Annotated in this window: 54 protein-coding genes (1 of these 54 running past the window's edge); 23 read left to right on the forward strand and 31 right to left on the reverse strand. The window is 67.9% G+C overall.

The genetic code is table 11. The annotated features are described in order from the left end of the window. Positions 1-104: 104 nt before the first annotated feature. Genes LZ005_RS18785 through LZ005_RS18800 form a run of 4 tightly spaced genes read left to right on the forward strand, consistent with a single transcriptional unit; the run spans position 105 to position 4,057 of the window. Positions 105-533: a MarR family winged helix-turn-helix transcriptional regulator gene (locus LZ005_RS18785; RefSeq protein WP_237810040.1), complete on the forward strand. Its 429-nt coding sequence runs from the start codon at positions 105-107 to the stop codon at positions 531-533. Then, positions 530-1,588: an HlyD family secretion protein gene (locus LZ005_RS18790; protein WP_237810041.1), complete on the forward strand. Its 1,059-nt coding sequence runs from the start codon at positions 530-532 to the stop codon at positions 1,586-1,588. Before LZ005_RS18785 ends, LZ005_RS18790 begins: the two co-directional genes overlap by 4 nt. A 4-nt stretch (positions 1,589-1,592) precedes the next feature. Next, positions 1,593-3,089 (forward strand): DHA2 family efflux MFS transporter permease subunit, encoded by a 1,497-nt coding sequence (locus tag LZ005_RS18795; RefSeq protein ID WP_237810042.1) that lies wholly within the window; start codon positions 1,593-1,595, stop codon positions 3,087-3,089. 59 nt (positions 3,090-3,148) lie between these two features. Beyond that, the gene (locus LZ005_RS18800; protein ID WP_237810043.1) at positions 3,149-4,057 is read left to right on the forward strand and encodes a hypothetical protein; all 909 of its coding nucleotides are present in this window, start codon (positions 3,149-3,151) and stop codon (positions 4,055-4,057) included. 4 nt (positions 4,058-4,061) lie between these two features. Here the strand turns inward: LZ005_RS18800 and LZ005_RS18805 are convergent, their stop codons facing one another. The 6 genes from LZ005_RS18805 to LZ005_RS18830 form a co-directional block, all read right to left on the reverse strand. Beyond that, complete coding sequence (locus tag LZ005_RS18805) at positions 4,062-4,823, reverse strand: ABC transporter substrate-binding protein (protein WP_237810044.1); 762 nt, start codon at positions 4,821-4,823, stop codon at positions 4,062-4,064. Between the two features lie 69 nt (positions 4,824-4,892). Then, positions 4,893-6,008: a glycosyltransferase family 4 protein gene (locus LZ005_RS18810; protein WP_237810045.1), complete on the reverse strand. Its 1,116-nt coding sequence runs from the start codon at positions 6,006-6,008 to the stop codon at positions 4,893-4,895. A 9-nt stretch (positions 6,009-6,017) separates the two neighbouring features. Then, entirely contained in the window at positions 6,018-7,151 is a 1,134-nt protein-coding gene (locus LZ005_RS18815; protein WP_373889360.1) for a glycosyltransferase family 4 protein, read from the reverse strand. Then, positions 7,148-8,083 (reverse strand): NAD-dependent epimerase/dehydratase family protein, encoded by a 936-nt coding sequence (locus LZ005_RS18820; RefSeq protein ID WP_237810046.1) that lies wholly within the window; start codon positions 8,081-8,083, stop codon positions 7,148-7,150. The genes LZ005_RS18815 and LZ005_RS18820 overlap by 4 nt, the downstream gene beginning before the upstream one ends. 10 nt (positions 8,084-8,093) lie before the next feature. Next, entirely contained in the window at positions 8,094-9,137 is a 1,044-nt protein-coding gene (gene gmd, locus LZ005_RS18825; RefSeq protein WP_237810047.1) for a GDP-mannose 4,6-dehydratase, read from the reverse strand. 198 nt (positions 9,138-9,335) lie between these two features. Further along, the gene (locus LZ005_RS18830; RefSeq protein WP_269106799.1) at positions 9,336-11,648 is read right to left on the reverse strand and encodes an NADP-dependent malic enzyme; all 2,313 of its coding nucleotides are present in this window, start codon (positions 11,646-11,648) and stop codon (positions 9,336-9,338) included. A 167-nt stretch (positions 11,649-11,815) separates the two neighbouring features. On the opposite strand from LZ005_RS18830, the gene LZ005_RS18835 reads away from it, so the two are divergent. From LZ005_RS18835 to thiL, 3 genes are read left to right on the forward strand one after another with little or no spacing between them, the layout of a single operon-like run. Further along, positions 11,816-12,622: an isochorismatase family protein gene (locus tag LZ005_RS18835; RefSeq protein ID WP_237810048.1), complete on the forward strand. Its 807-nt coding sequence runs from the start codon at positions 11,816-11,818 to the stop codon at positions 12,620-12,622. Position 12,623: 1 nt separating this feature from the next. Further along, a complete protein-coding gene (gene pncB / locus LZ005_RS18840; protein ID WP_237810049.1) occupies positions 12,624-13,817 on the forward strand; it encodes a nicotinate phosphoribosyltransferase in 1,194 nt (397 codons plus the stop codon). 1 nt (position 13,818) lies between these two features. After that, the gene (thiL, locus tag LZ005_RS18845) at positions 13,819-14,775 is read left to right on the forward strand and encodes a thiamine-phosphate kinase (protein ID WP_237810050.1); all 957 of its coding nucleotides are present in this window, start codon (positions 13,819-13,821) and stop codon (positions 14,773-14,775) included. Here thiL and LZ005_RS18850 read toward each other — a convergent pair. Together LZ005_RS18850 and LZ005_RS18855 are read right to left on the reverse strand one after the other, a co-directional pair. Further along, entirely contained in the window at positions 14,772-17,381 is a 2,610-nt protein-coding gene (locus tag LZ005_RS18850; protein WP_237810051.1) for an EAL domain-containing protein, read from the reverse strand. The genes thiL and LZ005_RS18850 overlap by 4 nt on opposite strands. Next, complete coding sequence (locus LZ005_RS18855) at positions 17,378-19,399, reverse strand: ATP-binding protein (protein WP_237810052.1); 2,022 nt, start codon at positions 19,397-19,399, stop codon at positions 17,378-17,380. Before LZ005_RS18855 ends, LZ005_RS18850 begins: the two co-directional genes overlap by 4 nt. Before the next feature lie 133 nt (positions 19,400-19,532). Here LZ005_RS18855 and LZ005_RS18860 point away from each other — a divergent pair, with 133 nt between their 5' ends. The 4 genes from LZ005_RS18860 (at position 19,533) to LZ005_RS18875 (ending at position 24,047) form a co-directional block, all read left to right on the forward strand. Continuing rightward, a complete protein-coding gene (locus LZ005_RS18860) occupies positions 19,533-20,015 on the forward strand; it encodes a CinA family protein (RefSeq protein ID WP_237810053.1) in 483 nt (160 codons plus the stop codon). 92 nt (positions 20,016-20,107) lie between these two features. Beyond that, the gene (locus tag LZ005_RS18865; protein ID WP_237810054.1) at positions 20,108-20,836 is read left to right on the forward strand and encodes a hypothetical protein; all 729 of its coding nucleotides are present in this window, start codon (positions 20,108-20,110) and stop codon (positions 20,834-20,836) included. Positions 20,837-20,842: 6 nt separating this feature from the next. After that, entirely contained in the window at positions 20,843-21,241 is a 399-nt protein-coding gene (locus tag LZ005_RS18870) for a hypothetical protein (RefSeq protein WP_237810055.1), read from the forward strand. A gap of 4 nt (positions 21,242-21,245) precedes the next feature. Further along, positions 21,246-24,047: a pitrilysin family protein gene (locus tag LZ005_RS18875; protein WP_237810056.1), complete on the forward strand. Its 2,802-nt coding sequence runs from the start codon at positions 21,246-21,248 to the stop codon at positions 24,045-24,047. A gap of 3 nt (positions 24,048-24,050) precedes the next feature. On the opposite strand, the gene LZ005_RS18880 is transcribed toward LZ005_RS18875, so the two are convergent. Next, entirely contained in the window at positions 24,051-24,464 is a 414-nt protein-coding gene (locus LZ005_RS18880) for a hypothetical protein (protein ID WP_237810057.1), read from the reverse strand. A 130-nt stretch (positions 24,465-24,594) separates the two neighbouring features. Here LZ005_RS18880 and LZ005_RS18885 point away from each other — a divergent pair, with 130 nt between their 5' ends. Then, the gene (locus tag LZ005_RS18885; protein ID WP_237810058.1) at positions 24,595-24,915 is read left to right on the forward strand and encodes a helix-turn-helix transcriptional regulator; all 321 of its coding nucleotides are present in this window, start codon (positions 24,595-24,597) and stop codon (positions 24,913-24,915) included. After that, positions 24,905-25,894, forward strand: a complete 990-nt coding sequence (locus tag LZ005_RS18890) for a cation diffusion facilitator family transporter (protein ID WP_237810059.1) — start codon at positions 24,905-24,907, stop codon at positions 25,892-25,894. Before LZ005_RS18885 ends, LZ005_RS18890 begins: the two co-directional genes overlap by 11 nt. A gap of 96 nt (positions 25,895-25,990) precedes the next feature. Here LZ005_RS18890 and cysK read toward each other — a convergent pair whose 3' ends face one another. The 3 genes from cysK to tcdA are packed head-to-tail and all read right to left on the reverse strand — an operon-like array spanning position 25,991 to position 28,283. Beyond that, complete coding sequence (gene cysK, locus LZ005_RS18895) at positions 25,991-26,923, reverse strand: cysteine synthase A (protein ID WP_237810060.1); 933 nt, start codon at positions 26,921-26,923, stop codon at positions 25,991-25,993. Positions 26,924-26,936: 13 nt separating this feature from the next. Then, positions 26,937-27,413 (reverse strand): FKBP-type peptidyl-prolyl cis-trans isomerase, encoded by a 477-nt coding sequence (locus LZ005_RS18900; protein WP_237810061.1) that lies wholly within the window; start codon positions 27,411-27,413, stop codon positions 26,937-26,939. Positions 27,414-27,443: 30 nt separating this feature from the next. Then, positions 27,444-28,283 (reverse strand): tRNA cyclic N6-threonylcarbamoyladenosine(37) synthase TcdA, encoded by an 840-nt coding sequence (tcdA, locus tag LZ005_RS18905; protein WP_237810062.1) that lies wholly within the window; start codon positions 28,281-28,283, stop codon positions 27,444-27,446. Positions 28,284-28,353: 70 nt separating this feature from the next. Here tcdA and pdxH point away from each other — a divergent pair, with 70 nt between their 5' ends. Both pdxH and LZ005_RS18915 read left to right on the forward strand, forming a co-directional pair. After that, the gene (gene pdxH / locus LZ005_RS18910) at positions 28,354-29,535 is read left to right on the forward strand and encodes a pyridoxamine 5'-phosphate oxidase (protein ID WP_237810063.1); all 1,182 of its coding nucleotides are present in this window, start codon (positions 28,354-28,356) and stop codon (positions 29,533-29,535) included. Positions 29,536-29,574: 39 nt separating this feature from the next. After that, entirely contained in the window at positions 29,575-30,768 is a 1,194-nt protein-coding gene (locus LZ005_RS18915; RefSeq protein WP_237810064.1) for a cyclopropane-fatty-acyl-phospholipid synthase family protein, read from the forward strand. Here LZ005_RS18915 and LZ005_RS18920 read toward each other — a convergent pair. From LZ005_RS18920 to LZ005_RS18940, 5 genes are all read right to left on the reverse strand, one after another. Continuing rightward, positions 30,765-33,908 (reverse strand): PAS domain S-box protein, encoded by a 3,144-nt coding sequence (locus LZ005_RS18920; RefSeq protein WP_237810065.1) that lies wholly within the window; start codon positions 33,906-33,908, stop codon positions 30,765-30,767. The genes LZ005_RS18915 and LZ005_RS18920 overlap by 4 nt on opposite strands. A 3-nt stretch (positions 33,909-33,911) precedes the next feature. Continuing rightward, positions 33,912-34,958, reverse strand: a complete 1,047-nt coding sequence (locus LZ005_RS18925) for an HD domain-containing phosphohydrolase (protein ID WP_237810066.1) — start codon at positions 34,956-34,958, stop codon at positions 33,912-33,914. Positions 34,959-34,988: 30 nt separating this feature from the next. Beyond that, positions 34,989-35,528, reverse strand: a complete 540-nt coding sequence (gene msrA, locus LZ005_RS18930) for a peptide-methionine (S)-S-oxide reductase MsrA (RefSeq protein ID WP_237810067.1) — start codon at positions 35,526-35,528, stop codon at positions 34,989-34,991. A gap of 94 nt (positions 35,529-35,622) precedes the next feature. After that, positions 35,623-36,393 (reverse strand): type I methionyl aminopeptidase, encoded by a 771-nt coding sequence (gene map, locus LZ005_RS18935; RefSeq protein WP_237810068.1) that lies wholly within the window; start codon positions 36,391-36,393, stop codon positions 35,623-35,625. Continuing rightward, on the reverse strand, positions 36,390-36,602 hold the full coding sequence (locus tag LZ005_RS18940) for a ParD-like family protein (RefSeq protein ID WP_237810069.1): 213 nt from the start codon (positions 36,600-36,602) through the stop codon (positions 36,390-36,392). Before LZ005_RS18940 ends, map begins: the two co-directional genes overlap by 4 nt. Before the next feature lie 180 nt (positions 36,603-36,782). Here LZ005_RS18940 and LZ005_RS18945 point away from each other — a divergent pair, with 180 nt between their 5' ends. Next, positions 36,783-37,292, forward strand: a complete 510-nt coding sequence (locus LZ005_RS18945) for a flavin reductase family protein (RefSeq protein ID WP_237810070.1) — start codon at positions 36,783-36,785, stop codon at positions 37,290-37,292. A gap of 60 nt (positions 37,293-37,352) precedes the next feature. Continuing rightward, positions 37,353-38,537: an acyl-CoA dehydrogenase gene (locus tag LZ005_RS18950; RefSeq protein WP_237810071.1), complete on the forward strand. Its 1,185-nt coding sequence runs from the start codon at positions 37,353-37,355 to the stop codon at positions 38,535-38,537. An 11-nt stretch (positions 38,538-38,548) separates the two neighbouring features. Here the strand turns inward: LZ005_RS18950 and LZ005_RS18955 are convergent, their stop codons facing one another. The 12 genes from LZ005_RS18955 to LZ005_RS19010 form a co-directional block, all read right to left on the reverse strand. Beyond that, positions 38,549-38,812, reverse strand: a complete 264-nt coding sequence (locus tag LZ005_RS18955) for a KTSC domain-containing protein (protein WP_237810072.1) — start codon at positions 38,810-38,812, stop codon at positions 38,549-38,551. A gap of 76 nt (positions 38,813-38,888) precedes the next feature. Then, positions 38,889-39,557: an OmpW family protein gene (locus LZ005_RS18960; RefSeq protein ID WP_237810073.1), complete on the reverse strand. Its 669-nt coding sequence runs from the start codon at positions 39,555-39,557 to the stop codon at positions 38,889-38,891. Between the two features lie 25 nt (positions 39,558-39,582). Further along, on the reverse strand, positions 39,583-41,001 hold the full coding sequence (locus LZ005_RS18965) for an SGNH/GDSL hydrolase family protein (RefSeq protein WP_237810074.1): 1,419 nt from the start codon (positions 40,999-41,001) through the stop codon (positions 39,583-39,585). Positions 41,002-41,138: 137 nt separating this feature from the next. Next, on the reverse strand, positions 41,139-42,617 hold the full coding sequence (locus tag LZ005_RS18970; protein WP_237810075.1) for a S9 family peptidase: 1,479 nt from the start codon (positions 42,615-42,617) through the stop codon (positions 41,139-41,141). Next, complete coding sequence (locus tag LZ005_RS18975; protein ID WP_237810076.1) at positions 42,598-43,608, reverse strand: L-threonylcarbamoyladenylate synthase; 1,011 nt, start codon at positions 43,606-43,608, stop codon at positions 42,598-42,600. Before LZ005_RS18975 ends, LZ005_RS18970 begins: the two co-directional genes overlap by 20 nt. 34 nt (positions 43,609-43,642) lie before the next feature. Next, positions 43,643-44,521 (reverse strand): phosphoribosylaminoimidazolesuccinocarboxamide synthase, encoded by an 879-nt coding sequence (locus LZ005_RS18980; protein WP_237810077.1) that lies wholly within the window; start codon positions 44,519-44,521, stop codon positions 43,643-43,645. Position 44,522: 1 nt separating this feature from the next. Beyond that, positions 44,523-44,897, reverse strand: coding sequence for a GFA family protein (locus LZ005_RS18985; protein ID WP_237810078.1), 375 nt, complete (start codon positions 44,895-44,897; stop codon positions 44,523-44,525). Position 44,898: 1 nt separating this feature from the next. After that, positions 44,899-45,963, reverse strand: coding sequence for a class II fructose-bisphosphate aldolase (fba, locus tag LZ005_RS18990; RefSeq protein WP_237810079.1), 1,065 nt, complete (start codon positions 45,961-45,963; stop codon positions 44,899-44,901). A gap of 36 nt (positions 45,964-45,999) precedes the next feature. Next, positions 46,000-47,448 carry a pyruvate kinase gene (gene pyk, locus LZ005_RS18995; protein ID WP_237810080.1) on the reverse strand — a complete coding sequence of 483 codons (1,449 nt, stop codon included), beginning with the start codon at positions 47,446-47,448 and terminating at the stop codon, positions 46,000-46,002. A gap of 46 nt (positions 47,449-47,494) precedes the next feature. Continuing rightward, positions 47,495-48,691 carry a phosphoglycerate kinase gene (locus LZ005_RS19000; protein ID WP_237810081.1) on the reverse strand — a complete coding sequence of 399 codons (1,197 nt, stop codon included), beginning with the start codon at positions 48,689-48,691 and terminating at the stop codon, positions 47,495-47,497. A 31-nt stretch (positions 48,692-48,722) separates the two neighbouring features. Continuing rightward, positions 48,723-49,049 carry an AzlD domain-containing protein gene (locus LZ005_RS19005; RefSeq protein ID WP_237810082.1) on the reverse strand — a complete coding sequence of 109 codons (327 nt, stop codon included), beginning with the start codon at positions 49,047-49,049 and terminating at the stop codon, positions 48,723-48,725. Then, positions 49,046-49,780, reverse strand: coding sequence for an AzlC family ABC transporter permease (locus LZ005_RS19010; RefSeq protein WP_237810083.1), 735 nt, complete (start codon positions 49,778-49,780; stop codon positions 49,046-49,048). Before LZ005_RS19010 ends, LZ005_RS19005 begins: the two co-directional genes overlap by 4 nt. A 106-nt stretch (positions 49,781-49,886) precedes the next feature. On the opposite strand from LZ005_RS19010, the gene LZ005_RS19015 reads away from it, so the two are divergent. Genes LZ005_RS19015 through LZ005_RS19030 form a run of 4 tightly spaced genes read left to right on the forward strand, consistent with a single transcriptional unit; the run spans position 49,887 to position 52,051 of the window. Beyond that, positions 49,887-50,081, forward strand: a complete 195-nt coding sequence (locus tag LZ005_RS19015; RefSeq protein WP_237810084.1) for a zinc-finger domain-containing protein — start codon at positions 49,887-49,889, stop codon at positions 50,079-50,081. 5 nt (positions 50,082-50,086) lie between these two features. Beyond that, complete coding sequence (locus LZ005_RS19020; RefSeq protein WP_237810085.1) at positions 50,087-50,518, forward strand: nuclear transport factor 2 family protein; 432 nt, start codon at positions 50,087-50,089, stop codon at positions 50,516-50,518. 2 nt (positions 50,519-50,520) lie between these two features. Further along, entirely contained in the window at positions 50,521-51,459 is a 939-nt protein-coding gene (locus LZ005_RS19025) for a YheT family hydrolase (RefSeq protein ID WP_237810086.1), read from the forward strand. Position 51,460: 1 nt separating this feature from the next. Further along, on the forward strand, positions 51,461-52,051 hold the full coding sequence (locus LZ005_RS19030) for a DUF2946 family protein (RefSeq protein ID WP_237810087.1): 591 nt from the start codon (positions 51,461-51,463) through the stop codon (positions 52,049-52,051). Here the strand turns inward: LZ005_RS19030 and LZ005_RS19035 are convergent. Together LZ005_RS19035 and LZ005_RS19040 are read right to left on the reverse strand one after the other, a co-directional pair. Further along, entirely contained in the window at positions 52,048-52,326 is a 279-nt protein-coding gene (locus LZ005_RS19035; protein ID WP_237810088.1) for a hypothetical protein, read from the reverse strand. The genes LZ005_RS19030 and LZ005_RS19035 overlap by 4 nt on opposite strands. Positions 52,327-52,380: 54 nt before the next feature. After that, positions 52,381-53,964, reverse strand: a complete 1,584-nt coding sequence (locus LZ005_RS19040; protein WP_237810089.1) for a M48 family metalloprotease — start codon at positions 53,962-53,964, stop codon at positions 52,381-52,383. 73 nt (positions 53,965-54,037) lie between these two features. Between LZ005_RS19040 and moaC the strand changes: the two genes are divergently transcribed. Beyond that, positions 54,038-54,526, forward strand: coding sequence for a cyclic pyranopterin monophosphate synthase MoaC (gene moaC, locus LZ005_RS19045; RefSeq protein ID WP_237810090.1), 489 nt, complete (start codon positions 54,038-54,040; stop codon positions 54,524-54,526). Then, positions 54,523-55,274 carry the 5' portion of an alpha/beta hydrolase gene (locus tag LZ005_RS19050; protein ID WP_237810091.1) on the forward strand. 148 nt of this gene lie beyond the right edge of the window, so 752 of the gene's 900 nt are visible here — the first part of the coding sequence; its start codon is at positions 54,523-54,525; the stop codon falls past the right edge of the window. The genes moaC and LZ005_RS19050 overlap by 4 nt, the downstream gene beginning before the upstream one ends.

Genomic DNA, 55,274 nt, shown 5'->3' on the forward strand with positions numbered 1-55,274 from the left:
GATTTATCCGCGCGGAAAAATGGGGTCTGACCCCATTTTTCCGTGCGCCAGCGCGCGGGCGTGGTTTGGCATATACTAAGCAAAGCTTATTATCTTGTTGGCTTATGAAAACCGACCGTCCGAGTTTTGGATTTTTGCTGTCCAATGTCGCGCGCCTGATGCGCGGCGCCTTCGAACGCGAGCTCGAAGGCAGCAAGCTCACCCTGGCCCAGGCGCGCGCCCTGGTCTATGTGTCGCGCAATGAGGGGGTGCGCCAGGTGGCGCTGGCTGAGCTGCTCGAAGTCCAGCCGATGACGCTGGCGCGCCTGCTCGACCAACTGGCCGCGGCCGGCCTGATCGAGCGCCGCGCCGACCCTGCGGACCGGCGCGCCTTCCGCATCTTTCTCACCCGCGCCGCTGATCCTTCGCTGGACATCATCGCGCGCGCCAGTGCCGCCATCCATGCACGCGCGCTGGACGGTCTGTCCGGCGCCGACGCGCAGGCCCTGATGCGGGCCCTTGAAACCGTTCACAGCAATCTGTCCCTGCCATGACTACCTCGACTCCTGTCCCCGACACGCCTACTCCCCCGTCGCGCGCGCGCCTGCGCCTGGTGCTGCTGGTGCTGCTGCCTCTGCTGGCGGCCATCGGCGGCGGCCTGTTCTGGCTGCATGGCGGCCGCTATGTGGAAACCGATAATGCCTACGTCAAGGCCGATATGGTGCCGGTCGGCGCCGATGTGGCGGGCAGCGTGCGTGAAGTCTTTGTGCGCGAGAACGAGGTGGTGCAGGCTGGCCAGCTGCTGTTCCGCATCGACCCGGCGCCCTATGCGGCGGCCGTCGCCCGCGCCGAGGCGCGGCTGGCCCAGGCGCGCACCGATGTCGCCGCCCTCAAGGCCAGCTACCGCGAGAAGCAGGCCGAGATCACGCTGGCGCGCACGCGCCAGGCCTTCGCCCTGAAAGATCAACAGCGCCAGGGTGAACTGGTGGCGCGCCAGTTCGTCTCGGCCTCGCGTTTCGACGATGCGCGTCAGGCCACGGAACTGGCGGCCCAGCAGGTGACGGCACTCGAACAGGATCTCAAACGTATCGGCGCGGCCCTCGGCGGCACGGCCGACCTGCCGGAAGCGCGCCATCCGGCCGTCCTGGCTGCCCTGGCCGAACTGGAACAGGCGCGCATCGACCTGGCCCGCACCCAGGTGCGCGCGCCGGCCGCCGGCACGGTCAGCAAGCCGCCCAAGGTCGGCCAGTACGTGCAGCCGGGCAGTCCGGCCCTGGCCCTGGTGGCCAGCAGTAATCTGTGGGTGGAGGCCAACTACCCGGAGACCGATCTCACCTATGTCCGCCCCGGCAATCCGGTCACGCTGCAGGTCGACACCTACCCGGGCCAGCTCTGGCATGGCACGGTCGATAGCCTGAGCCCGGCCACGGGCGCGGAATTCGCGGTACTGCCGGCCCAGAACGCCACCGGCAACTGGGTCAAGATCGCCCAGCGCGTGCCGGTGCGCATCCGCCTGCAGGCGACGCCGCAGCAGCCACCGCTGCGTGCCGGGCTGTCGGTGGTGGCCGATATCGACACCGGCCACCAGCGCCATCTGCCGGGAGCCTGAGGCCATGCACGCGCGCCCCGCGCCGCCGCGCGCCATGGTGACCGTGGCCGTGATGCTGGCCACCATCATGCAGGCGCTCGACACGACCATCGCCAACGTCGCGCTGCCGCATATGCAGGGCAGCATGGGCGCGACCCAGGACCAGATTTCCTGGGTGCTGACCTCCTACATCGTGGCGGCCGCCATCTGCATGCCGCTGACCAGCTTTGTGGCCGCGCGCGTCGGCCGCAAGCGGGTCTTCCTGTGGTCGGTGGCCGGCTTCACGCTCGCCTCGATGCTGTGCGGCGCCGCCCAGAGCCTCGGCCAGATCGTCGCCTTCCGCCTGCTGCAGGGCGTGTTCGGCGCCAGCCTGGTGCCGCTGTCGCAGGCCGTGCTGCTCGATACCTATCCGCGCAAGCAGCATGGCTCGGCCATGGCCCTGTGGGGCGTCGGCGTGATGGTCGGGCCCATCCTCGGGCCGGGCCTGGGCGGCTGGCTGACCGAGTACTACAGCTGGCGCTGGGTGTTCTACATCAACCTGCCGTTCGGCCTGCTGGCCTGGGCCGGCATCGCCGCCTATGTCAGCGAAACCACGCCGGAGCGCACGCGCCGCTTCGACCTGCTCGGCTTCGCCCTGCTCTCGCTGGCCATCGGCAGCCTCCAGATGCTGCTTGACCGCGGCGCCTCGCTCGACTGGTTCGCCAGTCCCGAAATCGTGGCCGAAACCGTGCTGGCCGGCCTGTGCGCCTACCTGTTCGTGGCCCATATCTTCACCCACCCGCAGCCCTTCATCGCCCCGGGCCTGTTCAAGGACCGCAATTTCAGCGTCGGTCTGGTGTTCATCTTTCTGATCGGCGTGATCCTGCTGGCCACGATGGCCCTGCTGCCGCCCTTCATGCAGCAGCTGCTCGGCTATCCGGTGATCGACATCGGCCTGCTGCTGGCCCCGCGCGGGGTCGGCACCATGGCCGCCATGCTGCTGGCCGGACGTCTGGCCGGGCGCGTCGACGCGCGCCTGCCGGTCGGCGCCGGCCTGCTGCTGACCGCCTTCTCGCTGTGGCTGATGACACGCTTTACGGCCGAGGTCGGGCCCGGCGCCCTGATCGGCAGCGGCCTGCTGCAGGGTCTGGGCCTCGGCCTGATCTTTGTGCCCCTGTCGACGGCCACCTTCTCGACCCTGGCCGCACGCTACCGCACCGAGGCCACCGCCCTGTACAGCCTGGCGCGCAATATCGGCTCCTCGATCGGCATCTCGGTGGTGATCAGCTACCTGTCGCACCAGCTGCAGGCCAACCACGCGGCCCTGGGCGCCTTCCTCACGCCGTTCCGCCTGGCCGTGCAGAGCGCCAGCGCGCACGGCGCCATTCAGCTCGACAGCACGGCCGGCCTGGCCCTGCTCAATGCCCAGCTGACGCGCCAGGCCGCCCTGCTCGCCTACCTGCAGGACTTCCGCCTGATGATGTGGATTAGCCTGGCGGCCCTGCCGCTGGTGCTGCTGCTGCGCCAGCCGGCCCCGGCTTAATGCGGCCTTAATGCTGGGCGCGGCATCATGCGCGCTTTCTGTTCATGAAAGCCTGTTCCATGTTGCTGCGTATTCTGTTTGTCGTGCTGGCCCTGGCGGCCGGCCTGGCCCGCGCCGAGGCCGCGCGCACCCTGCCCACGCCGAGCGCGAGCGAGGCGCGCGTGGCCGGTCCCGACTGGCTGTCGGGCTCGCTCAATAACTACAACCTGTCGCTCACGGCCGCCCAGGACCTGCTGGTGTTCGCCCGTTCGGAGGCCGAATTCGCCCATGCGCGCATCCTGTTCGCGCGCCGCGGCGCGGACGGCTGGAGCCTGCCCGAAGCCCTGCCCTTCAGCGATGCGCGCTATCGCGATTCCGATCCCTGGCTGACGCCGGACGGGCAATGGCTGTACTTCACCTCGGACCGGCCGACCGACGGCAGCACCACGGCGCGCAAGGACTTCGATCTGTGGCGCGTGCGCGTGGCCGGCGGCTGGGGCCAGCCCGAGCATCTGGACGGCGTCAACAGCGCCGGCATGGAACTCGGTCCGGAACTGCACGACGGCTGGCTGTACTTCAACAGCACGCGCCCGGGCGGCCCGGCCCGGCTGAGCATCTACCGTGCGCGCCAGCGCGCCGATGGCGGCTTCGACGCGCCCGAGCCGCTGCCGGCGCCGTTCAACAGCGGCTTCGCTCAGGGCGACTTCACGCTGTCGCCCGATGGCCGCACGGCCCTGTTTTGGCGCAAGCAGGACGCGGCCGCCGATGCCGACCTGTATGCGGTACGGCGCACGGCGGCCGGCTGGGGCGCGGCCGTGCATCTGCCGGCCCCGTTCAGCGCGCCGGGCTTCGACTTCACACCCGCTTTCGGGCCGGATGGGGAGAGCATCTATTTCGCCAGCACGCGCGGCGCGGCCGCTGGCATGGCCAAGCTGTATGTGGTGGCGCGCGCGGCGCTCGAGCAGGCGCTCGACCAGGCCGCGCGCTGAGGCATCAAGGCATGTCGGCCGTTTTCGGGTCGACCCAGTTTTCCCACTTCTTCTCGATCTTCTTGACGGTGCCGTCCTTGTGCATGCCTTCCAGGGCGGCATTCATCTGATCGATCAGGCTGTCGGGCACGGCCGGATTGCAGGCCAGGTAGACCTTGATGCTGCGGAAGGACAGCACCGGCACGATCTTGTTGGTCCAGCCGTAGCGCTCGACCAGGCTGCTGGCGGCCTTCATGCTGCCCGCCCACAGGTCGATCCGGTTCATCAGCAGCTTCTTCGGATTGATGGTGTCGTTCTGCACCGGGTCGGTGTGAAAGCCGCGCGCGCGCAGGAACTCGTCGCGGGCGTCGCCGTGGTAGGTGCCGATGCGCAGATTGCGCGCGTCGTCCAGCGTGCGGATCTGGAATTTGTGGTCGGCGCGCGCGAACAGGATCCACTCGCCCTGATCGACCGGGCCCACCCACTTGAAGCTGGTTTCGCGCTCGGGCACGCGGGTGGTGGCGAACACGCAGGCATCCTTCTCCTGCAGCGCGAACGCATAGGCCCGCTTCCAGGGCAACAGGTCGAGCGTGTATTTGATGCCGGTGCGGGCCAGGATCTCGCGCACCTTCTCGGTATTGCCGCCAGTGACGCGCCCATCTTCGAGGAAGGACGAGGGCGGCGAATGCTCGGTCGTGATGTGCAGCACACTCGGCCAGCCGGGCGCGCTGGCCTGCGCCAGGGGCGCGGCCAGGAGGATCAGAAAGCCTGCCAGACGAGATTGCATGCAAGGATTGTACGCCCGCATGCAAACTTAATCGTCGTCAAGACTTCAATATTGCTGTGAGAATATTTTTCAGGCGCGCGCGAGCAGTTCGCGGTACAGGGCCGCGTAATTGCTGCCCATCTGCTCGGCCGTGAACAGGGCCTGGTAGCGCGCCGCCGCCCGCGCGCCCATCGCGGCCGCCATGGCCGGCTGCTCCCACAGGGTGCGCATGGCGGCAGCCAGCGCCTGGGGATCGCTGGGCGGCACCACCAGGCCGGTGTCGCCGTGCACATTGATGTAGGTGGTGCCGGTGCCAATCTCGCTCGAGATCATCGGCTTGCCATACATCGCGCCTTCGAGCAGGGAAATGCCGAAGGCCTCGGAGCGCAGGTGCGAGGGAAAGGCGACCGCGTAGCACAGCTGCAGCAGGGCCACCTTGTCCGGCTCATCGAGGGCGCCGACGAACAGCACATTGCGCAGGCCGAGCCGGCTGGCATGGGCCTTGAGCTCCTCTTCGATCGGGCCGGCGCCGACGATCACCACCGGATAGTCGCACTGGGCCATGGCGTCGAGCAGGATGTGCAGGCCCTTGTAGTAGCGCAGCACGCCGACGAACAGGAAGAATTTTTCGCCCGTCACGGCGCGCCAGCGCGCCAACCGCGCCGCGTCGGGCACCGGGTAGATCTGCTGGTCGAGCCCGTAGGTGATCGTGCGCGTCTTGGCGCGAAAGCGCGCCAGCACTTCGGACGAGGCCAGATAATTCGGCGAGGTGGCGACGATCGCATCGACCTGGGCCAGGAAGCGGTTGCGCAGCGGCGTGTACAGCTTGTTCAGATAGCGCTGGCGCACGATGTCCGAGTGGTAGGTCACCAGGCTGGGCTTGCGCACGCCGCCAAGGAAATGCGCGAGGTCCATGAAGGGCCAGGGGAAATGGTAGTGCACCAGATCGGCCTCGGCCGCCAGCGCGCGCAGCTGGCCGATCGCGCGCCAGGACAGGCCGGTGGAGGCGAACTCCAGATCGAGCGGGGCGCGCACCACGCGCGTGCCTTCGAACATGAATTCGGGCCGGTCGCGCTCGCGCGTCAGGGTCAGCACGGTCGGCTCGACGCCAAGCGGGCGGGTACTCGCGCACAGCTGGCGGATCACCTGCTCGACGCCGCCGAGCGAATCCGGGTAATAGGTCTTGTAGAAATGCAGGACGCGCATCAAGCGAACTCAGGCCGAAAGGACCGCATGATACACGGCCCGCGTGCGCGCCGCCGTGGCCGACCAGCTCAGCTCGGCCGCACGCGCGCGCCCGCGCGCCACGCAGCGGGCGGCCAGGGCCGGTTCGCGCAGCAGCGCATGCATGGCCTCGGCCAGGCCGGCCACATCATACGGATCGACCTCGAGCGCCGCGCCCTGGCAGACTTCGGGCACCGAACTGGCGCGCGCGGCCACCACCGGAATGCCGGAGGCGAAGGCCTCGACCAGCGGAATTCCGAAGCCCTCGTACAGCGAGGGGAAGACGAAGGCCGCGGCCGCCGCGTACAGGGCGCGCAGGCTGGCGCTGTCGCGTACCTGGTCGAGCCAGTGGACGGGCTCGCCGGCCGCGCGCGCCGCCGCGAGCTGGGCCACGAGGCTCTCGCAGCGCCAGCCGCGCGCGCCGACGATCACCAGCGGATGCTCGGCGCGCACGGCCGGCGGAAGGGCGCGCCAGGCGGCCAGCAGACGTTCCAGATTCTTGCGCGGCTGCAGGGTGCCGACGAACAGGAAATAGCCGGGCCGCAGGTCGTGGCGCGCCAGGGTGGCGGCCACCGCGGCCGGCTCCGGCGCCACGCTCCATTCGGGACCGACGCCGCAAGGCACGACCGAGACCTTGTGCGGATCGACGCCGAAGCAGTCGACCAGCTCGGCGATGGCGAATTCGGACAGGGCGATCACATGGTCGGCATGGCGCACGGCCTGGCGCTGCAGCCAGTTCTTCAGGCGGCGCAGGCGCGGATTGCACCACTCGGGATACTGGATCGGCAGCGCGTCGTGCAGGGTGGCCACCACCGGGCAGTCCATGCGCACCACGCGGTAGTCGGTCACATGGAAGACGTCGACCGGCATGTGCATGCGGTGCACGCGCGGGGTCAGCAGATCGGTCAGCAGGGCGCGCTCGAAGGACTGGGGCAGGGCCTGGCCGACCGTGATGGCGCGCGCATCGCCACGCAGCGGCGGAAACGAATACCCCTGCACCGTGCAGTCCGCCTGCGGCAGATGGGTCAGCAGGGCCTGGGTGTAGACGCCAATGCCGTCGAGCCGGCCCGCATTCAGGCCGGGCTCGACCATTGTCGTGCCGAGGCCGACCCGCAGCCCGTTCACGCCGAATACATCCAGCGCAGCGTCTGGTCCAGCGGGGGGATGTCGAGGGTGCCGACGATCCGCAGCAGCTTGTCATTGCTGCCGCTCAGGCGCAGCACATCGTTCTGGCGCACGAAGGCCGGATTGACGGCCACCTGGATCGGATAGCCGGCGATGCGGCTCATCATGTCGAGCACCGTTTCAAGCGCATAGGCCTGGCCCGAGCAGACATTCACGGTCTGGCCGGCCGGCGCCACGGCAAGCAGACGGCGGTAGGCCTGGGCGACCATGCGCACATCGGAAAAATCGCGCGCGATGGCCAGGTTGCCAAGCTCGATGGCGGGCGCCTGGCGCCTGAAATGGTCGACGATCTTGGGCAGCAGGAAGTTCAGTTCCTGGCCGACGCCCGTGTAATTGAAGGGGCGCGCGATCGTGATCGGCAGCTTGTCCTGCCACAGGTGCGCCATATGCTCCATGGCCAGCTTGGACACGGCGTAGTCATTGGCCGGGGCCGGCGGCGTGCTTTCATCGATGTGCTCGCGCCCGGTATTGCCGTAGACATTCGCGCTAGAGGCCAGCAGCACGGCCTGGGGCGGGCGCGCCAGCGCGGCCAGGGCGGCCAGCAGATGGCGCGTGCCGATCAGATTGACTTCGTAGAACAGGGCGGCGTCGGTGGCGGCCACGAAGGCGATGCCGGCCAGGTGGGCGACCACGTCGGGCGCCACGCGCGCGACCAGCTCGGCCACGGCGGCGCTGTCACGCAGGTCGACCGGGAAAGTGTTGACGTGGTCGGCTTCCTCGCCTGGCAGCACGGTGCCGAACACGGTGTAGCCGGCCTCGCTCAGCTGGGCGGCCAGGTAGCGGCCGGTGAAGCCACGGATCCCGGTGATCAGGGCCCGCTTGCCCTGGCCTTCCTTGTCGAGCGCCAGGGCCGGGATTTTTTCCGTGGCCATGATGTTCATGTCAGAACGAGTGGCCCTGGCGGTTACGGCGCAGGTCGGCCTCGACCATCATCAGGCACAGCTGCTCGAGCGTGGTCTCGGGCTTCCAGCCGAGCTCGCGCGTGGCCTTACCCGGGTCGCCGATCAGCAGATCGACTTCGGCCGGACGGTAGAAGGCCGGATTGACGCGCACCAGGGTCTTGCCGCTGCGGCGGCAACGCCCGATTTCCTGCTCGGCCGCGCCGCTCCAGTCGAGCGCGATATCGGCGGCCTTGAAGGCCATGTCGACGAAATCGCGCACGGTTTCGGTGCGGTTGGTGGCCAGCACATAGGTGTCGGGCACATCGGCCTGCAGCATGCGCCACATGCCTTCCACGTATTCCTTGGCATAGCCCCAGTCGCGCTTGGCGTCGAGGTTGCCCAGCTCGAGCACGTCCTGCTGGCCGAGCGCGATCTTGGCGACGGCGTCGGTGATCTTGCGGGTGACGAACTCGCGCCCGCGCAGCGGCGACTCGTGGTTGAACAGGATGCCGGAGGCGCCGAAGATGCCGTAGGACTCGCGGTAATTGATGGTCATCCAGTGGGCGTAGAGCTTGGCCACGCCATACGGGCTGCGCGGGTAGAACGGGGTCGCCTCGGTCTGGGGAATGCTCTGCACCTTGCCGAACATTTCGGAGGTGGAGGCCTGATAAAAACGGATGCGCGGATTGACGATGCGGATCGCTTCGAGCAGATGGACCGGGCCCATGCCGGTGATGGCGGCCGTGGTCAGCGGCTGGTCGAAGGACACGCCGACGAAGCTTTGCGCGGCCAGGTTGTACACCTCGTCGGGCTGCACCTGCTGCAGCAGACGGATGCTGGAGGCCAGATCGGTCAGGTCGTATTCGGCCAGGCGCAGCTGCGGATGCTGGGCGATGCCGAGTTCTTCAATGCGCCAGAAATTGACCGAGCTCGAACGCCGGTAGGTGCCGGTCACCGCATAGCCCTTGTCCAGCAGCAATTGCGCGAGATAGGCGCCGTCCTGGCCAGTAATACCGGTGATGAGGGCTGTTTTTGTTTTTTGCATGGTAAAAGCGTGTTGGCAGCCGCGTGCCGGGGCCCGCGGCGCGTCAATGACAATCCGCCATTGTAACAGACTCATCTATGGGAAAGCCTGCAGTGGCGGTCAATCATGCACGTTTGACAACATGCACACTCCCCATCATAAAGCCTGGGGAAGCGCGCACGGCAGGCAATTACAAGCTGTTACGATCTGGATCAAGGTTTAGCGTTGTGCGACCGCATCCACGACACACAAAGCCGTCATATTGACGATCCGGCGCACCGTCGCCGAGGGCGTCAGAATGTGCACCGGCTTGGCACAGCCGAGCAGCACCGGGCCGATCGCGATGCCGTTGCCGGCCGCCGTCTTCATCAGGTTGTAAGCGATGTTGGCGGCGTCGATATTCGGCATCACCAGCAGGTTGGCGTCGCCCTGCAGGGTCGAGTCCGGCATGATCTTCTGGCGGAACTTGCTGTCCAGGGCCGTGTCGCCGTGCATTTCGCCGTCGACTTCGAGCTCGGGCGCCCGTTCGCGCACCAGTTCCAGGGCCTCGCGCATTTTCAGCGCCGAGGGCTGGTTGGAGGTGCCGAAATTCGAGTGCGACAGCAGGGCGGCGCGCGGGCACAGGCCGAAGCGCGCCATCTCGTCGGCCGCCATGATCGTGATGTCGGCCAGCTCTTCGGCCGAGGGGTCGGCATTGATATGGGTGTCGACGATGGCCAGCTGGCGCTCGGGCAGCATGAGGAAGTTCATGGCCGCATACACGTTCACGCCGGCACGCTTGCCGAGCACCTGGTCGACATAGTGCAAATGCCACTGGGTCGAGCCGAAGGTGCCGCAGATCATGCCGTCGGCATGGCCCTTGTGGATCATCATCGCGCCGATCAGGCTGTGGCGGCGGCGCATTTCCAGCTTGGCGTAGGGCTCGGTCACGCCCTTGCGGCGCGTCATCTGGTGGTAGGTCTGCCAGTAGTCGCGGAAGCGCTCGTCGTGGTCGGGATTGATCACGTCATAGTGGAGGCCGGCCTTCAGGCGCAGGCCGAAACGCTCGATGCGCTGTTCCAGCACGGCCGGACGGCCGACCAGGATCGGGCGCGCCAGATGCTCGTCGACCACGATCTGCACGGCGCGCAGCACGCGCTCTTCCTCGCCCTCGGCGAACACGATGCGCTTGCGCTCGGCCGGCGCATCCTTGGCCACCTGGAACAGGGGCTTCATGAAGGAGCCCGAGCGGTAGACGAATTGCTGCAGGCTGTTGCGGTAGGCTTCGAGGTCGGCGATCGGGCGCGAGGCCACGCCCGAGGCTTCGGCCGCGCGCGCCACGGCCGGCGCGATGTGCATCAGGAGGCGCGGGTCGAAGGGCATCGGAATCAGGTATTCGGGACCGAAGGACAGGTTCTTGATGCCATAGGTGGTGGCCACGATGTCCGACTGCTCGGCATGGGCCAGCTCGGCGATCGCGTGCACGACCGCGATTTCCATCTCGCGCGTGATGGTGGTGGCGCCGCAATCGAGCGCCCCGCGGAAGATGTAGGGGAAGCACAGCACATTATTGACCTGATTCGGATAGTCCGAACGGCCGGTGGCGATGACGGCGTCGTCGCGCACGGCCTTGACCTCTTCCGGCAGGATTTCCGGGGTCGGGTTGGCCAGGGCCAGAATCAGGGGCTTGGTCGCCATCTGCTTGACCATCTCGGCCTTGAGCACGCCGCCGGCGGACAGGCCGAGGAAGATGTCGGCGCCCGGAATCACCTCGGCCAGGGTGCGGTGCGGGGTGTCCTGCGCAAAGCGCGCCTTGTCCGGGTCCATCAGCTCGGTGCGGCCCTGGTAGACCACGCCGGCCAGGTCGGTGACGTAAATATTTTCGATCGGGAAGCCGAGGTCGACGATCAGATCGAGGCAGGCCAGGGCCGCGGCGCCGGCGCCGGACACCACCAGCTTGCACTGCTTGATGTCCTTGCCGACCACCTTGATGCCATTCAGGATGGCGGCGCCGACGATGATGGCGGTGCCATGCTGGTCATCGTGGAAGACGGGGATCTTCATCTTCTCGCGCAGCTTGCGCTCGATGTAGAAGCACTCGGGGGCCTTGATGTCTTCCAGATTGACGCCGCCGAAGGTCGGCTCGAGGGCCGCGATGATGTCGATCAGCTTGTCCGGATCGGACTCGTTGATCTCGATATCGAACACGTCGATACCGGCGAATTTCTTGAACAGCACGCCCTTGCCTTCCATCACGGGCTTGGAGGCGAGCGCGCCAATATTGCCCAGACCAAGCACCGCCGTCCCGTTCGAGATCACAGCCACCAGATTGCCGCGCGCCGTGTATTTATACGAGGCGGCCGGGTCCTTGACGATTTCCTCGCAGGGCGCCGCGACGCCGGGCGAATAGGCCAGCGACAGATCGCGCTGGTTGGTCAATTGCTTGGTGGGGGTGACGGCGATTTTGCCGGGACGGGGAATTTCGTGGTATTCGAGCGCTGCCTGGCGCAGTTGCTGACGAATCTCTTCTTTCTTGTCCTGTGGCGAATCCATTGCGCTCCAACCTTCTATCAGTATTACCGGGAGCGACTGATTCTAGCAGACGTGTTTCCCGGCGACCCTAGGTATTATCCGAAGATAGTTTTCAATAATCAATTTTCTGATTTTAATCGCATTCAGCAATGCAACCCGCTGGGGGCAGGTATGCGATACTGTTTCTCATGACTCAACACCTGCACCTGCTGCTGATCGATCCGCAGCACGATTTCTGCGATGTGCCGGGCGCCGCCCTGCCCGTGCCCGGCGCCGACGCCGACCTGCGGCGCGTGGCGCAGCTGATCCGCGCCGGCAACGCGCGCATCGACGCCATCACCGTCACCCTCGACGCCCACCACCGCCTCGACATCGCCCATCCGGGCTTCTGGCAACAGGCCGACGGCAGCGCCGTGGCCCCGTTCACGGCCATCACGGCGGCCGCGCTGCGCGCCGGCGCCTACCGCCCGCGCCTGGCGGCCCATGCGGCGCGCGCGCTCGCCTATGTCCAGGCGCTCGAGGCCGGCGGCCGCTACACGCTGATGGTCTGGCCCGTCCACTGCGAGATCGGCAGCTGGGGCCAGACCGTGCACGAGGCCGTGCGCGCCGCCTACAACCACTGGGAAGAAACGCGCCAGCGCAGCGTGGCCAAGGTGCTCAAGGGCGCCAATCCCTGGACCGAGCACTACTCGGCCATCGCGGCCGAAGTGCCGGACCCGGACGACGCCGCCACCCAGACCAATCAGCCGCTGCTGGCGCGCCTGGGCGCGGCCGAGCAGATCCTCGTGGCCGGCGAAGCCAGCAGCCACTGCGTGAAGGCCAGCGTCGCGCATCTGGTCGAGCAGATCGATCCGGCCCGCCTGATCCTGCTCAGCGATTGCATGAGCCCGGTGACGGGCTTTGCCGCCGAGGCCGACGCCTTCCTGCAGGACATGGCCGCGCGCGGCGCGCGTGTCTGCACGAGCAGCGCCCTGCTGGCCGAATGGGGAGCCTGAGATGCGCCCCGTCGTGCGCAGCCTGCTGGAAACGGATCTCTACAAATTCACGATGTGGCAGGCCCTGCTGCATCGGCATCCGGATGCCCAGGCCGAATATGCCTTTGTCTGCCGCAATACGCCGGCCTTTCCACTGGCCGAGCTGAAAGCCGAGGTCGAAGCCGAGCTCGATCACTTGTGCATGCTGAGCTTTCAGCAGGACGAGATCCAATACCTGCGCAGCCTACGCTATATCAAGAGCGATTTTGCCGACTTCCTGACGGTGTTCCGCTTCCAGCGCCATTTCATCCGCGTCTGGACCGAGGGCCCGCACCTGCACATCGTCGCGCGCGGCCCCCAGGTGCACGTGATGGGCTTCGAAATCTACGTGCTCTACATCGTCAACGAGCTGTATTTCCGCCGCGTCGACCAGCAGCGCGCGCTGGCCACGGCGCGCCAGCGCCTGCACGACAAGATCGGCCTCGTGCGCGATTTTCTGGCCACGCCGCCCTGCCGCCATCCGTTCGAGTTTTCCGATTTCGGCCTGCGCCGCCGTTTCTCGGCCGCCTGGCAGGACGAAGTCGTGGCCACGCTCGCCCAGGCCCTGCCCGAGCAGTTCAAGGGCAGCTCGAATGTCTACATCGCGATGCGCCAGAAACTAACGCCGCTGGGGACCATGGGCCACGAGTACCTGCAGTCCTTCCAGGCTTTCGGCGTGCGCCTGCGCGACTTCCAGAAGCAGGCGCTGGAAGACTGGGTGCAGGAATACCGCGGCGACCTCGGCATTGCGCTGACCGACGTGGTCGGCATGGATGCCTTCCTGGCCGACTTCGACCTGTATTTCGCCAAGCTGTTCGACGGCCTGCGGCACGACTCGGGCGATCCCTTCGTCTGGGGTGAAAAGGCCCTGGCCCACTACCAGCGCCTGCGCATCGACGCCCAGACGAAGCGCCTGGTGTTCTCCGACGGGCTCGACCTGCCTGAATGCTTCCGCCTGTACCGCGCCTTCGCCGACCGCACGATCACGGCCTTCGGCATCGGCACCAATCTGACCAATGACACGGGTTTTCAGCCGCTCAATATCGTGATGAAGCTGGTGTCCTGCAATGGCCAGAGCGTGGCCAAGCTGTCGGACACGGCCGGCAAAACCCTGTGTTCCGACGAAACCTTCCTCGCCTATCTGCGCCAGGTGTTCCAGCACCCGCAGCCGACCTGACATGCTGTCCGAATTTGATCTGATCCGCCGCTATTTCACCGGGCGCCAGCGCGCCCGCGCCACGCTCGGCATCGGCGACGACTGCGCCCTGCTGACGCCGGCGCCGGGGCGCCAGCTGGCCATCTCGACCGACATGCTGGTCGAGGACCGCCACTTCTTCGCCGGCGAAGACCCACGCCGCCTCGGCCACAAGAGCCTGGCCGTGAACCTGTCCGACCTGGCCGCCATGGGCGCCACCCCGCGCGCCTTTACCCTGGCCCTGGCCCTGCCGCACGCCGACGCCGCCTGGCTCGAGGCCTTTGCCGCGGGCCTGTTCGCCCTGGCCGACGCCCATGACTGCGAGCTGATCGGCGGCGACACGACCAAGGGACCGCTGACCATCTGCATCAGCGTATTCGGCGAGCTGGCGCCCGGCACGGCCCTGCGGCGCGCGGCCGCCGAGGTCGGCGACGACATCTATATTTCGGGCACGCTCGGCGACGCCCGCCTGGCCCTGGCCGGCTACCGCGGCGAGCTGGCCCTGAGCCCGGCCGACCTGGCCGATGCAGCCGCCCGCATGCATCTGCCGACCCCGCGCGTGGCCCTGGGCCAGGCCCTGGCCGGCCTGGCCCACGCGGCCCTCGACATCTCGGACGGCCTTGTGGGCGACCTCGGGCATATCCTGCAGGCCTCCCAGGTCGGCGCCACGCTCGACGTCGACGCGCTGCCGGCCGGTCCGGTGCTGGCGCGCCAGCCGCAGGCGCTGCGGCGCCAGTTCACGGCGGCCGGCGGCGATGACTACGAACTGTGCTTCACGGCGGCGCCGGCCGCACGCGCCGCCATTGCCGCGGCTGCCGCCAGCAGCGCCACCCCGGTCACCCGCGTCGGCCGCATCGAGGCTGCGCCCGGCCTGCGCTGGACCGATGCCAGCGGCGCCGCGCTGGCGCTCGAGCTGGCCGGCTTCGACCACTTCCGCTAGGCCGTCCCGGCGCCGAACGCGGCCGGCCCCTGGCCGCCACGCCGCGGCGCGGGCGGCGCCGCCCCCTCCTCCTGCTTGCCCGCATGGGCGCCGCTGTACTGCCAGTAATGCTCGAAGGCCGTGCGGATCAGCTCGCGCAGCTGGGCGTCGTCCCAGGGCTTGGTGTAGAAGCGGTAGATGGCGCCGCGGTTGATGGCGTCGAGCACGGCATCGAGGCAGGCGTGGCCACTGAGGATGATGCGCACCGATTTCGGGTACAGCTCTTTCACGCGCGCCAGGAATTCGGTGCCGCTGGCGTCCGGCAGCTGCTGCTCGCACATCACCACCTGTACCGGATGCAGGGCCAGCTGTTCAAACGCTTCGTGCGCGTCGCGCGCCGTCAGAATCGCGTAGTTATCGCGCCGGAACAGGCGGGCCAGGGCCTGCTGCACCTGCAGGTCATTGTCCACCAGCAGCAGGGTCTGGCGCGGCACTTCTTCGAGCTCGGCCGCGGGCGCGCTGGTCTCGCGCTGGCGCAGCACCAGTCCGGCCAGGGTCTCGGCCGTGACCGGCTCGGACATATGGAAACCCTGGCCCTCGTCGCAGCGGTGGCGCCGCAGATAGGCGTACTGGGCCGCGCTCTCCACGCCCTCGGCCACCACGCGCAGGTGCAGGCTGTGCGCCATATTGACGATGGCCAGGGCGATCGCCGCGTCGTCGGGATTGGTGGTGATGTCGCGCACGAAGGCGATGTCGATCTTCAGCTTGTCGATCGGGAAGCGCTTGAGGTAGGCGAGGCTCGAATAGCCGGTGCCGAAGTCGTCGATGGCGACCCGCACGCCGCGCGCGCGCAGGCGGCTCAGCACGGCGATCGTGTGTTCGGCGTTCTGCATCATGGCCGACTCGGTCAGCTCGATTTCGAGCAGATGCGGGTCGAGCCGGTGGCGCGCCAGCGCGGCCGCCACTGTGCCGTCGAGGTCGCCTTCCATGAACTGGCGGCTCGACACATTGACGGCGATCGGCACCCCGCCCACGCCGGCCTGGACCCACAGCGCGCCCTGGCGGCAGGCCTCGTCGATGATCCAGGCGCCGACCCGCACGATCAGGCCCGACTCTTCCATGACGGGCACGAAATCGGCCGGCGCCACGATCCCGACCCCGGGCCGACGCCAGCGCAGCAGGGCCTCGACCCCGGCCACGCGGCCCGTGTGCAGGTCGACCTTGGGCTGGTAGTAGAGCACGAACTGATGCTGCTCGAGCGCCAAGCGCAGCGCCACTTCGAGGTCGAGCCGTTCGAGCAGCTGCTGGTTCATGCCGGCCATGAAGAAACGCACGGCATCGCGCCCCTCGCGCTTGGCGCGGTCCATGGCCGCATCGGCGAACTTGACCAGGTTTTCGGCATTCGTCGCATCGTGTGGCGCAAAGGCAATGCCGATGCTGGCCGTCAGCATCACCTGCTGGCCGCCGAGGTCGAACGGCAGGCGCAGGGCTTCGCGCACCTGGTTAGCGGCGTCGACCGCGTCCGCATGCGAAAGCACGCGCGTGAGCAGGATCGTGAATTCATCGCCACCGAGGCGGCCCACGCTGTCGCGCAGCAAGGCGCGCTGGACCAGGCGGCCGGCCACCTGGCGCAGCAGTTCGTCGCCGCGGCCGGCGCCGAGCGAGTCATTGATGATCTTGAAGCGGTCGAGATTGATGAACAACAGGCCGACCACCCAGTCGCGCCCGGCCGCGGCGGCCAGCGCCTGCTCCAGATGCTGATAGAACAGGCTGCGGTTGGGCAGGCCGGTCAGGCTGTCGTAGTGGGCCATGTGCTCGAGCCGCTGCTGGGCCAGGATGCGCTCGCTGATGTCGCGCGCCACGGCGATCAGCAGGGGCGCGCTGCCATCCTCGGCGCGCTGCCAGGTGGTTTCGACCGGCACCGCGCGGCCGTCGGCGCGCAGCAGGCGCTGCTCGACCAGGCCGGTGGCGGCGCTGCCGGCCGCGCGCGCCTCGAGCTGCTCGCGCGTGGCCAGGCCAAAGCAGTCGGGCGACTGGGCCAGCACGGCGCTGCGCTCGAAGCCGAGCAGGCGGCAGGCCCCCTCATTCGCATCGAGCACCGCTGCGCGCAGCGGGTCGATCAGGAAGATGGCGTCGGCCGTGGCGTCCATCGCGCTGCGAAAGCGCTGCAGGATGGCGGTGCGCTCGGCCACCGTGCGCTCGAGGCGCAGATTGTGTTCGCGCGCCTCGCGGTGCAGCAGCCAGACCTCGAGGATATTGCGGATGCGCGTCAGGGCCTCGACCGGATCATAGGGCTTGCCGAGGAAGTCGCGCGCGCCCGCATTCAGGGCCGCCAGCTTCTGGTCGGGGTCGGCCGTGACCACCAGCACCGGCGGGTAATCGTCGCCGGCCAGGGGGCGCAGCGCGCCCATGACTTCGAAGCCGTCCATGCCCGGCATGTGCAGGTCGAGGATCAGGAGGTCGTAGCGCTGGGCGGCAAAGCGCGGCGCCACCTGGCGCGGGTCGGTGGTGCTGTCGACATGGGTGAAGCCGGCGTTTTTCAGCAGGTATTCAAACAGCTGCACATTGACGGCCTGGTCGTCGACGACCAGGATGCGCGCCGCATGCAGATCGGCACTGGTGCTCATGGCGTGGCCTCCGCGCGCGCCAGCGCGCTGTCGATGGCGGCCGTGAATTCGGCCAGGTTCAGCGGCTTGGTCAGGTAGCGCGCAAAGCCGAGCGCCATACCGCGTTCAATTTCACGCGGCATGGCGTTGGCCGTCAGCGCGATGACGGGGATGTCGGCCGTGGCGGGGTCGCGCCGCAGCTCGATCAGCGCGTCCTGGCCCGACAGGCCGGGCAGGTTCAGGTCCATCAGGATCAGGTCGGGGCGGCGTGCGCGCGCGATCTCGATGCCGCTGTGGCCGTCAGCGGCCGTCAGCAGGCACAGGCCGGGCCGGTAGCGCAGCACTTCCTGCACCAGCAGCAGATTGGCCGGATTGTCCTCGACATACAGGACCGTGTGGCGGCAGTCGCCCTCGGCCAGGGTCAGCGCGGCCTCGGTCGGCGCCTGGGCGGGCGCCGGCTGGGCGGCCGCCAGGGCCAGCTCGATCCAGAACACGGTGCCGACCCCGAGGCTGGACGAGACGCCGATGCTGCCGCCCATGAGCTCGACCAGGCGGCGCGTGACCACCAGGCCGATGCCGGTGCCCTCCTCGATGCCGCTCTCCTGGCCGAGCCGGTTGAAAGGCTCGAACAGGTGGGCCAGCTGCTGCTCGGACAGGCCATGCCCGGTGTCCTGGACCGACAGGCGCAGGCGCCCGCGCGCGGCGCTGGCGCAGTCGAGCACGACGGCGCCCTGCTCGCGGTTGTATTTGACGGCATTCGTCAGCAGGTTCAGCAGCACCTGCTTGAGGCGCGTGCGGTCGGCCTGCACGCGCGCCCCGGCCTGCTCGGGGAACAGCACGCGGATGCCGCGCTGCTGGGCCAGCGGTTCGACCATGGCGCGGCATTCGAGCAGCACCTCGGCCAGCGCGACCGGCTCGAGCGAGAGGGCGAGCGCGCCCGACTCGATCTTGGCGAGGTCGAGGATTTCATTGATCAGGGTGAGCAGATGGCGGCCCGACTTCAGGATGTGCTGGGCGAATTCGCGCTTCTGCTCAGCGCTGGCGGGCAGCTGGTCGGTGGCGAGGATCTGGGCGAAGCCGAGCACGGCATTGAGGGGCGTGCGCAGCTCGTGGCTCATCGAGGACAGGAAGGCCGTCTTGGCCTGGTTGGCGGCGCTGGCCGCCGCGATCGCCTCGCCCAGTTCGGCGTTCATGGCTTCGAGCTGGGCGGTGCGCTCGCGCACCCGCCCTTCGAGCGCGCTGTTCAGGCGCATGACTTCCTCCTGGGCCGCGCGGCGCTGGGCCACCTCGTGCTCCATGGCCGCGTTGGCGGCCTCGAGCGCATGGGTGCGCGCGCCGATCTCGGCCAGCATGCCATTGACGGCCTCGACCAGGTCGGCCAGCTCGCCCTCGCGCTGGGGCGGGGCCGGCGCCCGGCGCGAGTAGTCGCGCGTGGCGACGATCTCGCGCGCCAGCGCCGTCAGGGCCGTGACCGGGGCCGTGACCGACTGCGCCAGGCGGCGCATCAGCCAGTAGCCGAGCGCCAGCGCGGCGCCGGTGGTGACGGCGCCGATCAGCAGGTAATCGAGCAGGCGCGGCCAGAACGGATAGGCGGCGCGCAGGTAGACGGTGCCGACCCGGCTGCCGCGCGCCAGCACCGGATAGAACAACCACAACTCGCTGGCGGCCACGCCGACCCCGTCCGGCCCCGGGCGCAGCGGCGCCGCCTGGCGGCTGTCGGGCGCGCTGTAGGCGGCGAACAGACGCCCCTCGCCCGTGTACAGGGCGCCGCCGCGCATGGCCGGACGCAGCGCCAGCAGGGCCAGGTTTTCCTGGGCCAGGCGGGCGTCGTCGTACACGAGGGCGGGCAGGCTCATGTGGCCGATCAGTTGGGCCTGGGCCGCAAGCTCACCCACCATGGCGCGGTGAAACTGGCGCAGATCGTAGGCAATGACGCCGGCGATCGAGACCAGCAGGGCCGCCAGCGTGGTGAGCATGGCCACGCGCAGCATCTGCTGGCGCAGCGAGCCGCCCGGCTGGGAGGATCGAAGAAAAGGCATGAGGTCGCAGGGCTGGGTCGACATGCCAGCTTAGTCCCGCAGCGCGCAGTGCGGCGCACGCCTGCCAGCCCCTTGCGGGCCGTGCGGGGCGCGCGTAAAGTAGGCCCCACCATCCGCGCACAAGGAGAGCATCGTGAGCCAAGAGACCTATGACCTGGCGGTCCGCCTCGGCCAGGCCCTGCACGCCAAGGGGCTGCTGCTGGCCACAGCCGAATCCTGCACCGGCGGCGGGGTCGCCGTCGCCGTCACCGACGTGGCCGGCTCCACCAGCTGGTTCGACTGCGGCTTCGTATGCTACTCGAATGCGGCCAAGGTGCACCAGCTCGATGTGCCCGACGCCCTGATCGCCCAGTTCGGCAGCGTGTCGGAAGAAGTCGCCGCCGCCATGGCCAGCGGCGCGCTGGCCAACTCGAATGCCCATCTGGCCCTGGCGACCACCGGCATCGCCGGCCCGACCGGCGCGGTGCCGGGCAAGCCGGTCGGCACGGTCTGCTTTGCCTGGGCGCGCGGCGACCAGGTCCAGACCGAGCGCAAAGTCTTCAGCGGCGACCGCGCGGCCGTGCGCCAGCAGTCCGTCATGCACGCGATGCAAGGTTTGCTGCGCATGATCGCCTAGGCCGGGCCGGTAGCGTCCGGACCGTCTCCCGAGGTATAGTTCAGGTCGGCATGCCGCAGGCATGCGCGCTGAATTCGTTTGGGGAGACTAGGATGCAAAACACCGTGCATTTCATCTTGCAGGGCAAAGGGGGCATCGGCAAGACGCTGGTGTCGACCATCCTTGCGCAATGGATCGCCGGCAAGGACACGCTGCCTCTGCGCTGCTACGACACCGACCAGGAAAATCCCACCTTCTCGCGCTACAAGGCGCTGCAGGTCAAGCACGTGCCGGTCAGCGCCGATGGCTACAACATCGACCCGAAACGCTTCGACGCGCTCATGATCGACCTGCTCGAGCAGGACGGCAACTGCGTGATCGACAATGGCTCGAACACCTTCTCCCCCCTGATGGGCTACCTGATCGAGAACGACTGCTTCGCCCTGCTGCAGGAGTCGGGCCGCCAGGTGTACATCCATACGATCGTCGGCGGCGGCGACACCCTGCACGACACCGCCACCGGCTTCGTCTCGACCGCCAAGGCCACCGCGGTGCCGCTGGTGCTGTGGGAGAACCACCACTTCGGCCCGCTGCAATCGGCCTCGGGCAAGCTGTTCATCGAATCGGCCACCTACCAGGAGCATGCGGGGCGCGTGCGCGGGCGCGTCGTGCTCACCCAGCGCAATGCCGACACCTTCGGGGCCGACATCAAGAAGATGAACACCGCGCGCCTGACGGCGGCCGAGGTGAAGGAAAGCGATAAGTTCAATCTGATGGAAAAGCAGCGCGTGAAGGTGGTGTTCCGCGATCTGTTCGAGCAGCTCGACCAAGTCAGCTGGTAAGCCGCCATGGACCCGCACAAGCTGCGCAGCCTCGTTTTCGAAAAGACCGGCGCCCGCATCGACGTCGATGATCCGGTGTTCGCCCTGGTGGCGATGAACGAGGCGATTCTCGAGGAAGCGCTGGCGCGCCTGGCGGCCGCCAGCGGCCAGCCCGTGGCCCGGCCGCAAGCGCGCGCCGCCGCCGCGATCGACTGGCGTACCATCGGCGTGGCGGCCGTGGCGGCGCTGCTGGGCGGCTTGCTGGTGGCCGTGCTGGCGCGGCCCGCGCCGGCGCCGGCCGCAGCACCGGCCACGCTGACGCCCGAGCAAACGGCTGCGCTCGAGCGCGCCGCCAAGCTCGACAAAGCCATCCAGAAGCTCGACGCCAAGACCCGCAGCGCGCTGCAGGCCGAACTGCAAAAATAAACCGATGAAACGACTCCTGCTCCCCGCCCTGCTGGCGGCCTGTCTGGCCGCGCCCGCCGCCTGGAGCGGCGCCGCCCTGGCTGCGCCGCTGGCCCAGGCCCCGCAGATCGCCTTCGACAAATACACGCTGCCCAATGGCCTGCAGGTGATCCTGGTCGAGGACCACAAGCTGCCGATCGTGGCCGTCAATCTGTGGTACCACGTCGGCCCCGCCAACGAAGGCCCGGGCCTGACCGGCTTCGCCCACCTGTTCGAACACATGATGTTCGCCGGCACGCGCCATGTGCCGCGCGGCCTGGCCGACCGCCTGCTCGAAGGGGCCGGCGTGACCGACTCCAACGGCAGCACGGATTTCGACCGCACCAATTACTACGACACCGTGCCCAGCAACCAGCTCGAGCTGGCCCTGTGGATCCACAGCGACCGCATGGGCTATCTGCTCGACGTGCTCGACCAGAAGGCCCTGTCCAACCAGCAGGACGTGGTGCGCAATGAACGCCGTCAGACGGTCGAGAACCGGCCGTATGGCGTGGTGGAGGAGGCGCTCTACCACAATCTGTTCCCCAAGAACCACCCCTACCATGCCTATGTGATCGGCTCCCACGCCGACATCCAGAACGCGCGCTTGGCCGATGTGCGCGCCTTCTTCACGCGCTACTACAGCCCCAACAACGCCAGCCTGGTGATCGCCGGCGACATCGACAAGGCGCGCACGCGCGCCCTGATCGACAAGTATTTCGGCAGCTTCAAGCGCGGTCCCGAGGTCGCGCCGCCGCAGGTGCTGACGCCGCCGATCACGGCCGAAAAGCGCCTGACCGTGCACGACCGCGTCGAGCTGCCGCGCGTGTTCATGGGCTGGCTGACCTCGCCCGCGTTCAAGCCCGGCGATATCGAGCTGGCGGTGGCGGCCCAGGTGCTGGGCGGCGGCAAGTCGAGCCGCCTGTACAAGTCCCTGGTCTACGACAAGCAGATCGCCCAGGACGTGAATGCGGCCCAGAGCTCGAATCTGCTGGCCTCGACCTTCGTGGTCGACGTCACGGCCCGGCCCGGCCACACGGCGGCCGAGATCGAAGCGGCCATCCAGGCCGAACTGGAAGACCTGCGCACGCGCGGCCCGAGCGAAAAGGAAGTCGAGCGCGCGCGCAACACGATCGAGACGGGCATGCTGATGGGCATGGAAAAGCTCGGCGGCCAGGGTCTGGCCAACCAGCTCAATCTGTACAACCAGTACACGGGCGACCCCGGCTATGTGGAGCAGGACCTGGCGCGCGTGCGCCGCGTCAGCGCGGCCGATGTGCGCGCCGTGATGGCGGCCCAGCTCGGCGATCAGGCGCGCGTGGTCGTGCATGGCCTGCCGGGCGAGCCGGTGCTGGCGCCCGATGTGCCGGTGCCGCCGGCGCGGCCGCGTCTGGCCCACCGGGCCACGCCGCTGCAGGCCGATGAAGCCTGGCGCTATCAGGCGCCGCAGCCCGGCCCGGCTCCGCAGTTCAGCCTGCCGACGGGCGAATCCTTCCGCCTGGCCAATGGCCTGACCGTGATCCACCACTACAACCCGGCCCTGCCGATGCTGGCGGCCGAGCTGGTGCTCAAAGCCGGCTCCGAAGCGAGCCCGGTCACGCGCCCCGGCCTGGCCGGCTTTACCGCCCAGATGCTGGAAGAAGGCACGCAGCAGCGCAGCTCCCAGCAGATCGCCGACGAGATCGCCCAGCTGGGCGCCCTGTTCGGCGCCAGCAGCGGGCCGGACGCCGCGCGCGTGACCCTGCTGTCGCTGTCGCATAATTTTGCCCAGGGCCTCGATGTGCTGGCCGACGTGGTCCAGCACCCGAGCTTCCCCGAGGCCGAGATCGAACGCCAGCGCGCCGCCCGTCTGGGCGACCTGGTGCAGATCCGCGAGAATCCGGCCGCCCTCACGGCACTGGCCGGCGCGATGGCCATGTATGGCCCGCAGCACCCGTATGGCTACGGCCAGATCGGCACCGAGGCGGCGATCCGCGCCACCAGCCGCGCCGATCTGCTCGGCTTCTGGCAACGCCACTATGTGCCGGCCAATGCGGCCCTGATCGTGGCCGGCGACATCACGCGCGAGCAGCTGCGCAGCCTGGCCGAAGCCAAGTTCGGCCAGTGGCAGGGCACGGCCCCGGCGCCGCTGGCCCTGCCGCCGGCCCAGCCGACCCAGGCGCGCGTGGTGTTTGTCGACAAGCCCGGCGCGGCCCAGACCGGGCTGCGCGTGGTGGCGCCCGGTCCGGCGCGCGACACGCCCGACTATCCGGTGCTCGAAGTGATGAATGGGGCGCTGGGCGGCATGTTCTCGAGCCGCCTGAACAATAATCTGCGCGAGACCCGGGGCTATAGCTACGGCATGTTCTCCAGCTTCGGCTACCGCCGCCTGGGCGGCCAGTTCGTCGCCGCCGGCAGCGTGCGCAATGACGTGGCCGGCGCCTCGGTGCGCGAGATGCTGAAGGAATTGAACGGCATGCGCGCGCGCCCGCTTGGGCCGGCCGAACTGGCCAATGCGCGCAATGCCCAGGTGCTATCGCTGCCGGGCCTGTTTGAAACCAACCGCGCGGTCGGGGCCAGTCTGGCGAATGTCTTCCTGTATGGGCTTGACCTGCGCTACTACCAGGGCCTGCCGCAGCAGTTCGCCACGGTGACGGCCGCCCAGGCGCAGGCGGCGGCGCGGCGCTACCTCGATCCGGCCCACCTGATCGTGGTGGCCGCGGGCGACAAGAAAACCGTGCTGCCGCAGCTGGCCCGGCTGCGCCTCGGTCCGATCGAGGAGCGCGACGCCGACGGCCAGCGCAAATAAGGCTTAGTGACGGCCGCGGTAGTGACCGTAGTGGCCATAGCCGCGCGAGCAGCACCAGCGGCTGCTCCACCAGCCGAGCGTGAGGCCGACGCCGACGGCCACCGGCCACGGATCGACATACACGGGACGCTCCACCACCACCGGCTGCGGGTAGTAGTAGACCGGCTGCTGGACCACGCTGGTGGTGACGACCGGGGCCGGCGCGGTCGGCAGGGTTTCGACCGTGTAGTTCGGGTCGCGCGGCGTGCCCGGAGCGACCGGAGTCACCGAGACCACGCGCCAGCCATCGGCGCTGACCGGGGCCGCGACCGGCACGGCCGACTCCGGCAGACGGGCAATCATGGGCGGGGCCGACGGGGCCACCACACAACCGGCCAGCAAGGCGCCGGCGAGGGGAAGAACGAGCAAGCTTTTCATCACAATTCTCCAAACAAGCACATTACTTTACTCCCGCGCCGCACGGCTGCGGCGCTGCATTTACAGCTTGTTACAGCGCCGCCGCGGGTTTATGCTAATATGTGAACAGCTGTTCACATATTGAAGCCAAATGCCGCCACCGACCTCCGACGCCGCCATTGCCGAACTGGCCGATCTGTTCCATCTGCTCGGCGACCCGACCCGCCTGCGCATCGTGATGGCCTGCCTGCCGGCCCCGATCGCCGTCGGCGATATTGCCGAGAGCTTGGCGCTGTCGCCCTCGCTGGTCAGCCACCATCTGCGCCTGCTGCGCGCGGCGCGCATCCTCAAGGCCGAGCGCCACGGACGCCAGGTGTTCTACGCGGCGATGGATGCCCACATCCGCCACGTGCTGGCCGATATGCTCGAACACATTGCCGAACCCAGCCAGGAGCCCACCCATGAGTCATGATCATTCCCATCACCACCACCACGAGCATGGGCACGGGCACAGCTGCGGGCACGGCCACGAGCATGGCCACGGTCATGGCCATGGTCATGGCCACCACCATCACGGCCCGGCCGATCTGAGCCAGGCCGGGCGCCGTTTCGCCTGGGCGATCGGCCTGAACGTCGTCTTCGTCGGCGTCGAATTCGTCTACGGCGTGCTGGCCAATTCCACCGCGCTGATGGCCGACGCCGGCCACAATCTGTCCGACGTGCTCGGTCTGGTGCTGGCCTGGGGCGCCGCCGCGCTGGCCCGGCGCAGTCCGAGCGCGCGTTTTACCTACGGGCTGCGCGGCAGTTCGATCCTGGCCGCCCTGCTCAATGCCCTGCTGCTGATGCTGGCCTGCGGCGCGATTGCCTGGGAGGCCGCGCACCGTTTCAGCGATCCCGCGCCGGTGCAGACCGGCACCATCATGCTGGTGGCCGGCATCGGCATTCTGATCAACGGCGCCTCGGCCTGGCTGTTCATGGCCGGCAGCGATCACGACCTCAACCAGAAGGCCGCGTTCCAGCACATGGCGGCCGATGCCGCGATTTCGCTTGGCGTGGTGATCTCCGGCCTGCTGATCGCCGTCAGCGGCGCGGCCTGGATCGATCCGCTGGTGTCGCTGCTGATTGTCGGTCTGATCGTGGTGTCGACCTGGAGCCTGCTGGCCGCGTCGCTGCGTCTGGTGCTGGGCGCCGTGCCCGACCACGTCGACCCCGAGGCCGTCACGGCCTACCTGCGCCAGCAGGCCGGCGTGGCCGACATGCACGACCTGCACATCTGGGCGATGAGCACGACCGAGACGGCGCTGACCGTGCACCTCGTGATGCCCGCCGGCTATCCCGGCGATGCCGAGGTCGACCGCATCGCCGCCCATCTGAAGGAGCGCTTCGCGATCCACCACTGCACCCTGCAGGTCGAGCAAGGCACGACCGCGCACGCCTGCGCCCTCCATTAACCCCCAACAAAATCGGGGTCAGACCCCATTTATCCTCCGAGAAAAATGGGGTCTGACCCCGATTTATCCGCGGGGAAAAAGAGGGGCTGGGCCGGCCTAGTGGGCGAGGTTGGCGTACAGGGCGGTGCTCAGGTAGCGCTCGCCATACGAGGGGATGATGGTGACGATGGTCTTGCCGGCGTTCTCGGGTCGCTGCGCCACCTGCAGCGCGGCCCACAACGCGGCGCCCGAGGAAATGCCGACCAGCAGGCCTTCCTGCTCGGCCGCCGCGCGCGCCGTCGCGAAGGCGTCCTCGGCCTTCACGCAGATGACTTCGTCGTACACGCCGGTGTTCAGCACCTCCGGCACGAAGCCGGCGCCGATGCCCTGGATCGGATGCGGCCCCTTGGTCCCCTTCGACAGCATCGGCGAGGCCTCGGGCTCGACTGCCACCACGCGTAGCCCGGGCTTGCGCGCCTTGAGCACTTCGCCCACGCCGGTGATCGTGCCGCCCGTGCCGACCCCGGCCACGACGATGTCGACCTGGCCATCGGTATCGGCCCAGATTTCCTCGGCCGTGGTGCGCCGGTGTACGGCCGGATTGGCCGGGTTGGTGAACTGCTGCAGCATCAGATAGCGCGGATCGGCCGCCACCAGCTCGGCCGCTTTCCGGATCGCGCCGGCCATGCCTTCAGGCCCGGGCGTGAGGATCAGCTCGGCGCCGTAGGCGCGCAGCAGCTGGCGCCGCTCCATGCTCATGGTCTCGGGCATGACCAGCGTGCAGCGGTAGCCGCGCGCCGCGCACACCATCGCCAGCGCGATGCCGGTATTGCCGCTGGTCGGCTCGACGATGATGCTGTCGGGCTTGATCTGTCCGGCCTGCTCGGCCGCTTCGACCATGGCCAGGCCGATCCGGTCCTTGACGCTGTGGCCGGGATTGAAATACTCGAGCTTGGCGAGCACGCTGGCGCCGCCGCTGGCCGTCAGACGGCGGATCCGCACGAGCGGGGTATTGCCGACCAGTTCGGTCACATCGTTGACGACACGCATGGCGCCTCCTTGTTTATTTCACGCCGACCAATTCGACGTCGAACACCAGATCGGCATCGGGCGGAATCGAGCCGCCCGGCGCGCCGCGCTTGCCGTAAGCCAGATGGGAAGGAATGATCAGGGTGCGCTTGCCGCCCACCTTCATGCCGAGAATGCCTTGCTCCCAGCCCTTGATGACGCGCCCGGCGCCGAGCTGGAATTCGAGCGGGCCGCGCCCGTTCGAGGTATCGAACATCTTGCCGCGCTGGTTCAGCGCGAGCGGCTTGTGCAGCCAGCCCGTGTAATTGACGAGCACGGTATTGCCGACCTGGGCTTCGGCGCCGCTGCCGATCCGGGTGTCGGTCTTGATCAGGGGCGGCAGTTCCGGTTCCGGGGCCGCGGCCGGGGCGGCCTGGGGCGCGGGGGCGTCGGGCGTGGAAGCGGCCGGGGTCTGGGCCTGGGCGATGCCGGCAGCCAGCAGCAGGGCCAGCGACAGGGGGAGCAGTTTCATCGTCGTAAGCAGCAAAAGTGGATGACCGGCCTATGATAGCAAGGCCGCCTCGGGCTGCACAGTTTCGGGGTCCGCGGCGGCGGCCGGGGCGGCCAGCTTGCGCAGCACGTGGCCGGCCGCCACCAGGCCGAAACTGGCCGTGACCACCATGGCCGAGCCGAAGCCGGCGCAGTTCAGGCCGGTGACGGCGCGCTCGTCGGCGTCGAGCGAGCAGCTGGCCTCGTTCTCGGGAAAGCGCAGCGGCTCCATCGAGAACACGGCGTCGATGTGCAGCTTGTTGCGGTTGCCGCGCGGGAAACCATGCTCGCGGCGCAGCTTCTTGCGCACCTTGGCCAGCAGCGGCTCCTGCTCGGTCTTGGACAGGTCGCGCACTTCGATCTTGGTCGGATCGGTCTGGCCGCCGGCGCCGCCGACCGTGACCAGGGGAATCTGGCGCGCGTGGCAATAGGCGATCAGCGCGGTCTTGGCCTTGACGCTGTCGATCGCATCGATCACGTAGTCGTAGCCGGGGGCGCCGACCAGGGCCTCGAGATTGCCGGCGTCGACGAAATCTTCGACCAGGTGCAGCTGGCACTCGGGATTGATCTCGCCGATGCGGCGCGCCAGCGCCTCGATCTTGGGCAGGCCGATGGTCGAGCTCAGGGCCTGGATCTGGCGGTTGATATTCGATTCGGCCACATTGTCGAGGTCGATCAGGGTCAGCCTGCCGATGGCGCTGCGCGCGAGCGCCTCGACCACCCAGGAACCAACGCCGCCGACGCCGATCACACACACATGGGCGGCACGAAAGCGCGCCAGCGCGGCGGCGCCATACAAGCGGGCAATGCCGCCAAAGCGGCGCGAGAAATCCATATCGTGAAGATCATCCATTCCGCCATTTTAGCGGACACAGGCGCGGCGCCTGCACTACAATGAAAGCTTCCGTATCCGAAAGCCTGTCATGACCGCGTCCCTGATCGATACCGCGCCCGGCTTTGATGAGCCGCTGGCCGTCCTCAAGCATTGCCACGACCGCATCCGCAAACAAATGCAGACGCTCGAGCGCCTGCTGGCCCACCTGCCCGCCCACGGCGCCGACGCCGACGCCCAGAAGGCGGCCCAGGCGGTGCTCAATTATTTTGACAAAGGTGCCCCGCTGCACCACGAAGACGAAGAGCAGAACCTGATTCCGATGCTGCTGGCCACGGCCAATGGCGAGGACGCGGAAACCCTGGCGCGCCTGGTGCCGGCCCTGATCGAAGACCATTCGACCATGTTTGCCATCTGGCAGGACCTGCACGAGCAGCTCAAGGCCATCGCCGAGGGCAGCGCCACCTTCCTCAATCCGGCCGATGTGCGCCGCTTCGCCGAGACCTATGCGCGCCACATGGAGGTCGAGGAAACCCAGGTCACGCCGATGGCGCGCCGCCTGTTCAGCCCGGCTCAGCTCAAGGCCCTGGGCGAGGCCATGCAGCAGCGCCGCGGCATCGGCGCGCCGGCCTCGGGCCAGGCCCTGGCCGATCTGCGCCGCGACTACGGCCAGGCCAGCCTGTCCGAATCCGATGTGCTGGCCGACCCGATCGCCCAGTTCGCCAAGTGGTTCGACGAAGCCATCAAGGCCGAAGTCAACGAGCCGAACGCCATGGGCCTGTCCACGGTCGACGAGGACGGGCGCCCGCATTCGCGCATCGTGCTGATCAAGCAATTCGACGCGCGCGGCTTCACCTGGTACACGAATTACGCCAGCGATAAGGGACGGCAATTGCGCGCCCATCCGCACGCCGCCTTGCTATTCTTCTGGAGCGAACTGGAACGCCAGGTCCGCATTGAAGGAGACGTCGAACTGACTGCTGCCGAAGAAAGCGACAAGTACTTCCACAGCCGGCCCCTGAAAAGTCGGCTGGCGGCCCTGGCTTCCCACCAAAGCGACCCGATCGACAGCCGCGAGGCGCTCGAACGCGCCTACGCGGCGGTGGAAGCCCAGTACGGCGAAGCGCCGCCGCGCCCGGCACACTGGGGCGGCTACCGGCTCAAGCCGCGTCGCATCGAATTCTGGCAGGGGCGCCGTTCACGCTTCCACGACCGCATCGTCTACCTGCTGCAGCCGGACGGCAGCTGGCAGCGCGAGCGCCTGCAACCTTAAGCCGGCACGGGGCCGCCGTGGCTGGCAACGGAGGCCCCGATGTTCGAGCAAGTCCGCCTGCAACACTGGACGCGCCAGGTCCAGCGCCAGCTGGTGCTGCCATTACGCATTGAACTGTGGAACGGGCAGCAGATCGACCTGTCCCCGGCGCCGCCGCGCGTCACCCTGCGCATCCCGGCCCCGGCCGCCCTGCGCTATCTGTTCTCCCCTTCGCTCGACCAGCTCGGGCGCGCCTATGTCGAGGGCCTGATCGAGGTGCGCGGGCGCGCCGCCGACATGATCCAGATCGTGACCGAGCTGGCGCGCGCAAGCCTGCGTCCGGGGCGCAGCGTCACGCGCCTGCTGCGCCACACGCGCGCGCGCGACGCCGCCGCCATCCGCTACCACTACGATGTCTCGAACGATTTTTACGCGGCCTGGCTCGACCGCAACATGGTGTATTCCTGCGCCTATTTCGAGCATGGCGACGAGACCCTGGGCGCGGCCCAGCTGAAGAAAATCGACCACATCCTGGCCAAGATTGCCCTGCAGCCGGGGCAACGCCTGCTCGACGTCGGCTGCGGCTGGGGTGCGCTGGTGCTGCGCGCGGCCGAGCGCTATGGCGCGCGCTGCCTCGGCATCACCCTGTCCGAAAACCAGGCGGCACTGGCGCGCGCGCGCGTCGCCGAGGCCGGCCTCGGCCATCTGATCGAGATCCGCCTGCAGGACTACCGCGATGTGCGCGGCGAGTTTGAGCGCATCACCAGCGTCGGCATGTTCGAGCATGTGGGCCTGGCCAATCTGGCCAGCTATTTCGCCCACTTGCGCAGCCTGCTCGCGCCGGGCGGCATCATCATGAACCACGGCATCACCAGCACCAGTGTCGACGCCCGCGACGCGCCCTATGGCGGCGGGCGCTTCATCGACGAATACGTGTTCCCCCATGGCGAACTGGCCCATATCGGCACGGTGCTGCAGGCCATGCAGGAAGGCGGGCTCGAGGCGCGCGACGTGGAAAATCTGCGCCGCCACTACGCGCGCACCTGCAGCCTGTGGGCCGAGCGTTTCGAAGCGGCCGGCGAGCAGCTGCACAGCCTGGTCGATGCGCGCCGCTACCGCATCTGGCGCGTGTATCTGGCCGGCTGCGCGTATGCGTTCGCGCACGACTGGGTCAGCCTGTACCAGGTGGTGTGCGGGCGCGCCGGCGAAGGGCCCGAGGGCATGCCCTGGTCACGCCGCTACATGTACGCCTAAGCGGCGCCGTGCTCGGCGATCAGGGCGCGCAGGGCCGCATACACCTCGTCCAGCAGCGGGCCGAGCGTGGCCAGCTGGCCCAGCATGGCCGCGCTGTCGCCGGCGGCCAGGCTGCGCGCCAGCTGTTCGAGCGCATCCTGGGCCGGACCGGCGCCGAAATTGACGAGCACACCCTTGAGGCTATGCGCGGCGCGCTGGATGGCCTCGCGCTCGCCGCGCCGCACGGCCGCGGCCAGGGTCTCGAACAGGGCCGGGCCGTCGACCAGGAAGATGCCGGCCAGTTCAAGGAACAGATCGAGGTCGTCGTCGAGGCGCTTGAGCGCGCTCTGCCAGGCCAGCACCGGCTGCTGGGCGCCGGCGTCGAAGCGGCGCACCACGTCGCGCAGGCGGGCCGCGTCGATCGGCTTGGACAGATAGTCGTCCATGCCGGCCGCCAGGCAGCGCTCGCGGTCGCCCTGCATGGCGCGCGCCGTCATCGCCACAATCGGCACATGGGCGCCCTCGCCCTGGTCGGCCTCGCGCTGGCGGATATGACGCGCCACGCTCAGGCCGTCCAGGCCCGGCATCTGTACGTCGAGCAGAATCAGGTCGAAGCCGCCGGCCTGCGCATGTTCGAGCGCGGCCAGGCCATTGTCGACCAGGGTGATGTGGTGGCCCAGGCGTTCGAGCAGGCGCACGGCCAGGCGCTGGTTGACCGGATTGTCCTCGGCCAGCAGCACGCGCAGGCGCCAGGCCGCGTGCTCCTGGCTGCTGTAGACGGGCTCACGCGCGCAGCCGCCGGCCGCGCTGGCGCCCGGCAGCAAGGGCGCCAAGCTGGGCGGCTGGGCCGCATCTTCGTCGTCCGCCAGGGCCGCGCTGGGCGTCAGCGGCAGCGTGAAATAAAAGGTGCTGCCGCGCCCCGGTTCGCTGTCGACCAGCAGCTCGCCCTGCATCAGGATCACCAGGCGGCGGCTGATCGTCAGGCCGAGGCCGGTGCCGCCGTACTGGCGCGTGGTCGAGCCGTCGGCCTGGGCGAAGGCCTCGAAAATCAGGCGCTGCTTGTCGGCCGGGATGCCGATGCCGGTGTCGCGCACGGCGAAATGCAGGTCGACCCGGTGCGCCTGCACGCGCCCGACGGCCACGGTCAGCACGACCTCGCCCTGCTCGGTGAACTTGATCGCATTGCCCAGCAAGTTCAGCAGCACCTGGCGCAGGCGGCCCGGGTCGCCCTTGACGGCCGGCGGCAGGCCGCTGCCCAGTTCCAGCGCCAGGCGCAGGCCCTTCTGCTGGGCGCGCAGCTGCATGGCACGCACGCAGGCGTGGGCCAGGCGGGCCGGGTCGAAGGGAATGTCTTCGATGTCGAGCTTGCCCGCCTCGATCTTGGAGAAGTCGAGGATGTCGTTGACGATCGTCAGCAGGGCATCGGCCGAGGCCTTGACCAGGCCGATGTCCTCGCGCTGCTGGCCGCTGAGCTTGGATTCGAGCACCAGTTCGGTCATGCCGAGGATGCCGTTCATCGGGGTGCGGATTTCATGGCTCATATTGGCCAGGAATTCGCTCTTCGCGCGGCTGGCCGCTTCGGCCGATTCGATCGCGCGCTGCATGGCTTCGCGCGCCGCGCGCTGTTCGCTGATGTCGATCGCAAAGCCCAGCAGATAGCTCTCGCCGCCGCTGGTGATCACCACCCGGTTGACCAGCAGATCGATGGGCGGATCGACGAACTTCAGGCGCCGCTCGGCCGTGATCAGACGGCCCGTGCGCCAGGCTTCCTCGTCTTCGCGCGCCGTCATGGCGACCCAGCCGGGTGTGGCGAATTCTTCGATGCGGCGCCCCAGCATCTGCGCCTTGGGCAGCGGCGCCATCTGGCAGAACTGGCGGTTCAGGCGCACGAAGCGGCCGTCGCGGTCCTTGAGGAAGACCGGCAACGGCAGCTGGTCGAGAATCTGCTCGGTCAGCTCGCGCTGGCGCTGGGCTTCCAGCTCGGCCAGCTTGCGGGCGCTGATGTCCTGCAAGGTGCCGGCGATGCGCAGCGCGCGCTTGCCGCGCCAGGCGATCACCTTGCCGCGCAGGGCCGTGTAGCGCCAGGCCCCGCTGGCCGTGCGAAAACGCAGTTCGATGTCGAGCTCGGGCCGCTGCTGGCGCAGATGCTCCTTCAGATGCACATGCCAGGCCCAGGCGTCGTCCGGATGCATCTCGGCGCGCCAGTCGATGCCGCGCAGGCGCGGATCGTCGAGGCCGTAGCCGAGGCCGAGCAGCCAGGCCTCCTCGACATACGGCTGGGCCTCGTCCATATTCCAGTCCCACAGGCGGCTCTCGGCGCCCTTCAGGGCCTGGCGCAGGCGCTCCTCGCTGACGGCCAGCTGGTCCTGGGTCAGCTTCTGTTCGGTCACGTCGATCAGCGAACCGCTCATGCCGGTCACATTGCCGCGCTCGTCCTCGATGCGGCGCGCGTACACCTGCAGCCAGCGCTGGCCGCCGTCGTGCGTCCGGAAGCGCAGGGTCTGGCGAAAGTCGGCGCTGCGCTGCGACAGCAGGGCGATCAGGGCCTGCAGATGCTGCTGCTGGTCCTCGCCGAGGACAAAACCGAGGGCGCGCCGGCCCAGGCTGTCGACCACGGAAAAGCCGGTGATCGCTTCCCAGGCCGGGTTCAGATACACCCAGTGGCCGGCCAGATCGGTCTGGAACACGACCTCACGCAGGCTGTTCAGAATGCGGCGGTGATTCGCCTCGGCCTTGGCCAGGGCGCCGCGCGCCTGTTCGCGCTGCTGGACCAGGTGCTCGAGCAGATGGGTCAGGCGCAGCAGATCGGATTCGAAATCGTCGCTGGCCGGACGCGGCGGCAGCGGTGCGCCGTCGGCCAGGCGCTCGACCGAGGCCTGCAGCGACGCCAGAATCTCGCGCTGGCGCTCGGCCTCGGCGCGCAACTGGGCATTGGCGCCCATCAGTTCGGCCGAGGAGATGTCGAGCATGCGGGTGCGTACCTGCAGGTCGCGCTCGAACTGCTGGTAGCTCTGGTCGATCAGCTGGAGCAGCCTGACCACGCCATCGGCCAGGCCGTCGTCGCCGCGCGCGCGCAGCTCCTGGATGCGCTGGTACAGGTCGCGTTCGCTGGCCACGCCGAAGGCCTGGCGCAGCTGGCGGCCGAGCAGGCGGTGGCGCACGCTCTAGCCGCCTTCGGCCATGCCGTCCTGGAAGCGGGCGCGCACGGCCAGCACCTCGTCCCAGCGCGCCAGCAGCGCGTCGACGCAGACCGGATCGAAATGGCTGCCGCGGTTGTCGATCAGGTAGTCGCGCGCGGCCTCCAGGCTCCAGGCCTGCTTGTAGGGGCGCACGCTGGTCAGGGCATCGAACACATCGGCCACGGCGACGATGCGTCCGACCAGGGGAATCGCCTCCCCGGCCAGGCCCTGCGGATAGCCGTGGCCGTCGAAGCGCTCGTGGTGCGAATGGGCGATCACCGCGGCCAGACGCAGCATGCGCGCCTGGCTGTCCTTCAGGATGTCGTGGCCGATCTTGGCGTGCTGGCGCATGATCACCAGCTCGGCCTCGTCGAGCCGGCCGGGCTTGAGCAGAATGTGGTCGGGCGTGCCGACCTTGCCGATATCGTGCATCGGCGCGGCGTTCAGGATGTCCTCCCGCTCCTGGGCCGGCAGACCGAGCTGCTCGGCGATCAGGGCCGAATAGTGTGCCATGCGCTGGATGTGGGCGCCCGTTTCGGGGTCGCGGTATTCGGAGGCGCGGCACAGCAGCAGAATGGTTTCCTGTTCGCGCGCGCGCAATTCGTGGGTGGCCTTGGCCACTTCCTGGGCCAGCCAGACGGCGCGGTCCTGCAGGGCCAGGCTGGCGCGGCGCAGGGCCAGCATATTGCGCGTGCGCGCCAGGAATTCGACCTTGTCGACCGGCTTGGCCAGAAAATCGCTGGCCCCGTTTTCGAGCGCGCGGTGGCGCACTTCGACGTCCTGGCTGGCCGTGACCATCAGCACCGGCGGCAGTTCGCGCCCGTCGGCGCGCAGGCGCGCCATGAAGTCGAGCCCGTTCAGATCGGGCATCATGTAGTCGAGAATCAGGAGGTCGCACGGGTGCTGGCGGCACCAGTCGAGGGCGTCGTGCGCCGACTGGAAGCTGACGGTGCTGACACCGTCCAGTTTTTCGATGAGGCGCGACATCAACACCAGGTTGATGTGCGTGTCATCGACGATCACCACTTGCATGGTGCCCCTCGATCTTTATTCAGGATGAAACTATTTTAACCTGTCAGCAAAGGTTTTTCGGAACTTTGCCAGTTTCGGCGCCACCACGAAGGCGCAATAGCCCTGCATCGGGTGCTGGCGGAAATAGTTCTGGTGATAGGCCTCGGCCGGGTAGTACACGCCGGCCGGCTCGATCGTGGTGACGATGGGCGCATCCCAGACGGCGGCCATGCATTTGATGACGTCCTCGGCAATCGCCGCCTGTTCCGCATCCTGGGCGAAGATCACCGAGCGGTACTGGGTGCCGACATCATTGCCCTGGCGGTTCAGCGTGGTCGGGTCGTGGATGGTGAAGAAGATTTCGAGCAGCTCGCGGTAGCCGAGCACGGCCGGATCGAATACCAGCTTGACGACTTCCGCATGGCCGGTGGCGCCGCTGCACACGGCCTCATAACTGGGATCGGGCGTGTGCCCGCCCGCATAGCCAGACTCGACACTGACGACGCCGCGCAATTCCTGGAAGACGGCCTCCAGACACCAGAAGCATCCGCCGCCGAGAATCGCGGTTTTCGAATCGTGCTCGCTGCTCACCCCATGCTCTCCTTGGCTTGCCCGTGCCCGCAGGCGGGCACGCATCAACCCTATTCTAGCGCGTGTGGCCGCGCCCTTGCTGGCGCACGTGCAACTAGGCGCGCCCGCCGCCCTCGCCGGCGCGCAAGGTCAGCACTTTGACGCCCTGGCGCGTCACCAGCACCGTGTGCTCGAACTGGGCCGACAGCTGGCCGTCGCGCGTGACCACGGTCCAGCCGTCGGCCTCGGTGTAGACCTCGGCCGCGCCCTGGTTGATCATCGGCTCGATGGTGAAAGTCATGCCTTCGCGCAGCACCATGCCGGTGCCGGCGCGGCCCCAGTGCAGCACCTGGGGCTCTTCGTGCATCGCACGGCCGATGCCATGCCCGCAGTAGTCTTCGACCACGGTGTAGCCGTGCTTGTTGGCATGACGCTCGATCGCGTGGCCGATGTCGCCGAGGCGGCCGCCGGGACGCACGGCGCGGATGCCCTTCCACAGGGCCTCGTAGCTGACCTGGACCAGGCGCCGCGCGGCCGGGCTCACCTCGCCGACCAGATAGGTTTTGCTGGAGTCGGCGATGAAGCCGTTCTTTTCGAGCGTGATGTCGAAGTTGACGATATCGCCGCTGCACAGGATCTCGTCGGCGGCCGGCACGCCATGGCAGACCACCTGGTTGCGCGAGGCATTGAGCGCATAGGCAAAGCCGTACTGGCCCTTGCTGGCCGGGCGCGCCTTGAGCGTGTCGACGATGTAGCGTTCGACCAGATCATTGACCTGCAAGGTCGACAGGCCGATCAGCGGCTGCTGATCGAGGTGCTCGAACACGCGCGCCAGCAGTCGGCCGGACTCGGCCATCAGGGCGATTTCCTGGGGGCGCTTGATCATGAGGCGCTTTCGTGCAGGGCGCTGGTGTCGACCCCGGCGCCGCGCATCTCGCGCACGAGCAGTTCGTTGAAGCTCAGGGTCGGGTTCATTTCGCACAGCATGCCGATCTTGATCCAGAACGCCGCCTGGGCATTGATCGAGCGGCAGGCCACGGCGCTCGCCCGGCGCAGCTGCTCATGCAGTTCGGCGTCGATGTTCACAATGCCCATGGCATCCCCTCACAATATATTAAACATATACGTTCCATATATGCAGTATAGCATGCGGAGCGCGCCCTTGTTGCGCGCGCCCGTGGTGCGCCCTGCCCGCCCGGCGCACAATCGGCGCAGCGCTTTCCCGGGCTTTCCCAGAGGAGTTTTGGCATAATGACGAAAAGTCCTTGTTTTCCCATGAATACCAGTTCCCCGCGCGCCACTGAACCCAGCTTTGACTCTGTGCAATTTCGCAGGGCCCTGGGCCAATTTGCCACTGGCGTCACGGTCATCACCACCCGCCTGGCCGACGGCAGCTACCGCGGCCTGACGGCCAGCTCCTTCAACTCGGTGTCGCTGACGCCGCCGCTGGTGCTGTGGAGCCTGGGCGCGGCCGCCAACAGCCTGCCGATTTTCAGCGGCAATTCGCATTACGTGATCAATGTGCTCAGCGCTGAGCAGGCCCATCTGGCCGAGCGCTTCGCGCGCCGCAGCGACAATCCGTTCGGCGACCTGGCCTTCCGCCTGTCGCGCACCGGCCTGCCGATCATCGAGGGCGCCGCCGCCTGGTTCGAATGCCATAACCGCAGCCAGTATCCGGAGGGCGACCACGTGATTTTCGTGGGCGAGGTCGAGGCCTGCGGCTATGCCAGCCAGCCCGCCCTTTTATTTCATAATGGTCAATTTTCGAGCACGCCGATGCGGTAAAATGCGCGCTTTGACCTCGGTGGTCTATACAAATACATTCGACAGAGACAGGAAATTTTCATGAGCAAAGCCAAAGCCCAATTCCACTGGGACGACCCGCTGCTGCTGGATGCCCAGCTCAGCGATGACGAGCGCATGGTGCGCGATGCCGCCGCCGCCTACTGCCAGGACAAGCTGCAGCCGCGCGTGCTGGAAGCCTTCCGCCACGAGCGCATGGACAGCAGCATCTTCCGCGAAATGGGTGAACTTGGCCTGCTCGGCCCGACGATTCCGGAACAGTACGGCGGTCCCGGCCTCAACTACGTGGCCTATGGCCTGATCGCGCGCGAAGTCGAGCGCGTCGACTCCGGCTACCGCTCGATGATGAGCGTCCAGTCCTCGCTGGTGATGGTGCCGATCTATGAATTCGGCAATGAAGCGACCAAACAGAAATACCTGCCCAAACTGGCCAGCGGCGAATGGATCGGCTGCTTCGGCCTGACCGAGCCCAACCACGGTTCCGACCCGGCCTCGATGGTCACGCGCGCGCGCAAGGTCGAGGGCGGCTACAGCCTGACCGGCAGCAAGATGTGGATCACCAATTCGCCGGTGGCCGATGTCTTCGTGGTCTGGGCCAAGGACGATGAAGGCGCGATCCGCGGTTTCGTGCTCGAGAAGGGCTGGAAGGGTCTGTCGGCCCCGGCCATCCACGGCAAGTTCGGCCTGCGCGCCTCGATCACCGGCGAAATCGTGATGGACAATGTGTTCGTGCCGGAAGAGAACGCCTTCCCCGAGGTGCGCGGTCTGAAGGGCCCGTTCACCTGCCTGAACTCGGCCCGCTATGGCATCGCCTGGGGCGCGCTCGGCGCCGCCGAAGCCTGCTTCCACACGGCACGCCGGTACACGATGGACCGCCAGCAGTTCGGCCGTCCGCTGGCCGCCAACCAGCTGATCCAGAAGAAGCTGGCCGACATGGAAACCGAAATCGCGCTCGGCCTGCAGGGCTGCCTGCGCCTGGGCCGCATGAAGGACGAAGGCACGGCCGCGGTCGAAATCACCTCGATCATGAAGCGCAATTCCTGCGGCAAGGCGCTCGACATCGCCCGCGCGGCGCGCGACATGCTCGGCGGGAATGGCATCAGCGACGAGTTCGGCATCATCCGCCACATGGTCAACCTCGAGGTGGTCAACACCTACGAAGGCACGCACGACATCCACGCCCTGATCCTGGGCCGTGCGATCACCGGCATCGCCGCCTTCTCCTGAGCGGCCGGCGCCTAGTCCCCGGGCGCCTTGAACAAGTCCTCGAGCGCAGCGCGCGTGCTCTTTTCCTGCACGCGGCTGCGCTGGCCGGCAAATTCCTCTTCGATATTGTCGCGATAGAAGCTCCAGGGCGCACCCGCGTTGGCGAAGCGCCGCCACAGCTCGGCCCCGACATTGCTGTAGTCCAGCGCCGTACCGTCATCGAATTCGACGCGCAGCACGCGCGTGCGCGCCTCGTAGCCGATCGCGCGCAGCTTGCCGGCGTTAATCTTCTTCATCTCCATGCTGTCTCCCAGGCATAAAAAAACCCGCCGGGCCGGTGGGCCGCGGCGGGTTCGATGCTAACAGACGCGCTTAGAACTTGTAGCCGATGGCGAGCTTGATGCTCACCGGGTCGAGCTTCATGTCCTGGATCTGGCCGGTCGAGAAGTGCACCATGGTCTTGAGCTTGGTCTTGGTGGTCGACATGTCGAGGAAATACTTGTCGGTCAAGGCCACCGAGACGCCGATCTGCATCGTGTAGGTGAACTTATTATCGATCTTGAAGGTCGTCGGCGGGCCGCCCGGATTGGTGATCGCGGTCAGCTGGCCGGAACCGGTCGCCTTCTGGAAGCGCGCATAGGTCGCGCCCAGGCCGAGGTAGGGACGCACGCGGGCATTGGCGTCGAAGAAGTGGTACTGGGCGAACAGGGTCGGCGGCAGGGCCTCGACCGTGCCGACCTTGCCGGTGCCGGCGATCGCACCGGCGCCCACCAGCTCATGCTTGTAGGGCATGCCGAGCGCGAATTCGGCCTGGATGTTATCGGTCACGGCGTAGTTGAAGATCAGCACAGGCTCGGTGTCCTTGCCCACATCACCCTTGGTGTGCGGCAGGGCCGGGGCGCTGATGTCGCCCGACTCCACTTTCGGCGTGATCTGGTTGGCACCGACCTGGATCGCCCAGTTGCCGGCCGTCTGGGCCGAGGCAGCGCTCGCGGCAGTCAGCGCCACAGCGGCTGCCAGCAGTTTCAAACTGAATTTCATCGTGTCTCCTTGTTCTTCTGGTGGATTACAGCCAGCCGCGGGCAATCATCTGCTGGGCCACATAGCGGGCGATCAGCAGGTTCTCGAAAGGCGTCGGGTGGACGTCGTCCGCGAACATGTAATGGCTCACGTCACCGGAGACCAGGGTCTTGCCATTGCAACCGAGCGAGGTGGTGCCGAGCGGATTGCTGCCGCAGGCCGGGCTCGTCGTGTTGGTCAGGCCGTAGGGGCCGGGGTTGGTGATCTGGTCGTGGCTGATCGAATACAGGTCGACCAGCATGATCTTCGATTCGCCGTTCAGACCGCTGGCCAGGGCCTGGTTGAAGGCGTCGACCATGGCCTTGATCAGGGCCTGGGTGTTGGCGTCCTGCGCCTTGCCAGCCGGGGCATTGCCCAGGTCCGGCAGGTTGTTCACCACCACATAGTTGGCGCCGTTGCCGACGATCTGGGTCTTGACCAGGGCCGCCAGTTCAGCACCGGCCTGGGCCATGGCGGGCACCAGTTTCGGACCGTTCACGGCCAGGTAGTCAGCGGCGGCCTTCTGGCCGGCGGCATTGCCGGCGGCGGTACCGGCGGCGGTGGCATCGGCCTGGGCCTTGGCAACCATCGGACCGTAGACGGCCGGATCGGCCACTTTGGCATTGCCCGGCTGGATCGCGGCGGCGCCGACGGCGGCAGCCACGACGCTCTGGTCGGTGTGGCCGGCGCGCGCCGATTCGGTCGCGATGGCGGTGCCGATCGCCTGGGCGGCGGTGGCCGGGTTGGTGGCGCCCGAAGCCAGCAGCGTGGTCAGGGTGGTAGCAAAGGTCTGCGCACCGGCGGCGGCGCCGGCGGCGGCGCCAGCAGTCTGGCCGGCCTTGGTGGCGCCGGCCGACAGTTCGCCCAGGCCTTCGAGCGCATCATTGCCGCCGGCCATCACGAACACGATTTCATCGCCTTTGAATTTGCCGCCCACGGCTTTCAGGTGATTCGCCACCTGGGTCACGACGGGCACGGTCAGCTGGCCGATCGGCGAGCCGGTCAGTTTATTGCCGGGGCCGACCGGATTGGTCACGCGCGCGCCGCCCTGGGCATAGCTGTAGCAGCCGGCATAGGTCTTGACGGGCACTGCGAAGCCTTTGCTGGCGTCGCCGTCGAGGCCGGTCATGGCCGGGCACGGGGCCGGCAGGCCGAACTGGGCAGCCAGCAGCTCGGTCCAGTTCTTGCCGGTCAGGGCCGCGTTGGTGGCGGTATTGTCGCCATTGATCGTGTAGCGGCCGCCGCCGATGGCAGCGACGGTACCGACGGCATAGGTGCCGAGGTCGGACAGGGAGTCGCCGAACGACACCTGGGCCGAGAATTTGGTTTTCAGGGTTTGGTCGCCGCCTTTGCTGCCGGTACCGCCGCCGCAAGCGGCCAGTACGGCGGAGGCAAGCAGGGCCAGCGCGAACTTAGTATTGCGCATTGTGTCTCCTAGAGTGAAATGTTCTTGTAAGGGCGAATCGAACGGGCGTGCTATTCGCTACACGACTACTATGCCACCCTTCCGCCCCCCTGTATAGCGCAGCATTTAACTTTTCGTCAGTTCCCCGCAACAGCCATTCAGGGGGCTGCGTACTGGGCGAGAAAATCGCGCGCCGCCAGCAGGCAGAAGGGCGGCACCAGGCCCGCGTGGTAGTTGGCGGCCACCGCTTCGGCCGGCGATTCGCCGCGGCTCAGGGCGTTCAGACGCAGCGCCAGCTTGGCCGCGGCAAAGCCGCTGCGCGCCGTTTTGTAATCGCTGCCGAGGCCCGGCACATCGTCGACATTGAGCAGCACCAGGCGGCTGGCCGGCACGCCGGCCGCGCTGTAGGCGGCCTGGGCCGCGAGGGCATTCGCCCACGGCACGGTCGGATCGCCCTCGCCGCCGCACAGCATCAGCGGCGTGGCCGGCACATGGGTGCGCAGATCATTGCGCCACAGCCAGCGGCGCAGGGCCTGGCCGGGCGCGCAGGCGGCCAGGCTGGTGCAGGGCTGGGCGGCGCGGTCGGCCAGCACGGCGGCGCGGTAGGCGCTGCGCACCAGATTGCCGGCGCCAAAGCCATACGTGGCCAGCTGCGGCTGGGAATCGGCGGCGAACAGGGCGCTGGCCGGCAGGCGGCCGCCGCTGACCAGCTGCTCCAGGTCGGTCGTGCTCGGCAGCAGGCTGTCGATGCCGGCCGCATAGGCGGCCTCGTACATCTCGTCCGGGTTCGCATACGGGGCGGCGCCGGCATGCACGGCCGCGCCCGTCAGCAGCGGCAGGAAGCCGGTGGCGCTGCGCGTGGGCGTGCCGGCGAAGATCGCGTCACCCATCTGCAGCAGCGCATACGGGCCCGACATGGCGGCCACGGCGGCCGCGGTGAATTCGCCCGCATAGCGCGTCTGCAGGGCGCGCTGGGTGGCGACGGCCACATGTCCGCCCTGCGAATAGCCGGCCAGCAGCAGGCGGCCATTGTCGGCCGTGGCCAGCGCGGCCCAGCTGCTGCGCGCGGCGCGCAGGGCATCGACCAGATCGTCGGCCTGCTGGCCGGCATCGAGGTAGGGATGGTAGCTGAGCGCCGAACCGGCATAGCCCGCGTAGTTGGGCGCCACCACCAGATAGCCCTGGGCCGCGTACATGGCCGCGACCAGGGCCGCCTCCTTGAACTTATCGAGGCGGGCCATGTCGAAGTTTTTATCGAAGCTGGTGGCGTGGGCGTACAGCAGCAGCGGGCGCGGGCCGCTGCAGGGCGCGCCGCTACCGCTGGGCACGTACACGGCGGCGCTGGCCTCGGTGGCTTCCTGCTGGCTGCCCAGGGTGCGGTAGCGCAGCGTGTACACCTGGATGCCGCAGGCCGGTTCGCCCGTAATGCTGGTGGTGCCCGACTGCGCGCTGTTCACGGCGCTGGCCAGGGCGCTGGCCGAAAAACCGGCCACCAGGCTGGGCGCCAGCACGAGGCTGCCGCGCGCGGGCGGCGGCGGGGTCGGCGCCTGGGTGGCCGGGCTGCTGCCGCCGCCGCCGCCGCAGGCGCTCAGCAGGGCCGCCAGGGCCAGCAGGGTCTTAGCCGGCCACGTGCGCATTGAGTAAGCCGTGCACGATGCCGCTGGAGCCATGCGCGGCGCGGCGCAGGCGGTCGTTCACGCCCAGCCAGTCGCCATCGGTCGGCGGGGCTTCCACGAGGATCAGTTCGGCGCCGCTGTGGTCCATCGTGCGCAGGGCCGCATACAGGGCGTGGGCAAAGCCGTCCGGGCGCGCCGGCAGGGCCAGGCTGGCATGCAGGCCGCTAGCGTCCATGTCGCCCATATGGATCAGGGCCAGGCGGCGTCCGGCCGCGCGCAGGCGCGCCAGTGTCTCGACCAGCTGCGCGCGCGGCTGCATGGCCACCGGCGTATGCGGCGCATAGTGCGAGGCCAGCGTGCCCGAGGCGCGCGGCGCGGCCGCATCGGGGGCGACCGGCAGCTGGCCGATCACGGCCGCAATCGCCTGCGGGCTGATGTGGCCCGGGCGCAGCAGCACCGGCCCATGCGTGTCCAGGCGCGACAGATCGACAATCGTCGACTCGATGCCGACTGCGCACGAGCCGCCGTCGAGCACCATGCCCACCGTGCCATCGGCATCGAATTCCTCGTGCACATGGGCGGCCGTGGTCGGGCTCACGTGGCCGAATTTATTCGCCGACGGCGCGGCCACGCCGCCGCCAAAGGCCGTCAGCAGGGCAATCGCCAGCGGATGGGCCGGGCAGCGCAGGCCGACCGTGTCCTGCCCGCCCGACACCGCATCGGGAATGCGCGCATGGCGTTTCAGAATCAGGGTCAGGGGCCCGGGCCAGAACGCGGCCGCCAGGGCCGTGGCCTCGGGCGGGACTGCCGCCGCCCAGTAGTCGAGCGCGGCGCCGGGCGCCAGGTGCACGATCACCGGGTGGTCCTGCGGGCGGCCCTTGGCCGCGTAGATGCGCGCCACCGCGGCCGGGTCCTCGGCATTGGCGCCAAGCCCGTACACAGTTTCAGTCGGAAAAGCGACCAGGCCACCCTGCTGGAGGATGGCCACGGCGCGCGCGAGATCGTCGTTCATACTTCGCGGAAAAATGGGGTCTGACCCCAATTTGTCAGGTGGTCAACAGACGCAGGGCTTCGGCGTACTTGGCCGAGGTCTGGTCGAGCACGTCCTGGGGCACGCGCGGGGCCGGCGCCTGCTTGTTCCAGGGCTGGCTTTCGAGCCAGTCGCGCACGAACTGCTTGTCGAAGGACGGCGGCGACATGCCGATCTGGTAGCTCGACATCGGCCAGAAGCGCGAGCTGTCCGGCGTCAGGATTTCGTCGATCAGGTGCACCACGCCATGGGCGTCGAGACCGAATTCGAACTTGGTGTCGGCGATAATGATGCCCTTGGTCGCGGCAAACTCGGCGGCCTTGGTGTAGAGGGCGATCGCGTAGTCGCGCACCTGGCGCGCCACCTCGGCGCCGACGATCTTCTCGGCTTCTTCAAACGAAATGTTCTCGTCGTGCTGGCCGCTCGGGGCCTTGGTCGACGGGGTGAACAGCACCTGCGGCAGCTTCTCGGCTTCGCGCAGGCCGGCCGGCAGGGCGATGCCGCACACGGCGCCGGTCTTCTGGTAATCCTTCCAGCCCGAACCGATCAGATAGCCGCGCACGATGGCCTCGATGCCGAGCGGCTGAAATTTCTTGACGACGATGGCACGCCCGGCCACCTGGTCGCGCTCCTCGGGCGCCACCACGTCTTCGGGGGCGATGCCGGTTTCATGGTTGGGCATCATGTCGCCGAATTTCTTGAACCAGAAATTCGACATCGCGGTCAGGATCTTGCCCTTGTTCGGGATCGGATCGTCGAGGATCACGTCGAAGGCCGACAGGCGGTCGGTCTGGATGACCAGCAGCTTGTCCTCGCCGACGGCGTAGATATCGCGCACCTTGCCACGATGCAGGAAGGGCAGCGACTTCAGATGGGTTTCGAGAATGCCAGACATATTATTCCTTGTTGAGTGCGCCCATCCAGCTGGGCTTGCTTTCCAGATGCAGCAGCGTGCTGACCTCGCCGTCCCAGGGATCGTCGAAGGTGCCGGGCGTGACGGCGATGCGCTCGGCATGCGCGTCCGACTGCCAGCTCAGGCTGGAACCGCAATGGGCGCAGAATGCGCGCTGTACACCGGGCGAGGAGCGGTAGACCTTGACGGCCTCCGCGCCCGCCGTGTAGCGGAAATCGGCGCTGGCCACGTTCACGTAGGAACCGGCGGCGGCGCCGTGCTGCTTCTGGCACATGGTGCAGTAGCAGTGGCTGGCCTTGCTGACCGGGCCACTGATCGTGTAGCGCACCACGCCGCACAGGCAGCTTCCGCGGATCATCTTAGTTGACCACCTGGGCCAGTTCGCCCTTGGTGTAACGCTCGGCCATTTTTTCCAGCGGCAGCGGTTTGATCTGGCTGGCGCGGCCTTCGCAACCGAAGGCGAGGAAGCGGGCCTTGCAGATTTCCATGGCGGCGGCGCGGGCCGGCTTCAGGTAGTCGCGCGGGTCGAACTTGGACGGGTTCTCGAACAGGTATTTGCGGATCGCGGCCGTCATGGCCAGGCGGATATCGGTGTCGATATTCACCTTGCGCACGCCGTGGCGGATGCCTTCCTGGATTTCCTCGACCGGCACGCCATAGGTTTCCTTCATGTCGCCGCCGAATTCGCGGATGATGGCCAGCAGTTCCTGCGGCACCGAGGACGAACCGTGCATGACCAGGTGGGTGTTCGGGATGCGCGCGTGGATTTCCTTGATGCGGTCGATGGCGAGGATGTCGCCGGTCGGCTTGCGCGAGAATTTGTAGGCGCCGTGCGAGGTGCCGATGGCGATCGCCAGCGCGTCGCACTGGGTCTGCTTGACGAAGTCGGCCGCCTGGTTGACGTCAGTCAGCAGCTGCTCGCGGGTCATGGTGCCGTCGGCGCCGTGGCCGTCTTCCTTGTCGCCCTTCATGGTTTCGAGCGAACCGAGCACGCCCAGTTCGGCCTCGACCGTGACGCCGATCGCATGCGAAAACTTGACGACTTCACGCGAGACGTCGACGTTGTACTCGTAGGAGGCGACGCTCTTGCCGTCGGCCATCAGCGAGCCGTCCATCATCACCGAGGTGAAGCCCGAACGGATCGCGGCCATGCACACGGCCGGCGACTGGCCATGGTCCTGGTGCATGACGACGGGGATGTGCGGATAGGCTTCGACGGCGGCGTCGATCAGGTGGCGCAGGAAGGCTTCGCCGGCATATTTGCGGGCGCCGGCCGAGGCCTGCATGATCACCGGGCTGTTGACGGCGTTGGCCGCTTCCATGATGGCCTGGACCTGTTCCAGATTATTGACGTTGAATGCCGGCAGGCCATAGCCGTTTTCTGCAGCATGGTCCAGCAGTTGACGCATAGATACGAGTGCCATAAGAGACTCCTAAGTAGTAAAAACCGGTCGTCTGGCTCAGCTGAACTCGCCAACGCGCACGATCTTCAGCGCATTGGTGCCGCCCACCTGGCCCATGGGTTCGCCCCAGGTGACCACGATACGGTCGCCTTTCTGAACGATGCCCCGTTCGATCAACAATTCTTCAGCCTGCTGCAGCACGAGGGCGCTGTCGGCGCCCTGCTGCAGATTGTAGGCGCGCACATTGCGGTACAGCGAGACCTTGCGCTGGGTGCCGGTCGAGGGCGTCAGCGCATAGATCGGGGTGTCGATGCTGTGCCGGCTCATCCACAGTGCCGTCGAGCCCGACTCGGTCAGGGCGACGATGGCCTTCACCTGCAGATGGTGGGCCGTGAACAGGGCGCCATAGGCGATCGACTGGTCGATGCGGGTGAAGCGGGTGTTGAGGAAGTCCGCATCGAGCTTGTTGTATTCGGATTGTTCGGCGTCCAGGCAGATGGCGGCCATCATCTCGACCGTCTCGATCGGGTACTTGCCCGAGGCCGTTTCGGCCGAGGCCATCACGGCGTCGGTGCCGTCCAGCACGGCATTGGCCACGTCCGAGACTTCGGCGCGCGTCGGCACCGCATTGACGATCATCGACTCCATCATCTGGGTGGCGGTGATGGCCAGCTTATTGTTTTCGCGCGCCATGCGGATCATGCGCTTTTGCAGGGCCGGCACGGCCGCGTTGCCGACTTCCACGGCCAGGTCGCCGCGCGCGACCATGATGCCGTCGGAGGCGTCGAGGATTTCCTGCAGGGCCGGAATCGCCTCGGCCCGTTCGATCTTGGCAATCATCATCGGCTTGTGGCCATAGGCCTCGCCGGCGATATTGGCCAGCTGGCGCGCCATTTCCATATCGGTCGCGCTCTTCGGGAAGGAGATCGCCAGGTAGTCGCACTGGAAGCTCATGGCGACCTTGATGTCCTCCATGTCCTTGGCCGTCAGGGCCGGGGCCGACAGACCGCCGCCCTGGCGGTTGATGCCCTTGTTGTTGGACAGCTCGCCGCCGATGCGCACCACGGTGTGGATCTCGCTGCCCTGCACGCTGCTGACGTCGAGCACGATCAGGCCGTCGTTGAGCAGCAGGGTGTCGCCCGGCTTGACGTCGCGCGGCAGGCCTTTGTAGTCGAGGCCGACACGCTCATCGTTGCCCAGCTCGCCGTTCTCGCCCCAGCGCGCATCGAGGATGAAGGGGGCGCCCTTGACCAGCTCGACCTTGCCGTTCTCGAACTTGCCCACGCGGATCTTCGGCCCCTGCATATCGGCCATGATCGCCACTTCCTTGCCGCACTCGGCCGCGGCCTTGCGCACCAGGGCGGCGCGCTCGATATGGTCCTGGGCCTTGCCGTGCGAGAAGTTCAGGCGCACCACGTCCACGCCGGCGCGGATCATCCGGGTCAGAATGCCGAGGTCGGTGGAAGCGGGGCCGATGGTGGCGACGATCTTGGTTGCGCGAGCCATTGTTTTCCTTCAAGTGAAAAGCGCAGCGAGGACGCTGCGCTTGGGTTTATTGGGCGTGACGCTGGAGCAGGATATCGACGGCCGGCAGCACTTTCCCCTCGAGGAATTCGAGGAAGGCGCCGCCCCCGGTCGAGATATAGCCGACCCGGTCGGCGATGCCGTACTTGGCGATCGCAGCCAGGGTGTCGCCGCCGCCGGCGATCGAGAAGCCGTTCGACTCGGCAATGGCCAGGGCCAGGGTCTTGGTGCCTTCGCCGAACTGGTCGAATTCGAACACGCCGACCGGACCGTTCCAGACGATGGTGCCCGAGGTCTTGATCAGGGCGGCCAGGCGGGCCGCCGTCTGCGGGCCGATGTCGAGAATCATGTCGTCGTCGGCCACGTCGGCCACGGCTTTGATGGTGGCCGTGGCGCTGGCCGAGAATTCCTTGGCGCACACCACATCGGTCGGGATCGGCACATCGGCGCCGCGCGCGCGCATCATGGCGATGATGGCCTTGGCTTCCTCGACCAGATCGGCCTCGGCCAGCGACTTGCCGATCTTCAGGCCGGCGGCCAGCATGAAGGTGTTGGCGATGCCGCCGCCGACGATCAGCTGGTCGACCTTGTCGGCCAGGGACTTGAGGATCGAGAGCTTGGTCGACACCTTGGAGCCGGCCACGATGGCCGTCAGCGGACGGGCCGGATTGCCGAGCGCCTTGCCGAGCGCGTCGAGCTCGGCGGCCAGCAGCGGGCCGGCGCAGGCGACCGGCGCGAACTTGGCGATGCCGTGGGTGGTGGCTTCGGCGCGGTGGGCGGTGCCGAAAGCGTCGTTGACGTAGATGTCGCACAGCTTGGCCATCTTCTGGGCCAGTTCATCGCTGTTTTTCTTTTCGCCCTTGTTCACGCGGCAGTTTTCCAGCAGCACCACCTGACCCGGGGCCACGTCCACGCCATCGACCCAGTTCTGCACCAGCGTCACCGGTTGGCCCAGCAGCTCGCTCATGCGGGCGGCGATCGGGGCCAGGCTGTCTTCGGGCTTGAATTCGCCCTCGGTCGGGCGGCCCAGGTGGGAGGTGAGCATCACGGCGGCGCCAGCGCCGAGCGCGGCTTTCACGGCCGGCACCGAGGCGCGGATGCGCGTATCTTCGGTGATCTTGCCGTTATCGTCCTGCGGGACGTTCAGGTCGGCACGGATGAACACGCGCTTGCCTTGCAGCGCGCCTTGGTCAATCAGGTCTTGCAGACGGGTGAAATTGAGCATGGCTTTGAGGCGATGGGAAAAGGCCCATATTTTACCCCAAGCTCAGTCGCAACACGGTAAAACTTAGCATTCCGAAAACGATCGTCTGCAACATGTCGCGCCGCAGCAAATAGAAGGCAATCGCGGCCACGCCAGCGAGCAATTTGGCATTGTGCAGGCTGAAGGAAAACTGGGCGCCCGTGCCCAGCATATCGGGCGCGACGATGGCCGCCAGCGCACAGGCCGGCGCATAGCGCAGCACTTCCTGCACGCGCGGCGGCAGATTGATGTGGTGGCCCACCAGCCAGAAGCCGGCGCGCGTGATGGCCGTGGCGCAGGCCATGGCGCAGATGGTGATCCAGATCTCGAGTGCGCTCATCGGTGTTTGGCCTTCCAGGCGGCGCCCATTTCCTCGGCCAGCATGGCCGTCAGCATGCCCACCAGCACCGCCGCCAGCATGCCGAGTTTATAGGGCAGGCCGGCCGCCAGAATCGACACAGCGGCCGCCACCAGCACGCCCAGCAGGGCCGGCCGGCTGGCCGTCAGCGGCACCAGAATGCACAGGATGGCCAGGCTGCCAGCGAACTCCAGGCCCCAGGCGCTGGGCACGACGGCGCCGAGCAGGATGCCGACGATCGAGCCGCTCTGCCAGGCCGCCCAGTTCGGCCACAGCAGGCCTTTCAGGAAGGACAGCTTGCCGGGGGCCGGGGCCTCCTCCGGATAGCGCTGCAGGAACAGGGCCACCGAGAAGTCGCCCGAGGAATAGCCGTACAGCAGGCGCTGGCGCCAGGGCAGATGGGCGAAATGGGGCGCCATCAGCACCGAGAAAATGACGAAGCGCAGATTGACGACGAGGGCCGTGACGAACACCACCCAGACCGGGGCGCCGGCCGCGATCAGGGGCAGCGAGGCCAGCTGGGCCGAGCCGGCGAAGGTCAGCAGGGTCATGCCCAGGGCCTGCGGCACGCTCAGCCCGCTCTTGATCATGGCCACGCCGACCACCAGACCCCAGGCGCAGATACCAAACAGCGACGGCAGTCCGACCTTGAGGGCGGCGCGGTAGGCGTCCGGATCGGGAATATCGCTGAGGTGGGTAGGCGGGCTCGACATGGCTGTGGATGAAGCGTGGAAGCAACATTGTAGCGGGCTTGGACAAAGCGCGTGGCCCAATGCTTTAGAATCATGCTTTTCCCATTGGATTGCTTTCGGAGACTCAATGAGCACGACCCCGACCGCCGCCGTCGAACTCGACGGCAAGGACCTGCCCGCCTACTGCCCCAACCCGGCCATGCCGCTGTGGTCCGGCCATCCCAAGGTCTTCCTCGACTTTGACCACCACGGCCAGGCCAAATGCCCGTACTGCGGCACCGTCTACCAGCTCAAGCCGGGCGTGTCGGCCGGGCACCACTGACGCCCATGGCCGAGAAGCGCCGCAAGCACAATAACGGCTCGCCGCAGGAGGTCGAAACGGCCTTCTACGATGCGATCAACCGCGGCGACGTGGCCGCGCTGATGGCGCTCTGGGCCGACGACGAAGAGATCGTCTGCATCCACCCGGGCGGGCCGCGCCTGCACGGGCATGCCGAGATCCAGGCCTCGTGGGAAGCGATTCTGTCCCATGGCGGCCTGGACATCCATCCCTCGGCCCTGCACGAGACCCATAATCTGATGGCCTCGGTGCACACGGTGATCGAAGGCGCGACCCTGGCCAGCGGCGAACCGAACTATCTGGTCGCCACCAATGTCTACCACAAGACGCCCAAAGGCTGGCGGCTGGTGCTGCACCATGCCTCTGTGGCGCCCGGCAATGCGCCAGCCTTGCCGAACATGCCAGCCATCCTGCACTGACCATGCACTACACCCAGCCCGTGTGGCTGCCGGGCGGACATCTGCAAACCATCGTCCCGGCACTCTGGAGCCGCAAGCCGCGCCTGCACTACCGGCGCGAGCGCTGGGACACGCCCGATGCCGACTTCATCGATGTCGACTTCATCGACGCCGCCGCCGGCCAGCCGCTGGTGGTGCTGTTCCACGGGCTCGAGGGCTCGTCCGACAGCCACTACGCGCGCGCCCTGATGGCGGCCGTGCAGGCGCGCGGCTGGGCCGGGGCGGTGCCGCATTTCCGCGGCTGCTCGGGCGAACTCAACCGTGCGCCGCGCTTCTACCATTCGGGCGATGCGCGCGAAATCGACTGGATCCTGCGGCGCCTGGCCGCGCGCGCCAGCGGCCCCGTGTACGCGTGCGGCGTCTCGCTCGGCGGCAATGCCCTGCTGCGCTGGCTCGGCGAGGAAGGCAGCGGCGCCGGCTTCGTGCGCGCGGCCTGCGCCGTCTCGGCCCCGCTCGACCTGGCCGCGGGCGGGGCGGCCCTGTCGTCCGGCTTCAACCGCCTGTACACGCGCATGTTCCTGCAGACGCTCAAGCCCAAGTGCCTGGCCAAGCTGCAGCAGTATCCGGGCCTGTTCGACCGCCAGGCCCTGCTGGCCGCGCGCGACCTGTATGCCTTCGATAATGTGGTGACGGCGCCGCTGCACGGCTACCGCAACACGGACGACTACTGGGACCGCGCCAGCGCCAAGCATGTGCTGCCCGACATCACCGTGCCGACCCTCGTGCTCAATGCCCGCAACGACCCGTTTCTGCCCGGCGTACACCTGCCGCGCCATGCCTCGGCCGCGGTGACGCTCGATTATCCCGAACATGGCGGCCATGTCGGCTTTGCCGTCGGCGGCCTGCCGGGCCGGCTCGACTGGCTGCCGCAGCGCCTGCTGCATTTCCTCGACCACGCTTGATATGGATGAGATCGTCAAACAGGCCATGGCCAAATGGCCGAATGTGCCCCACTGCTACGGCTGGCTGGCGCTCGATGCGCGCGGCCACTGGCGCATGCGCGATGAGCGCGCCCAGCAGCTGAAACTGCCCGGCGACAAGCTGAGCAACCCAGCCCTGGTCGGCTTCATCAACCGCAATTATCTGGCCGACGCGCGCGGCTGCTGGTATTTTCAGAACGGCCCCCAGCGCGTGTATGTGGCGCTGGAAACCACGCCCTTCGTGGCGCGCACCGATCCCGAGGCCGGTCTGCTGCTGCACACGGGCGAGCCGGCCGGTCCGCTCGACTGGGCCGGCCTGACCGAGATTGGCGAGGTGCTGGTGCGGGCCGGCGGCCGCCTGGCCCAGATCGACGACCGCGACGTCGCCAGCCTGCTCGGCCTGCTACGCCTGGAGGGCGCGCCGCTGGCCGACGATGGCCTGCTCGACTGGCTGGCCGCGCCGCGTGGCCGGCTGCAGCTGACGGTCGCCGGCCAGACCCTGGAGGTGGAAGCGCTCGAGCGGGCCAGCCTGCCGGCCCGCTTCGGCTATGTGCAACACCCGCAGCCTGCTTAGCCTTTCTTGGCGTCGGCCTCGCACTTCTTCATGAAGGCGTTCTTGGCGGCGCCGGCCAGGGCCTTGCCGTTCTTGTCGATGGCCTTGGCTTCGCAGCTCGGGGCCGGCGCGGCCGCCTTGGCCTCGGCTTCGCACTTCTTCATGAACGAATTTTTGGCGGCGCCGGCCAGCGGCTTGCCATTCTTGCCGACCGCCTTGGCGGCGCAATCGTCTTCGGCGAAGGCGATATTGGTGGCGAACAGGGCGGCGATGGCGACGGCGATGAATTTCTGCATGATGAACTCCCCTTGTGGTGTGGAACTGCGGATGCACGCCTGCGCGGCGTGCGCTTAACCGTTTTGCTTCTTCTCTTTCATCTCTTCCTTGCGGCGCGCCAGCAGCTCACGTTCGCGCGCGTCGATGATGGCCTGATCGTAGAAGGTGGCGTCGGGCGCCTTGCGCGCCAGCGCCAGCTGATCGAGCGCGGCCATGGTGCCGCCCTGCAGCACATACGATTCGGCCAGCGACAGATGCTGGAGCGCGATCTTGCCCTGGGCCGCATAGGTCTTGGCCAGCGCGTCGTGCAGCTTCGGTTCGCTGCGGTACTGCTGCACCTGGTCGCGCAGATAGGCGGCCGCTTCCTCGTAGCGGCCATTGGCGTACAGGGCGTCGGCCAGGCGGCGCGCAATCCCGCGCGCCAGCGGGTAACGCGCATGGGCCGCGCGCGCCTCGTCCAGGGCGGCGGCCAGCACGGCCGGCGGCTGGCCCGGCGCCAGCTTCACTTCGAGCGCGGTCAGGGCGAAGATGGCGCCGGCATCGCTGTCGCTGGCGGCGGCTGAGAGCACACCCGGGCGCGGCTTGGCATAGGTGGTCTGGGCCGCGTCCAGCCACTGCTGGGCTTCGGCCAGCTGGCCGCGCTGCAGGGCCAGGCAGGCCAGGCCGTACTGGGCGGCCGTCTTCTGCTGGCGGCTTTCCTGCTGCAGCTGGGTCTCGAAGAATTTGCGCGTTTCGCTGAGGGCGGCGTCGCTCGTATCCTGCAGCACGCGCGTGCGTGCGCGCGCCAGGTGGAAGTCGATGCTGTCGGCGCGCTGGCGGTAAGGCGCCTCGCGGATGCGCGCCTGCATGTCGGCGATGCGCTCCTGGGTCAGCGGGTGGCTCAGCAGCCAGGACGGCACATCGCTGTAGACGCGCATGGCCGTCTGCAGGCGGCCGAAGAAGGCCACCATGCCCGAGGTGTCGAAACCCGAGGCCGTCATGATCTGGAAGCCGACGCGGTCGGCCTCGCGCTCGGCATCGCGCGAGAAATTGAGCTGGCGCTGGATGGCCAGGCCCTGCCCGCCCATCAGCACGCCGATCGGCACGTCGGACGCGGTCTGGCTCGAGCGCGCGGCCAGCACGGCCAGCACCATTGCCGCCAGCGGAATCAGGGCGTCCTGGCGCTGCTGGCCGAGCATGCGCGCGATGTGGCGCTGGGCCACGTGGCCGATTTCGTGCGACAGCACCGAGGCCAGTTCGGATTCATTCTGGGCCGCCAGCAGCAGGGCCGAGTGGACCGCGATGAAGCCGCCCGGCAGGGCAAACGCATTGATGGCCGGGTCGCGCACGGCGAAGAAGAAGTAGTCGAAATTGGCGTCGCCGCGCGCGCCGGGCCGCGCCGCCACCAGATTATTGCCGATCTGGTTCAGGTATTCGATCAGCACGTCGTCGTCGAGGTAGTCGCGGTCGCGCCGGATGTCGCGCATGATCTCCTCGCCCAGGCGGCGTTCGAGCACCGGGGTCAGGTCTTCGCGCGCGGCATCGCCGAGCTGAGGCAGCTCGGCTTGCTGCGGCGCGGCCGGGCCGGCCGGTGCGGCCAAGGCCAGGCTCGACAGCGTCGCCCAGCCCAGCAGGGCCAGGGCGCGGCGGACGGCACGGAGGACGGGATCAGTGAGCACGGTGCTATGATACCTGCAGCCGCGCACAATGCCAGTCCCGGCCGCGCCTCCCTCACAGTTTGTTACAGCTTTCATGAGTTCCGCCGACACCCTCACCCACTTCGATGCCGCCGGCCAGGCCCATATGGTCGACGTCGGCGCCAAGGCCGACACCGCCCGCGTGGCCGTGGCCGCCGGTTCGATCCGCATGCTGCCGGCCACGCTGGCCCACATCACCCAAGGCACGGCCAAAAAGGGCGACGTGCTCGGCATCGCGCGCATCGCCGCCATCATGGCCGCCAAGCGCACCAGCGACCTGATTCCCCTGTGCCACCCGCTGGCCCTGACGCGCGTGGCGGTCGACTTCGAGGTCGATGACGCCCTGCCCGGCGTGCACTGCCGCGCCCAGGTCGAAACCTATGGCAAGACCGGGGTCGAAATGGAAGCGCTGACGGCCGTGCAGGTCGGCCTGCTGACCATCTACGACATGTGCAAGGCGGTCGACCGCGGCATGCTGATGACGAATGTGCGCGTGCTCGAAAAGCACGGCGGCAAATCGGGCGACTGGGTGGCCGCGGTATGAGCCGGCAGCGCCGCCAACTGCTGCTGGCCCTGCTGGCGGCGCCGCTGGCGCGCGCGGCCGGTCTGCCCCAGGTCGGCGTGGGCCGGATCGAGCGCCTGGCCGATTTCCCCTCGCGCCATGTGCCGGCGCGCCATATCGACGTCTGGCTGCCGCCCGGGCACGACGGACAGCGCCCGCTGCGCGTGCTCTACATGCACGACGGGCAGATGCTGTTCGATGCGCGCAGCACCTGGAACGGCCAGTCCTGGCAGGTGGCCGATACCCTGGCGCGCCTGATCGCCAGCAGCGCCGTGGCGCCGACCATGGTGGTTGGCATCTGGAACAAGGACGGCCTGCGCACGGCCGAATATTTTCCCCAGCGCGCACTCGACTACCTGCCGCCGGCCCTGCGCGACACGGCCGTGCGCGAGCGCCTGGGCGGCGCGCCCCAGGCCGACGCCTATCTGCGCTTTCTGGTCGAGGAACTCAAGCCGGCCATCGACGCGCGCTACCCGACCCGCGCCGGACGGGCCGACACCGCCATCATGGGCTCGAGCATGGGCGGCCTGATTTCGCTCTACGCGCTGTGCGAATACCCGCAGGTGTTCGGCGGCGCGGCCGGCCTGTCGACCCACTGGACCGGCCTGATGACCCAGAACGCGAGCGTGCCCCTGGCCCTGTTCCGCTACCTGCAGACCCATCTGCCCGATCCGGCCAGCCACCGGCTCTATCTCGACACCGGCGACCAGACGCTCGACGCGCTCTACCC

Source organism: Massilia sp. TS11, from assembly GCF_022012445.1.
In the GTDB taxonomy this organism is placed as follows: Bacteria; Pseudomonadota; Gammaproteobacteria; order Burkholderiales; family Burkholderiaceae_D; genus Telluria.

What these genes read in the sequence shown, in the direction of transcription:
- pyk (WP_237810080.1), bottom strand. Translation starts at nt 47,448, where the DNA reads ATGGCTCGCGCAACCAAGATCGTCGCCACCATCGGCCCCGCTTCCACC.
- LZ005_RS18865 (WP_237810054.1), top strand. Translation starts at nt 20,108, where the DNA reads ATGCAAAACACCGTGCATTTCATCTTGCAGGGCAAAGGGGGCATCGGC.
- LZ005_RS18880 (WP_237810057.1), bottom strand. Translation starts at nt 24,464, where the DNA reads ATGAAAAGCTTGCTCGTTCTTCCCCTCGCCGGCGCCTTGCTGGCCGGT.
- LZ005_RS18790 (WP_237810041.1), top strand. Translation starts at nt 530, where the DNA reads ATGACTACCTCGACTCCTGTCCCCGACACGCCTACTCCCCCGTCGCGC.
- LZ005_RS18970 (WP_237810075.1), bottom strand. Translation starts at nt 42,617, where the DNA reads ATGCGCACGTGGCCGGCTAAGACCCTGCTGGCCCTGGCGGCCCTGCTG.
- thiL (WP_237810050.1), top strand. Translation starts at nt 13,819, where the DNA reads ATGCTGTCCGAATTTGATCTGATCCGCCGCTATTTCACCGGGCGCCAG.
- LZ005_RS18820 (WP_237810046.1), bottom strand. Translation starts at nt 8,083, where the DNA reads ATGGCCACGGAAAAAATCCCGGCCCTGGCGCTCGACAAGGAAGGCCAG.
- LZ005_RS18785 (WP_237810040.1), top strand. Translation starts at nt 105, where the DNA reads ATGAAAACCGACCGTCCGAGTTTTGGATTTTTGCTGTCCAATGTCGCG.
- LZ005_RS18875 (WP_237810056.1), top strand. Translation starts at nt 21,246, where the DNA reads ATGAAACGACTCCTGCTCCCCGCCCTGCTGGCGGCCTGTCTGGCCGCG.
- LZ005_RS18950 (WP_237810071.1), top strand. Translation starts at nt 37,353, where the DNA reads ATGAGCAAAGCCAAAGCCCAATTCCACTGGGACGACCCGCTGCTGCTG.
- gmd (WP_237810047.1), bottom strand. Translation starts at nt 9,137, where the DNA reads ATGCAAAAAACAAAAACAGCCCTCATCACCGGTATTACTGGCCAGGAC.
- LZ005_RS18945 (WP_237810070.1), top strand. Translation starts at nt 36,783, where the DNA reads ATGAATACCAGTTCCCCGCGCGCCACTGAACCCAGCTTTGACTCTGTG.
- LZ005_RS18835 (WP_237810048.1), top strand. Translation starts at nt 11,816, where the DNA reads ATGACTCAACACCTGCACCTGCTGCTGATCGATCCGCAGCACGATTTC.
- LZ005_RS18940 (WP_237810069.1), bottom strand. Translation starts at nt 36,602, where the DNA reads ATGGGCATTGTGAACATCGACGCCGAACTGCATGAGCAGCTGCGCCGG.
- LZ005_RS18955 (WP_237810072.1), bottom strand. Translation starts at nt 38,812, where the DNA reads ATGAAGAAGATTAACGCCGGCAAGCTGCGCGCGATCGGCTACGAGGCG.
- LZ005_RS18800 (WP_237810043.1), top strand. Translation starts at nt 3,149, where the DNA reads ATGTTGCTGCGTATTCTGTTTGTCGTGCTGGCCCTGGCGGCCGGCCTG.
- LZ005_RS18890 (WP_237810059.1), top strand. Translation starts at nt 24,905, where the DNA reads ATGAGTCATGATCATTCCCATCACCACCACCACGAGCATGGGCACGGG.
- LZ005_RS18925 (WP_237810066.1), bottom strand. Translation starts at nt 34,958, where the DNA reads ATGCAAGTGGTGATCGTCGATGACACGCACATCAACCTGGTGTTGATG.
- LZ005_RS18805 (WP_237810044.1), bottom strand. Translation starts at nt 4,823, where the DNA reads ATGCAATCTCGTCTGGCAGGCTTTCTGATCCTCCTGGCCGCGCCCCTG.
- LZ005_RS18985 (WP_237810078.1), bottom strand. Translation starts at nt 44,897, where the DNA reads ATGATCCGCGGAAGCTGCCTGTGCGGCGTGGTGCGCTACACGATCAGT.
- LZ005_RS18870 (WP_237810055.1), top strand. Translation starts at nt 20,843, where the DNA reads ATGGACCCGCACAAGCTGCGCAGCCTCGTTTTCGAAAAGACCGGCGCC.
- LZ005_RS18850 (WP_237810051.1), bottom strand. Translation starts at nt 17,381, where the DNA reads ATGAGCACCAGTGCCGATCTGCATGCGGCGCGCATCCTGGTCGTCGAC.
- LZ005_RS18795 (WP_237810042.1), top strand. Translation starts at nt 1,593, where the DNA reads ATGCACGCGCGCCCCGCGCCGCCGCGCGCCATGGTGACCGTGGCCGTG.
- fba (WP_237810079.1), bottom strand. Translation starts at nt 45,963, where the DNA reads ATGGCACTCGTATCTATGCGTCAACTGCTGGACCATGCTGCAGAAAAC.
- LZ005_RS19005 (WP_237810082.1), bottom strand. Translation starts at nt 49,049, where the DNA reads ATGAGCGCACTCGAGATCTGGATCACCATCTGCGCCATGGCCTGCGCC.
- cysK (WP_237810060.1), bottom strand. Translation starts at nt 26,923, where the DNA reads ATGCGTGTCGTCAACGATGTGACCGAACTGGTCGGCAATACCCCGCTC.
- LZ005_RS18855 (WP_237810052.1), bottom strand. Translation starts at nt 19,399, where the DNA reads ATGCCTTTTCTTCGATCCTCCCAGCCGGGCGGCTCGCTGCGCCAGCAG.
- LZ005_RS19000 (WP_237810081.1), bottom strand. Translation starts at nt 48,691, where the DNA reads ATGCTCAATTTCACCCGTCTGCAAGACCTGATTGACCAAGGCGCGCTG.
- pncB (WP_237810049.1), top strand. Translation starts at nt 12,624, where the DNA reads ATGCGCCCCGTCGTGCGCAGCCTGCTGGAAACGGATCTCTACAAATTC.
- map (WP_237810068.1), bottom strand. Translation starts at nt 36,393, where the DNA reads ATGATCAAGCGCCCCCAGGAAATCGCCCTGATGGCCGAGTCCGGCCGA.
- LZ005_RS18960 (WP_237810073.1), bottom strand. Translation starts at nt 39,557, where the DNA reads ATGAAATTCAGTTTGAAACTGCTGGCAGCCGCTGTGGCGCTGACTGCC.
- LZ005_RS19015 (WP_237810084.1), top strand. Translation starts at nt 49,887, where the DNA reads ATGAGCACGACCCCGACCGCCGCCGTCGAACTCGACGGCAAGGACCTG.
- LZ005_RS18885 (WP_237810058.1), top strand. Translation starts at nt 24,595, where the DNA reads ATGCCGCCACCGACCTCCGACGCCGCCATTGCCGAACTGGCCGATCTG.
- LZ005_RS18915 (WP_237810064.1), top strand. Translation starts at nt 29,575, where the DNA reads ATGTTCGAGCAAGTCCGCCTGCAACACTGGACGCGCCAGGTCCAGCGC.
- LZ005_RS19020 (WP_237810085.1), top strand. Translation starts at nt 50,087, where the DNA reads ATGGCCGAGAAGCGCCGCAAGCACAATAACGGCTCGCCGCAGGAGGTC.
- LZ005_RS19030 (WP_237810087.1), top strand. Translation starts at nt 51,461, where the DNA reads ATGGATGAGATCGTCAAACAGGCCATGGCCAAATGGCCGAATGTGCCC.
- LZ005_RS19025 (WP_237810086.1), top strand. Translation starts at nt 50,521, where the DNA reads ATGCACTACACCCAGCCCGTGTGGCTGCCGGGCGGACATCTGCAAACC.
- LZ005_RS18810 (WP_237810045.1), bottom strand. Translation starts at nt 6,008, where the DNA reads ATGCGCGTCCTGCATTTCTACAAGACCTATTACCCGGATTCGCTCGGC.
- LZ005_RS18830 (WP_269106799.1), bottom strand. Translation starts at nt 11,648, where the DNA reads ATGGATTCGCCACAGGACAAGAAAGAAGAGATTCGTCAGCAACTGCGC.
- LZ005_RS18980 (WP_237810077.1), bottom strand. Translation starts at nt 44,521, where the DNA reads ATGTCTGGCATTCTCGAAACCCATCTGAAGTCGCTGCCCTTCCTGCAT.
- LZ005_RS18975 (WP_237810076.1), bottom strand. Translation starts at nt 43,608, where the DNA reads ATGAACGACGATCTCGCGCGCGCCGTGGCCATCCTCCAGCAGGGTGGC.
- pdxH (WP_237810063.1), top strand. Translation starts at nt 28,354, where the DNA reads ATGACCGCGTCCCTGATCGATACCGCGCCCGGCTTTGATGAGCCGCTG.
- tcdA (WP_237810062.1), bottom strand. Translation starts at nt 28,283, where the DNA reads ATGGATGATCTTCACGATATGGATTTCTCGCGCCGCTTTGGCGGCATT.
- LZ005_RS19010 (WP_237810083.1), bottom strand. Translation starts at nt 49,780, where the DNA reads ATGTCGAGCCCGCCTACCCACCTCAGCGATATTCCCGATCCGGACGCC.
- moaC (WP_237810090.1), top strand. Translation starts at nt 54,038, where the DNA reads ATGAGTTCCGCCGACACCCTCACCCACTTCGATGCCGCCGGCCAGGCC.
- LZ005_RS18900 (WP_237810061.1), bottom strand. Translation starts at nt 27,413, where the DNA reads ATGAAACTGCTCCCCCTGTCGCTGGCCCTGCTGCTGGCTGCCGGCATC.
- LZ005_RS19035 (WP_237810088.1), bottom strand. Translation starts at nt 52,326, where the DNA reads ATGCAGAAATTCATCGCCGTCGCCATCGCCGCCCTGTTCGCCACCAAT.
- LZ005_RS18965 (WP_237810074.1), bottom strand. Translation starts at nt 41,001, where the DNA reads ATGCGCAATACTAAGTTCGCGCTGGCCCTGCTTGCCTCCGCCGTACTG.